We start from the raw sequence: 57,671 nt of genomic DNA on the forward strand, positions 1-57,671 counted from the left end.
CTGCGGACGTAGTAGATGGTCTTGACGCCACATTCCCAGGCCTTGATATATAACCCGAGCACCTGGCGCATGGTGTAGTCGTTGGTGATATACAGGTTGACGCTCTGGGCCTGATCGATGTGGCGCTGCCGTACGCCGCAGGCGCGAACGGTATAGGTCTGGTCGATCTGGTGGGCGTTTTTGTAGTACCAGTAGGTGGCGGGGGAGAGCTCCGGCGCCACCCGCGGCAACATGTGGCCCTTTTTCTCCTCCAGGAAGAAGCGGCGCATCAGCGGGTCCAGCCCGGCGGTGGTGCCGGCGATGATGGAGGTGCTGGAGGTGGGGGCGACCGCCAGCAGATAGGCGTTGCGCATGCCCTGAGCGGCCACTTTTTGCGCCAGTGCCCGCCAGCTGGGGGAGGTGTATCCGCGCTTTTTAAAGTAGGCGCCGGTCTGCCAGTCGCTCCCCTCGAAGAGCGCATAGCGGCCCTTTTCGGCGGCCAGGTCGCTGCTGGCGGCTATGGCGGCGCGGTTTATGCGCTCGAACAGGTCGTCGGCGAATGCCAGGTGCTGCTCGCTCTCCCACTTGATCTTGCGCTTGGCCAGCATGTGGTGGTAGCCGCTGACGCCCAGGCCGATACTGCGGTACTTTTGGTTTGTGAGCTGGGCGTAGGGCAGGGGGTAGAAGTTGAGATCGATGACGTTGTCGAGGGCGCGTACCGCTGTTTTGACGACTTCGCGCAGATAGGCGTCGTCCTCGACGGGCAGATTGCCCAGCGAGAGGCTGGCCAGGTTACAGACCACGAATTCGCCGGGGCGGGTGGTGGTGACGACCACGGTGTCGCCGTCCTGGGTCTTTACCTGGGTGTGCACCGACTGGATGGGGGCCATGTTCTGGGCGATCTCGGTGCAGAGATTGGAGCAGTAGATCATGCCCTGATGGCCGTTGGGATTGGCGCGGTTGACGATATCGCGGTTAAAGGCAAAAGGGGTGCCGGTCTCGACGGCGGAGCGCAGGATGAGGCGCACGATATCTTTGATGCGCATCGTCCGCTTGGTGAGGCGGGCGTCGCGCACACAGTCGAGATAGCGCTTTTCCCACTCCTCTCCCCAATAGTCCTCGAGGGCATAGCCCTTGACGGCGAGCACCTGGTGGGGGCACAGCAGGTGCCAGGGCTGATCGAGGTCCCCGCTGGCCAGACGCCAGAACAGATCGGGGTAGCAGACGGCGGGAAAGACGTCGTGGGCCTTCATGCGGTCGTCGCCGTTATTGGTGCGCAGCTGCAAGAACTCGGGCAGGTCTTTGTGCCACACGTCGAGGTAGACGGCGACCGCCCCCTGACGCACGCCCAGCTGGTCCACCGCCACGGCGGTATCGTTTACCAGCTTGATCCAGCGGATGACCCCGCCGGCGGCGCCCTGAAAGCCGCGGATGCTGCTGCCGGTAGCCCGCACCTTGCCGAAGTAGAGCCCCATGCCACCGCCGAATTTGCTGACCTTGGCGAAGTTGTCGATGCTGCGGTAGATGCCGTCCAGGCTGTCGGGCACGGTGTCGATAAAGCAGCTGGACAGCTGGTGGTAGGGTTTGCGGGCGTTGGCCAGCGTGGGGGTGGCCATGGTGACTTCCATTTTGCTGAGCAGGTCGTAAAAGCGCTTTACCCAGCCCAGGCGGCCGCTGGTCTCGGCCATAGCCAGATGCAGGGCGATGCCGAGAAACATCTCTTGCGGGGACTCGAGGGGGATATGGTCGTGGGTGGAGATGACGTACCGCTGCAGCAGCAGGTCGAGCCCGGAATAGGTGAACAGGTCGTCGCGCTCGGGACAAAGGAATGCGGCGGCGGCCTCCAGCTCGGGCGCGGTGTAGTGCTCGCTGATGTAGCGGCCGTAGAGCCCCTCCTCGGTGAGGTAGCGCACCTTTTGGGAGAAGGTGTGCAGGCCGCGCTTATCCATCTCGCACGCGAGGCGCTGTGAGAATTGGTGGCGCAACAGCCGGGCGGCGATCATCTCCCACTGGGGGGCCTCTTTGGTGGTGAGCTCTACCGCCGCTTTGATGAGCGCCGTCAGGCGCTCATCTGTGGGCATATCCGTCTTGAGAAAGCTGGTGAATTTGATCTGCAGCGCCTGCAGGCTGTAGGCCTGCTCGGGAAAGTCGCGCTGGATCTTTTCCAGGCAGGGCAGCAGCTGGGGATCGCCGGCGGCGGTGGCGAGACTGGCGCGCAGATCGCGCAGTGCGGTGCGCTTTTGGCGGTAGAGGATGTAGCTTTTGGCCTGGGGGTAAAAGCCGCTCTCCATGAGTGCCTGCTCGACTTTATCCTGTATCTGCTCGACCGGGCGGTCGGCCCCTGGGCCCATGAGGGCCTCGATTCGGGAAAGCAGGTCGTTTAGGACAGACGGCGGCGCCGGTTGGCCGGTGCTGACAAACACCTTTTGGATGGCGGCGGTGATCTTACCGGGGTCGTAGGTCTGTTTTTGCCCGCTGCGCTTGATGATCTGCATGTGCTCTGACTCCTCTTACTGGCAGTGTTTTGATTAAAGTATACTAAAATAGTCGTGTTATGATTATAGGGGATATCCACTCAAATAGCAAGAGAAAATACATGCTGCGCGGCGATCTTTTGCGCGGCGGGGGCGGTAGTGCGGGAAGCGCGCAGACATAAAAAAGAGAGACGGCCCCCAGGTGGGGCCGTCTCCTGCTGTATTGGCTATTTTATAACGGTCTGCCGGCGGGGTGCGCTCACTGCAGGCTGCTGGAACAGACGATGCCTTTTTCGGCGTCGAGCTTGACGGTGGTGCCGCTCTTCAGCACGCGGGTGGCGCTGTGGGCGTCGATGATGACCGGGATATCCAGAGCGGCGCCCACCACGGCGGCGTAGCAGTCGTCGCTCTTGTCTTCGGTGATGATGCCGGAGGCCATTTTGAGCAGGTGGAGGATGCCGGCAGAGGCCGAGGGGATGACCAGGATATCGTCGGGGCGGAATTTTTGCAGCGCCTCCTCTTCGGTTTTGCACACACAGAGGTTGCCGACCACGCTGGATTTGCTGGTGCCGGCACCGGAGAGCAGCACATTGCCCACGATGTGCACCTTGAGCAGGTTGGTGGTGCCGGACTGGGAGAGAGGTGTGCCGGCGGTGATGACCACTAGGTCGCCATCGGCCAGCAGACCCTCTTTTTTGGCCACCGACACGGCGTGCTCGAACAGCTCGTCGGTGGATTTACAGTCGTGCAGCAAGATGGGCTGCACGCCCCAGGACAGGCTCATCTGGCGGCAGACGCCGGGGTCGGTGGCGCAGCCGATGATGGGGTGGCCGGGCCGGTATTTGGAGACCATGCGCACGGTGGAGCCGGAGTTGGTGACCACGATGATAGCTTTGGCCTGCAGGTCGTAGGCGGAGGTGCAGGCGGCGTGGGAGATAGCGTCGGTGATGTTGAGCTTATCGTCGATCTTGCGGGCCTTGAAGCGGCTGTCGTAGCGGATGTCGTGCTCGGCCCGGCGGGCGATGCGGGCCATGGTCTTGACGGCCTCTACCGGGTAGAGACCGGCGGCGGTCTCGCCGGAGAGCATGATGGCGCTGGTGCCGTCGTAGATGGCGTTGGCCACGTCGGTGGCCTCGGCCCGGGTGGGGCGGGGGTTTTGGATCATGGAGTCGAGCATTTGGGTGGCGGTGATGACCTGCTTGCCGGAGATGTAGCACTTTTTGATGAGCATTTTTTGCAGCACCGGGATCTCTTCCAGCGGGATCTCGACGCCCATGTCGCCGCGGGCGACCATGATGCCGTCGGACACGCGCAGGATCTCGTCGATATTGCGCACGCCTTCGGCGTTCTCGATCTTGGAGATGATCTTGATGGTCTTGCAGTGGTTGCGGTCGAGCACCTTGCGGATGTCGAGCACATCTTCGGCGCAGCGCACGAAGGAGGCGGCGATAAAGTCGAACCCGGCGCCGATGCCGAACTCGATATCGGCGCGGTCTTTGTCGGACAGGTAGGGCATGCTGAGGCTGACGCCGGGCAGGTTGATGCCTTTGTGATCGCCCACCGGTCCCTCGTTGCAGACGGTGCAGACGATGTCGGTCTCGTCTACGCTGGCTACGGTGAGCTCGACTTTGCCGTCGTCGATGAGGATGGTGGTGCCCACCTGCACGTCACGGGGGAGGTCTTTATAGGTTACCGAGACGATGTTCTCGTCCCCCTCTACCGGGCGGGTGGTGAGCACGAAGGTCTGCCCCTGATGCAGGGTGACCGGCCCGTTTTTAAAGGTGACGGTGCGCACCTCGGGGCCGCGGGTGTCGAGCATGGTGGCGATGGGCAGGCCCATCAGTTCCCGCAGGGAAAACAGCATATCCAGCCGCTTTTGGTGCTCCTCGTGGCTGCCGTGGGAGAAGTTGACCCGGGCTACGTCCATACCGGCTTTGAGCATCTCCTCCAGCACGTGGGGGCGGTCGGTAGCCGGACCCAGGGTGCAGACGATCTTAGTCTTTCTCATAGTGTGCGCTCCTTTTTTACTCGTTACTCGACAGATATATTGGATGCGGGCCCGGCGGCGGCGCGGGTACACCACTGGGCTTGACAATTGGACAGTTGGATAGTTCCTATTAAAAAAGGGACTGGTGCCCCAGTTTCCTCTGTATTATAGCATGACGGACAGGGGCAAAACAGCCGCATTTTGAAAATTTTAGGTGACCGGCCATGATTTGTTTTGTGCAACCTGTGAAAGGCGCTCACCTTTAGATAGGGTATCGGGCAGGTATTTTGCAGGCTGCACGACGGCGGGTAGGGCAGTGGGGAGAGCTCTAGTCAGGCCGCACAAAAAAACGCCCGTTTTTTGCCGAAAAACCGCCGGCCGATTCATTGACAAAGCGGCTTTAGATGGTATGATATTCAGTGAACGAGCGGGCGGCCGGCCCCGCGTGCCGACAGGCGGGGCGGGGCTGGTGGCGGCGCTTTGGGTCTGGGCCCGGCAGTTTTGCCGCGCGGGGGCCCGGTGAGGGAGAATGTGCGGGGCGGCAGGGCTTTGCCTGCGGCGTGAGGATGTGGGGGAACAGAGTATGTGGCGCAAGATCATAGACGATAAATTTGGCGGGCTCAGCGGTAAGGACATGGCGCTGAAAACGCTTTTGAGCATTACGGCCAACCTGCTCATTGCCATTGGCGTGGCGCTGTTCGTGCGCAGCCAGCTGGGATCGGACCCGATCTCGGTGTGGCTGGACGGGCTGGACCGCACGCTGCACTGCGGGCTGGGCAACGCCTCGATGATCAACAGTTCGATCACGCTGACGGTGTCGATCATCTTTGCCTTTAAGTTCATCAACGTGGGGACCATCGTCTCGACGGTGGGCTTTTCGCTGCTGCTGGGTTGGGTAGACCCCATCATCGGCCTCATCATCGGCGGCAACGATACGCTGCTGGTAAAGGGGATCATGATTGCCGTCGGCATGGTCGTTATGTGCATGGGCTGCGGGCTGAGCGTGGCGCTGCGCTTTGGTTTTTCGAGCACCGACTCTATTATTTTCCGCATTCTCGACTTTCACCCCACCTGGCAGTACCGTTACATGAAGATCACGGTGGACGGCTGCTTTATCGTGGCCGGTTTTCTGCTGGGCGGCATCGTGGGCGTGGGCACCGTGATCGGCTTTTTGTTCACCGGCCCGATGGTGAGCTTTTTCGTGCCGATCTGGGATAAGCTGGTGCTGCGGCCGCTGCACCTGGACCACCCCTTTAACCAGATGATGAGCGGCAAGAAAAAGAAAGAAGTGGAGAAAAAGACGCAGGAGGCCGAGATCGAGGCCTTTGAAGAGGTGCTGGAGGAGACCCGCCAGACCGAACAGGCGGACCGGTAGGCCCGGTGCGGGAGACCACTTTAACATACTGGGACAGCAGCGGGGCCGGATATACAGGCCCGCGGCAAAAAGTACAGATACAGGACCGGGCGGGGCCAGAAGTGGCCGCCGCCCGGTTTTTTGCCTGCAGCCGACGGCGGGGGCGGCTATCGCCGTGGAGGTGGCCGAACAGAGTGCGGCGGTCAGCGGCGGCCGCGGGGGATGTGGAGACCGAGGCGGCACACCGGCAGGGGCCTGCGGACCTGCCGGGTGCTATGAACTGTGAACTGTGAGCGGGAGGGCAGTGATAGACTGGAGAGCGATGCCTGGGGCTGTTACCAGCGCTGGTTTGTCTGCCTGGGGCGGGGCGTTTTGAGTGGCTTGGGACGGGGTGAGACAGCCGCGGAGCACAGGGGAGTTAGCTTTTGCTATTTGTGCGCCGGCGGCGCACAAAAAATGCCGGCGCACCGCAGGATCTGCTTGTACATCTACAGGATCCGTGTTACAATAATACTGCATATACGTGTGCGTCAATCTCTATATAAAGGAGTCTTTTTTATGGCTAAAAGAGCATTCATGATCGTTTTAGACAGCTTTGGCATCGGCGCTGAGCCGGACGCTGACAAGTTCGGTGATGTGGGCAGCAATACGCTGGGCGCGATCGCCAAATCGGACAAGTTCGATACCCCCAACTTGCAGAAGATGGGCTTTTTCAACATCGAGGGCGTGACCTGCGGCGAGAAGGCCGCTGCGCCTATCGCCAGCTTTGCCCGCCTGCAGGAGAGATCTAACGGCAAGGACACCACCATCGGCCACTGGGAGATCGCCGGCGTGTCGTCGGCCAAGGCGCTGCCGACCTACCCCAACGGTTTTCCCCGCGAGATCCTGGACAAATTTGAGGCCGCTACCGGCCGCAAGGTACTGTGCAACCTGCCCTACTCGGGCACCAAGGTGCTGGACGATTACGGCAAGCAGCACCTGGAGACCGGCGACCTGATCGTGTATACTTCGGCGGACAGCGTGTTCCAGATCGCCGCCCACGAGGACCTGGTACCGGTGGAGAAGCTGTACGAGTACTGCGAGATCGCCAGAAATATCCTCACCGGCGACCACGCGGTGGGCCGCGTCATCGCCAGACCGTTCGTGGGCGAGCCGGGGAACTTTACCCGTACCTCCCGCCGGCACGACTACTCCATCAAGCCCCCCCGCAAGACGGTGCTGGACTACGCCAAAGAGGCCGGACTGGAGACTATTGCCGTGGGCAAGATCAACGATATCTACGACGGGCAGGGGATCACCGACACCACTCGCTCGGTCTCGAATAATGACGGCATGGAGAAATTCACCGCGCTGCTGGACCGGGATTTTAACGGTATCGCTTTCCTCAACCTGGTGGACTTTGACATGGTGTACGGCCACCGCCGCAACATTGACGGGTACGCCCAGGCAGCCACCGATTTTGACCGCGGCCTGACGGCATTTTTGCCCAAGATGAAAGAGGACGACATTCTGATCATCACCGCCGACCACGGCTGTGACCCCTCTTACACCAAGCACACCGACCACACCCGCGAGTACGTGCCGATGATCATTTATGGCGCGCACATCAAGGGCGGGGTGGACCTGGGCACCGAGCCCACCTTTGCCACCATCGCTGCCACTGTGGCCGATTATCTGGGCGTTGACGCCCCCGACATCGAGGGCGAGAGCGTACTGCCCAAAGTGCTGAAATAGGCCCCTTAGGCCGTACTGCCCGGTGAGCGGGCGGACAAAATAAGAGGAGTTTGGAGTTAACCGCAATGAGCGACAGAATGAAAGACATCATCCGGCGCACGCTGGTCATGCTGCCGGATATCCCGGTGATGGCGCTGGGGGTGGCGATGTACACCTTTGCCAACCTGGGCGGCGACCCGTTTACCAGCTTTCAGCAGGGCATCAGCCTGCGCACCGGCATCCCCATGGGGTATTCCTCCATGGCCTGCAACATCGGTATTTTGATCATCTTTTTGTTTATCAACCGCAAGATGATCCACGTGGGCTCTATCGTGTTCTCGTTTGGACTGGGGCCGTTCATCAACCTGTGGCTGGCGCTGTTTGAGAAGATCTTCCCCAACGGACTGGAGGGCAATCCGGTCGTGCGCTACCTGTTCCCGATCATCGGCACGCTGGTGATCATCGTGACGCTGGCTTACTATCTGCCCATCGACCTGGGCATCCAGGCGCTAGACATGATCGCTATCACCATCGGCGAAAAGCTGCTGCACAAGACTTATGGCTGGGGCCTGTACATCACCTACGGGGTGATGTTCGTCATCGCCATCCTCATGGGCGCACCCTGGGGCTTTGGCACGCTGGTGGCTACCTTCTGTGTGGGTAAAGGGGTGGACATCGTCCGCCCGCGTATAGCGCCCACTATTCAGAAGTGGTGTGGGATAAAACCCGCCGCGAGCACAGCTGAAAACAGCTGAGCGCGGTAGAAAAAACGACCAAATCAAGTGAGAGCTCTGCCCGGACGTATGTGCCGGGCAGAGCTTTTTTGTGTGGGCAAATAATGGCGGTGCGGACAGGAGCTGGGGCGCAGCCGGGCTGGAGCGGCAGTAAGGGCTGAGGAAGACCCGGGGCGCTGCGAGACGGGAGACCTTTATAAAAAGAGAGCAGATGATATTTAAAAACGGCATAGACGGATGGGACGCGGTGCGGTGGTGCAGTGGCCCGGGGGGAGATGAGACCGAGCCAGGTGCACAAAAGTGATACTTCACTTTATATATGCAGGGGACTGAATGGCGCCGGCAGCTTCAAATAGCGGAGTTGTGCAGGGGGGGACAGATGTAGATAAAAATGACGGTCGGCGGGGCGGCGTTTTGGTGCGACGGATAGCGCGATGACCTGATAGAGACGGCAGATCACAGAGGAGGGGCGCCTTGTCTGTGTGCTGATTTTGGGCTGATTTTGGGCTGGTTTTATGCTGGTCTCGTGTGGGACGCGCGCTGACTGTGCGCCGGCTGCCTATTGACTGCGTGCAGACTGCGGGCTGGTAAAAACCGATGTGGTCACAATAGAATAGATAAAATGAATGGATTTTTGTTAAAACTTGACATTTTTAGTTATAGTGCTAAACTATATACAAGTAAATCATGGGTTTTCGTTCATAATACCAATTACAAATCAGCGCGAGATTTTTGGCTGACCTGCATAGTGCAGGTCAGCTTTTTTACATTTATTGAACAAAATAGATCTGTGAACGAAAACCCATAGATTGTCAGTATAGACAAAAAATGAGGAGTGGACAAAATGAAAAAACGGACTCTGTCACTGCTGATGACGCTGTCTTTGGTGCTCTCTCTTTTTGTACCGCTGGTACCGGTGACTGCCTGGGCAGCCGACAGCGGGACTGTGGGCACAGCGGAGGACGTGCCGGAGGGATATGAGCCGCCCCAGTATGAGCGGGGCGCGATCAATCTGAACGGCTACTACACGGTGGGCAGCGACGGCAAGCTGTCGCAAAAGCTGGAGTGGAGTTTTCCATTTGAAAACCCGATGCAGCCGGGACAGGATCTAGTGGACCCCAGCCGCCCCTATGCCTATCAGCTGTGGCAGTCGAAAAAAGCGGCAGATGGGAGCTGGAGCAAGTGGGAGACCCGCTCGGCTGTGGACGTGGAGGACACGGCCACCAAGGTGAGAGTGCTCAACTTATACCCGGGTAGCGGCAATAATTTAAAACAGTGGATGGAGACCGATACGGCGGAAAATCCACTGACCCACAAAGATGTCTCCATTGGTATGGGGCTTATTTCGGTGACGCCGGTAGACCTGACTTCTTTTAACAGCAACCCGAACAGCTATTTGAAAGGCGCAGACGGCGCTTATCAATATGACGTACTGATGTTTGGCTCGTATGACAGTAACAACAGTATAGACTTATCTGCGACGGGGACGGCGGCTGTAAAGGAATTTTTAGCTGCCGGACGCGGCGCATTGTTCGGCCACGACACCATTCGCAGCAACAATGTGGGGTTTGCCCAGTTTGCCGGTGCAGAGTACCTCAACTTTAGCACGTTGAACGCCGGCTGGAGCATGGCTACGACTGGGGGAAATTATGTGAAGGTGGTCAATACCGGGTTTTTGACCAGCCGGCCCTGGGACCTGGAGGGCAAAACGCTGCAGATCCCGCTGGCGCATGCGCTGGGGCAGCAGTCTGGGGGAACTGACGCGGAGGGAAACCTGCGCAACCAGGTGTGGATGAAATTTTCAAGTGCAGCTGGAGCACCTCTGGATGGGATCGTCGACCACGAGACCTCCACCAATGTGGCGTACCTCACTACCCATGGAAATACGGCAATGATTCAGACGGGGCATTCGAATGGGCAAGCCACTACTGACGAAAAGAAAATACTGGCCAATACGCTGATCTACCTAGCGCAGACGACGCAGAAAAATGAGACGACAGATATTTCGTTTACAGATGATGCGGCGCCGGACAAGCCCCAGGGAGAGGTGACGGCCATTACACCCAATGCGGGGCTGACCGGATATTCGGCACAGGTGATGCTGAGCGGCTCGAGCGACAACGGAACAGATTATGCCTATCGGGTGCTCGGCATCCCGCAGGAAGAGCCCAACTCGGAACTGGACAAACAGGAGTACACGACTATCTGGTCTTCGGGTGAAGCTATCGACCAGGCTTTTCACCAGACGGCTCTGTCGGGCCTGAAGGGATACATCGTCACCGGGGTGGACCAGAGCGGCGCGGCGGCTGCCAAACCGACAGTGGCGGGAAGCGACCTGCTCAGGGCATCTAACGCCGGCGACAAGGTGACTTATGACACCGGGGAATTGGTACCGGGCAAGACCTATTACATGCATGCTTTTGCGGTGGACTGGTCGGGCAATGTGAGCGAGGACCTGCTTTTAAAGATCGATGTGAGCGCGCGACAGGTGAATTTTTACCGCAATGACGGCAGTGACGAAAAGACCAGTACCCTGCTCACCAGTGAGGGGAGACCGGCCGGGTTTACTGATAGTCTCGCGCGCGCAGGCTATGCGTTTGGCGGCTGGTATGAGAGCGCCGATGGCAGCGGCGAGGTGGTGACCCGCGAGACCGTGTTCCCCCTGATGCCCGAAAAAGAGGCGGTAGAGCTGTACGCCAAATGGATAAAGACCTGGCAGGTGACGCTGGGGCAGCGGGGTGAAGGGACCGTGACGGCCCAGACGGCCGCGGGACAGAGCAGCCCCTTTTTAGTGGGCAGTGACGTGGCTGTACAGTGGCAGCCGGCCCCGGGTTACCACGTAAAAGGGGTATGGCTGGACGACCGGCAGCTGACGCCGGACGACAGCGGACAGCTGACGATCGCCGCTATCGACACCGACCACCATGTGCTAGTGGAATTTGAGCGGGATGCTGCCGCGGAAGAAAAAGTGTACTACCGTGTGGAGACGATGCTCATTGGCGGCGGCAGCGCCAGCAGTATCACCCCCAGCGCACGGCTGGCGAAAGACAGCCCGCAGACGGAAAATTATCGGGTGAGCTGGAAGGTGGCCCCCGGCTATTTTGTAAAAGCAGTGCGGATAGATGGCGCCAGCCGCCCCGACCTGCAAGCGAAAAGCAGCGTGACTTTTGACAAGGTGGCGAGCGACCACCGGGTTGAGATCGAACTGGCAAAGGAAAATGAGGCGCCGAGCGCCTACCGCGTGACCACGGAACTGGTCGGCGGGCCGGGGAGCATCACTCCATCGGCGTGGGTACCGGCGGGCGGAACATATGCGGTAAAGACCGTGCTGGGGGACAGCAAGAACTACACCGTCAAATCGGTGACGGTATACGACGCCCAGGGAGACCGGGTGGACAGCTTTGCCGTGGATGCCGCTGCCGGCAGTGTAGACCTCACCGATATCGGCCAGGATTACCGGGTAGTGGTGCAGCTGAGCGGCAAGGAGCAGACCGGTGTAGTCACCATACCGGAGGATGAGCTGATCCGCGTGGACACCTCGAAAGAGGGGGGCGGCAGCATATCGGAATCTAAGGTGGTCAAGAGAGGGGAGGACTATACGGTAGAGTGGTCGGCCCAGGAGGGGTGGACCGTTTTGGATGTGACGGTGGACGACACCAGGACCTATTACCCCGAAACGGGGACTGCCCGACGGGCCGCTTACCGCAGTGCCCGCAGCAGTGGGAGCATCGTTATCGGCACCCCGGGCGAATACCCCTTTGAGCAGATACAGGAGGACCACACCATCCACGTGACTTTTGTAAAGGCCAAATACGAGGCCCCGGCGGGGACCTTCAGCGTGCAGACGGCGATTACCGGTGACTGCGGAGCGACCATCACCGCCGGCAACGGCGCTTTGGACCCCGGCAGCGATTACCCGGTGGGCTGGACGGTGCCGAAGGGCTACCGGGTGGTGGGCGTGTTGGTAAACGGGACGGCGCGGGACGACCTGCTGAAGGCCGGCAGCTTTACCATTACAAATATCGACCAGAATTACCTGGTGGAGGTGGCGCTGGAAAAGGACAACGGCGCCAAACCGGAGAAAAAAGAGATATACACAGTGTCTACTGCGGTATACGGGCTGACAGACGCCGCGATGGCCAACATGACCCCCACCACCATCGTGCAAAAAGGGGCAGATCACAGTGTGCACTGGACGGCGCCCAGCGGCCACCGGGTGGAAAAGGTCGTGATCGACGGGGTAGAGAGTGCGGCAACGGCGGCCAACTTCCCCAACATTGGCCGGGACCACACGGTAGAGGTGTATTTTGCCGCCGACAGCGGTGCACAGCCGGACCTGCACCGGGTATCGACACAAATCGTCGGCGGGTTGGGGACCGTTACTGCCGGCGGTACTGTGGCCGACGGAGACAGCTTTACAGTGCGCTGGGAACCGGCCCCAGGCTACCACCTGGCCAGCGTGATCGTGGATGGACAGGTGCGCGATGACCTTCTGGGCACCGACAGCCACACGCTGGAAAACATAACCGCCGACCACACAGTCGGGGTAGTGTTTGCCAAGGACGGAGACAGCCAGGGGCCAAAGCACCCGGAGGACGGCAGTTTTGTGGTGGAGACCGCACAGACGGGGGCCGGGAGCATTACCCCCAGCACGACGGTAAAGGAGGGAGACGACCACACAGTGACATGGCAGCCGGCAGATGGCTGGCATGTAAAAGAAGTGCGGGTGGACGGACTGATACAGCCCGATCTGCCGGATAAGACTGAATTTTTGACGATTGGCGCCAACCACAAGGTGGAGGTGATATTTGCGCGGGACGACGCGGGGAGCGAGGCGGAGAGCGGCGAAAAGTACCGCGTAGATACGGCCATCGACCGGGTGAAAGGCACGATAACCGGCTCGGCGGTGCTGGAACGCGGCAGCGACTACAAGGTGCAGTGGCAGGCGGCCGAGGGCTATGAGGTGTACCGGGTGACGGTGGACGGCAAGGAATACCCCGATCACCGGGGCAAGACGGCGGGCAGCCACGCTTTTGCCGATATCAAGCAGGACCACCAGGTGGTAGTGGAGTTCGTGCGGGTGGACACGGTACAGCCGGAGCTGGGAAAAGGTGTGGTGAATGGAGACCGCAGCGACGGCAACGAGACCGGAGACCGGCTGACCTATACGCTTACGGCCAAAAACAACCAGCAGAATTCACTGTGGAAAGACGTGGTGATGAAAGACCGCATACCCAGGGGGATGACGCTGGACACCGACACGATCTACCTGTCGAAAAACGGGGAGGAGGCGGTGCAGATAGACGGTTCGTGCTATGATGAGAGCAGCCGGCTGCTGTGTGTGCCGATCGGCTCGCTGCTGGGCGGAGACACCTATGTGCTGACCTTTGAGGTGCTCATCAACCAAGTGTCTATTGAACCCGGGGCCACAGAGGGGCGGGACCTCTCGAACACCGCCCAGGCTGCGGGCAGCAACGGCAGCGCCACCTCTCCCACGGTGACCCCGAATGGAGACGGCAGCGCCAAGCCGATCGCCTACCCCAACGGGCACCTGACCAAGACCGCGGCAGACCTGACCGACAGCGGCGGCAAGGTGCAGATCGGTGACCGGATACGGTATGTGCTGCGGGCTGAAAACAGCCGCGACGGCTCGGTATGGACTGGTGTGGCGATCACAGACACGCTGCCCCAGGGGCTGGATATCGACCTGGACAGTATTTACCTGACAGGCCCTAACGGCAGCAGAAAAATGCTGGACGGCGGGGCGTACAACACCGATGACCGCACGCTGACAGTATTTGTGGGCGATATTTACGGCGGCGAACGGTATGAACTAACATTTGAGGTGACGGTGACGGCCGACGCCTTGACCGGCGATATCGGCAATACCGGTAAGGCCTATGGCGGCCGACCCGCCGCGGACGGCGAGCCGGGCCACTGGGGGAATGCAGAGGAGTACCCCTATGAGCCGGGCGATACGCTGAGGCCGGGCGAGTGGCCGATAGAGGCAGATGAGCTTGCCACCAGCGACAAGGTGTACCCCGGGGACGAGCAGGTATTACCGGCCGACCCTGAACCGATACTGGATAAGACGGTGGAGCAGCCGGGGCGGCCCGATGGGGACACGCACCTGGATGACGCGCTGATATATACCGTGACTTTGGAGAACCCCACCAGCTACTCGACCTGGCGAGACGTCTCGATCTTTGATTATTTGCCGGCGGGTCTGGATCTGGACAGGGGGAGCATGCGTCTGACCTACCCGGACGGCCACACCGAAAAGGTGCCGGCTGACTGTTACGATATCTGGGAGCGGACGATCGAAGTGCAGATCCCGCTGCTGCGCGCCGGAGAAAAATACACCTTGACCTACAAGACGACGGTGTATGACCCCGGCGATGCCGAGATGCAGGAGCAGGGAGAGCTGGTGAATACCGCCGAGGCGGTGGGGACCGACCCGGATGGGCAGCGAAGTGATACCGGCCCCACGGCCAGTGCCTCTGTGCGCTACCCGGTAGACGCCCAAAAAGGGGTAGATACCGGTGACGCCGGGTGGCAGGCAGCGATCTTGTGGGCGGCTGTTGCCGCTGGTGCGGTGTTCTTTTGGATAGCTGCACGCCGAAAAGAGCGCGAGAACTAAGTAATAAGTAGGAAACAGATCTTTACCGACTGAAGAGCGGGGAGAGCGGGTGCTCTCTCCGCTCTTTTTGGGGTCTCTGTCGGGGCGGCGATCTCGGCACGCTGCAGATGCGCCGGCAGAAAAGTTGGAAAAAAGCCCATGCGATACGGCAGCGGCTTTCAGGCGGCTCGCCGTGGGGACTGGCCGGTCAAGTAGCAGATGGCTGCCGGCGCGGGGGCCTGCGAGAGCGGCAGGTCGGAAAAAAGCGGCCATTTGGATGGGGCGGCGTTATAGGGAGAACCTGGCGGGGCTGTTTGATCTGGCTGTGGGGCAGTGGATACGGTGGGAGAGATACGGCTTATGGGGAATTGGCGGGCGGGAGACCGGCTATAGGATGGGGGCTGTGGGGCGGCACCGAGGTAGCCTGATGGGGAGCGCGAGGGGGGTGTAGTGGGGATGGGCGACTTTTATCGGGTGCGGTGCGGACAGAGACTGCGGCCCTGCTGAGCTGAAGGGAGGGAGAGGGCTGTGTGGTAGGGTAAAGTGGGGCAGTTTGCCGGTTGGCCGGGGCGTGATGGGGGCTGGATATTTTGGGGAATGTGATGTGTGTGTAGGGTGTGGGGGGCAGGTAGGGGGGATGTTGCCGGGAGAGTGACCGGTAGCAGAGCCGGTGTTGGGGGAAAGAGCCATTGGGGGGCTGGCGGGAAAGCGACTTCGCAGGTGGGCGGGGATGACGGAAAAAGAAAACACCGGGCGGCTGCGGGCCGCCCGGTGGGGGGTAGATGATCTAGACTGTGGTGGGGGGAGCGGGTTCGTCCTCGTTGGGGATGGTGCGCATGGTGCGCACATAGAAAATGCACAGCAGCACGGCGGCGCCGATCCAGGCCAGGGGAGAGGCCAGGCAGACACCCAGATAGCCCAGCGCCTTGGCCAAAGTGAAGCTGGCCACCACCCGCAGCACCAGTTCGGTGACGCCGGCGGACATGGGCACCAGCGCCCGCCCCATCCCCTGCATGGTGTTGCGGAAGATAAACAGCAGGCCGAGTACCCAGTAAAACAGCGAGACCGCCGTGAGGTAGGTGCGGGAGAGGGAGATGACCTCGGCCGCGGCGTTGCCGACGAACAGCCGGGTGAGCGCCCCGCCGAAGATGATGACCACGGCGGCGCCCAGGACGCTGGCGGCGATGGAGACCACCACACATTTTTTGACCCCTTCGCGGATGCGGTGAAAATGGCCGGCACCGTAGTTTTGGGCGGTGAAAGTAGCCATGGCCACCCCGAAAGAGAGCAGCGGCTGGGTGGCTACCTGGTCGATCTTAGAGGCGGCGGTGAAGGCGGCCACCGAGGTGGAGCCAAAGCCGTTGAGTACGCTCTGCACCACCACCACACCGATGGCGGTGATGGAGAACTGGAAGGCCATGGGCAGCGCCACCCGCAGGTGCTCCCAGGCAAAGGCGGGATCGAATTTCCAGTCTGATTTTTTGAGTTTCAGGATGGAAAAACGGCGGAACATATACACCAGACAGCAGACGCCGGAGAGCAGCTGCGCGGCCACGGTAGCCACTGCCGCCCCGGCTACCCCCATATGTACGTTGACGATGAGCACGAAGTCGAGCACGATGTTGACGATACAGGCGATGATGAGAAAGATGAGGGGGGTCTTGGAGTCGCCCAGCGCGCGGATGATACCCGAGAGCAGATTGAAAAAGACGGTGGCCCCGATGCCGAAAAAGATGCACACGATGTAGGCGTAGGACTGATCGATGATGTCGGCCGGGGTCTGCATCAGCTCGAGCAGCGGGCGGGCGCCCAGCACGCTGACGGTGGTGACCACCGCGGTGGAGGCGATGCTCAGCAGGACCGAGGTGGCAAAGGAGCGGCGCACCCCGGCCTCGTCGCCGGCGCCGAAGCGCTGGGCGGTGATGACCGAAAAACCGCTGGTGAGCCCCTGCACGAAGCCGAGCACCAAAAAGGAGATAGAGCCGGTGGCGCCGACCGCCGCCAGCGCCGTGACGCCGATGGTGCGGCCCACGATGACGGTGTCGGCCATGTTGTAAAACTGCTGGAAGATGTTGCCGATGAGCAGTGGGATGGAAAACAGTAAAATGAGCTTGATGGGGTTGCCCCGGGTCATGTCTTTGGTCATAGATGCACCTCCGTTTTTTATGTGCTGCGCCAGATCGCAATAGGACTTATTATAACAAAAAATACCGCCGGCGGCTAGGGGCAACGGTTAAAAAAACGCACAAAATCGCGGGCTGCTGGAGCCGGCTCGAACAGGGCAGACCTACAAAAATGTACTGCTTTTTACCGCGATATGACCGCGGGGGCCAACCCTTGGAGAAAATACACGGCGCTGCCTGCCGGGCGGCGGGGACCGGCTGACCTGTAGGCGGGGCGGCGGACATTTGCCACAGCGCCCGCGCTCTGTTATAATACTGCCTAAAGGATGTGATCGTACATTGAAATGGCTCAACAAATTGGAGCGCCGATTTGGGCGCAGCGGGATCCAGCGGCTGATGCTCTACATCTCGGGGCTGATGCTGGTGGTCTATCTGATCGACCTGTTTATGCCGGAGCTGGCTTTTAGCTCGTACCTGTATCTGGATATGCACCTGGTGGCGCAGGGGCAATTTTGGCGGCTGTTCACCTTTGCCATCTTGCCGCCCTCCTCGTCGCCGCTGTTTGTGGTCATCAGCCTGTATTTTTACTGCATGATCGGCGACGCGCTGGAGGCCCAGTGGGGCAGTTTTCGCTTTAATATCTTTTACCTGTGCGGGATGCTGGGCACGATACTGGCCGGCTGTATCACCGGTACCGGTGTCAACCAGTACCTGAACCTGTCGCTGTTTTTCGCCTTTGCCATGCTCTACCCCGACTTTGAGCTGCTGCTGTTTTTCTTTTTGCCGGTGAAGGTGAAGTATCTGGCTTTTTTGGACGCGCTGTACTTTTTGTATGCGCTGGTCATGGGCAGCTGGGCCACCAAGGCGGCCATCGTTATCAGCGTGCTCAATATTTTGCTGTTTTTTGGGCCGGACGCGATGCAGCGCATAAAAAATCATCTGGCCTACCGCGACAGCCGCAAGACATTTCGGCAGTACCAGAATAAAAACCGCTGGTAGCGCGACCGCGCTGCCCGTGCTCGACGCAGTGCAGAGAGCCGCGGATTGGCGGCGACAAGAGGAGGAATCACCATGGCCAAAGACGAGCTGGATATTGAATATTTATGGCGTGACCGCCGGCGCATTTTGGGGATGCCCATCACCTTTACCAAGTACCTGATGTCGGACGACCGCATTTTTTTGGAGCAGGGACTGCTCAGCACCGACTTGGAGGAGGTGCTGCTGTACCGGGTGCGGGATATCAGCCTGCGCATCAGCTTGGGACAGCGCATTTTTGGGGTGGGGACTATTACCCTGAAGTCGTCGGATAAGACGATGCCCATTTTGGTGCTCAAAAACATCAAGGACCCGCGGCGGGTCAAAGAGCTCATCCACCGCCAGGTGGAAAAGATGAAGGCCGAGCGCCGCATGCGGGTGGGCGAGATACTCGACGATGGCGACAACGACGAAGACGACTACATGGACGACGAGATGGGTTCGTGAGTGCGGCGTGACCGCGCCGAGAGAAAAGGGAACGCCCCTGCCGGGTAAAGCGGCGGGGGCGCTCTCTTTTTTGCGGTGTGGCGCTGTGTGGCGGTGAACAGGACGGTAAGGGGCTAAAGTGCCGGGGAGAGGCTATTCCAGCGCCTGCAAAAACACCTCGAGCAGTTGCCGGGCCAGGGGGCGCTTTTGCGGGGGACAGTGCTGCAGGATCTGCTGTATCTGCTGCAGATCGCCGCTGGAGCCGTGGCCGAACAGCAGGTAATCGGCCGAGAGGTGCAGCACCTCGGTGAGGCGGCAGAGCGTGCGCAGGCTCATCCCTTTTTTCCCCAGCTCGATATCCGCACAAAATTTGGGGGTGACCCCCAGCTTTTCAGCCAGCTGCTCCCGGGTGTACCCGTGTGCGATGCGGCTGTTGCGCAGACGGGCACCCATCTGGACCAGATCCAATTCCATAATGGCAGGTCTCCATTCAACATGATAAGTCTAGTCTACCTTTTCACACCAAAATCATAAATGAACGCACAGGGTTGAATTATCGGAACTTATAGGGTATAATTTGATTGGATAAGAGGTAGTTTTGACAGATCGCGCGGCACCTATACTGCGGACAGAGTACCGGCAGCAGCGGTGTGTGGCGCTGTGAGATGGGGGAAAGGCACTTGGAGAGGCAGTTGCTTGAGGATATAGCCCGGCAGGCCGGTTGCCTGTACCTTTCTGACCTGCGCTTAAAAGCCCACCGCACGGCGGTGCGGCAGGCAGTGGAGCAGTGTGAGCCGGCCCAGTACCCGCTGCGCCAGTGGGCAGACCTGGCAGCTTATCTGCTGGGTGAGGAGCGCAGCTTTGCCGACTGTGACCAGGCCAAGGAGCATTTGCTGGCGGCGATGTGAGCCGGTGTGACGGCATGTATCATTGTAAATAGAGCGCTGTATACAGGCGCCCCGCAGAGGTTGCGGGGCGCTTTTTTTGTGGCGGATATACAGGTCGGGCCGGGAGGGCTGCGGCGGCAGACGGGCATGCGGTGGGGAGAGGAGCGCGGACAAGAACGTTTTTGCCGCGCTGCCGGCACGGTGCGGCGATGCTGTGGCTGTGAACGGCAGCGCATTACCGGGCGAAAGAGGAGCGGTGCGTACCGGTGGGAATTGATGGAGGACCGGTGAGGCTCTGGTGGGACTCTGATGGGATCGAAAATCCGGCCTGCTTTTCACATGGCAGCGGCGCGCGAGGCGGTATTGGGCGCGGGCGTTTGGGGCGGCCAGGGGTATGTGCCCTGTGTATGGGGGCACAGTGGCGGCGGGGTATGACCGGTCGGGGGCCACCGACCGGGGCAGGGGGGAGCGGGACAGCGGGGCAGGGGGCGTTTGGCAGATGGTGGGGCTGGTGGGCAGAGCGACTGGCCGGCACGACGGCGGTATTTTGGCGGGCAGGTGGGGCAGTATCGGCGCCGGGGGCGGGGAGCTTGGGGGACTTGCCAGAGCTTTTAGGGGGCTATATATCCGCTGACACGGGTGGAAAATAGCTGGGTGCCACACCTGCGGAGGGGGCGGTGCATAGTATGGGGCAGCCCCTGGCCGGGCCGTGCTGTGTGGCGCGGGCCGGTGAGAGGCGACTTCTCACTTTTATGGGAGGCCCTATCTATGAAAAAAATATTTAAAAAATGGGCGGCGGGCGTGCTGGCGGCGCTGCTGACCATGATATTTGCGGTACCTGGTGCGGCGGCGATAAGCCCCTCCAGCCCCAATCAATACCCCGGTATCGACGTCAGCAGTTATCAGGGCGATATCGATTTTGCCGCGGTGCGCGCCGCCGGCATCCAGGTGGTGTATATCCGCTCCAGTGTGGGCAGCGGCTTTGTGGACGCCACCTTTGCCCAAAATTATCAGCGGGCCAAGGCGGCCGGGCTACAGGTGGGCTTTTACCACTATGTGACGGCCCGCTCGGAGGCCGAGGCGCGCCAGCAGGCCCAGTTTTTCGTCTCGACAATCTCGGGTACCCAGCCGGACTGCCGGTTGGCTATGGACTTTGAGAGCTTTGGCGACCTGTCGGTAGCGCAGATCAACGCGATCGGGCAGGCTTTTATCCAGACAGTGGCCGAACTGTCGGGCAAAGAGGTGGTGCTCTACTCCAACGCCTATACTGCCCGCACGGTGTGGTCGCCCCAAATGGCGGCCAGCTACCCGCTGTGGGTGGCCCACTACGGTGTGGACGCGCCCGGCGACAGCGGCGCCTGGCAGAGCTGGGTGGGCTGGCAGTACACCAGCACCGGCTCCGTGCCCGGCATTGGCGGCAACGTGGACCGCGACCGCTTTACCGACGGGATACTGCTCTCGGGCTCAAGCATCATACCTGACCCCGGGCTGCCCGAGGAGGTGCACGACACCTGCGACTACACGGTGCAGCCGGGTGATACGGTGTGGGGCATAGCCAGGTACTTTGGCACCACAGTAGACTGTATCGCCGAGATAAACGGTCTGCAGGACCCCAGCTTGATCTACCCCGGGCAGGTGCTGCGCATCCTCTGTGAGGGCGGTGGTACCGGCAGTGGCGGCAGCGGCACTTACACGGTGCAGGCGGGCGACACGCTGTGGGACATCGCCCGGTATTACGGCACCACCGTATCGGCGCTGGCGGCGACCAATGGCATAGAAGACCCCAGCCTGATCTTTCCCGGACAGGTGTTGATTATCCCCGGTGGCGGTACCGGCAGTATCGGGAACGGCTACTATACCATCGTGTGGGGCGACACACTGTGGGACCTGGCCAGGCGTTTTGGCACCACGGTGTCGTATTTGGCGGAGCTAAACGGTATCCAGGACCCGAACCTGATCTATGCCGGTGAGACGATCCGCATTTAAGCGGTGGGGCCGGGATAAGGAGACTTTATAAATAGCGGACCTGGTGGGGCCCGGGAAGCTGCGGTTTTTTATAGGCAGTCGCGGGCGGTAAAAAATAAAAACGCGCCGCGGCGGTCGCAGGAGAGCCGGGCTGTTTTGACTCGTGGCCCCACAGACAAAGGCGCTCGCTTGCAGGGGAGGGATGCCCCCAACACTGTAAACGGGCGCTTTTGGGGTGCGCCTATACACAGTGCACCGTACCCGGAGATTGCCGCAGCTGGGGGCACGGCGGGGGAACAGGTGCGCAAAAAGGCGACAGTAGAAGGCGCTGGATCGAGGTCGACAGGCGGACCGAGGATCGTTGCGACTGCCTGCACGGTGTTGGCTGTACCGCGGAGCCCGGGCCGGAAACAGCGCGGCGCTCTGTCTGAATGAGCCGGCGCCGGCGGCAGAAAAAGTGCGGGGCATGTATTACTTTTGACTGGCCAAACAGGGCGCCGGTGCGGTATACTGCTAGCAGAAGAGAAAAAGGGGGATGAGCGCGGTGATCGAGATCGATACCGAGCGCTGTACCGGCTGCATGCAGTGTGTACAGCTGTGCGTGACACAGGCGATAGACGTGGTGGGGGGCCGGGCGGCACCCAGCGCGCGGGGGTGTATCAGCTGCGGGCACTGTGCGGCTATCTGCCCTGTGGGGGCGGTAAAGCTGCCCCAGTATCCCCAGTGGGACCCGGAGCCATATACCTCCCAGCGATATGACGTGGACCCCGACCAGCTCTTGCGGATGATGCAGTTTCGCCGCAGCATCCGCCGCTTTACCGGGGAAAAGGTGAGCCGCCGGCAGATAGATAAGCTGCTGCAGGCGGGGTGCGCAGCCCCTACCGGCTCGAACCGGCAACAGGTGCGCTATGTGGTGCTGGATGAGCAGCTGCCCCAGATAGAAGAGCGGATATTTGCCAGCCTGGCGCGGTATGCGGCCCGGCGGGGCATAGAGGGGATGCAGCGGCGGTACGAGGACTTTTTGCAGGACCGGCAAAAGGACACGCTGTTTTACGGCGGCAGCCAGATGATCGCCGTGTTGGCGCCCCAGGTCGTCGACGGGTGCCTGGCGGCAGCCAACATAGAGCTGATGGCCCACGCTATGGGTCTGGGGGCGCTGTACTGTGGATTTGCCCAGTGTGCGATCGCCGAGAATGACGCGTTGCGGGCATTTTTCGGCGTGACGGATGACCTGCAGCTGGCCACCTGCCTGGTGCTGGGGCACCCGGCGGTGCACTACCGACGCCCGGCCCCCAAAAAACCGGCGGAAGTGGTGTGGCGCTAGAATTACCCGATATGGGTGAAAAAAGAGCTGTGCGGCCCCTTGTGAGGGACGGCACAGCTCTTTTTATATCTGTATCACAAAAAACGCCGGAGAGCGGGTCACGACTCGTTCATGCCGAACTCGGCCAGCTCGAGACCTTTGTTGTGCTCCAGCGACCAGCGCACGTTCCACTCGCTGGTGAACAGCAGCAGATAGCGGTCGCGGTAATCCTGCACCAGCTTGGTGTCGGTGCTCAGGTGCAGGTCGTCGGGGCGCTCGATCTCGCTCTCGATCCAGCGCAGCGACTGGTAGGGCAGGCGCTCCATGCGGATATCCACCCCGTACTCGTTTTTGAGGCGGTATTCCAGCACGTCGAACTGCAGGGTGCCCACCACCCCCACGATGACCTCTTCCATGCCGGAATAGGGCTCGTGGAAGATCTGGATGGCACCCTCCTGGGCGATCTGGTCCATACCTTTGACAAACTGCTTGCGCTTGAGGGTATCAACTTGGCGCACCCGGGCAAAGTGTTCGGGCGCAAAGGTGGGGATGCTGGAAAAGCGCACCTTTTTTGAGGGGGCACAGACCGTGTCGCCGATGGAAAAGATGCCGGGATCGAACACGCCGATGATGTCGCCGGCGTAGGCCTCGTCGACGATGGCGCGCTCCTGGGCCATCATCTGCTGGGGCTGGGCCAGCTTGATCTTTTTGCCCTGTTGTACGTGCAGCACTTCCATCCCCTTAGAGAACTTGCCCGAGCAGATGCGCATGAAGGCCAGACGGTCGCGGTGGGCACGGTTCATGTTGGCCTGTATTTTGAACACGAAAGCCGAGAACTCGGGATCGAACGGGTCGATATCCCCCTCGACGGTGGTGCGGGGCAGCGGCGGGGTGGTCATCTGCAAAAACTGCTCCAGGAATGGCTCTACCCCGAAGTTGGTCAGCGCCGAGCCAAAAAAGACCGGCGAGAGCTTGCCGTGGCGCACCAGCTCCATATCGAAATCGTCGCCGGCGCCGTCGAGCAGCTCTACGTCGTCGCACAGTGTTTGATACAGCTCCTGCCCCAGCATATCGACCAGGTGGGGGTCGTCGAGACCGGCCTCGGTGGCCTGGACCCGCTTGGCGCCGCCGGTGGCGCTGAAGGCCAAGATATCGCGCTTTTTGCGGTCGTACACGCCTTTAAAGGATTTGCCCGAGCCGATGGGCCAGTTGATGGGGCAGGTGCCGATGCCCAGCTCCTCCTCGATCTCCTCGCAGAGCTCGAACGGGTCGCGCGCCTCGCGATCCATTTTGTTGATGAAGGTGAAGATGGGGATATCGCGCAGCAGGCAGACTTTAAACAGCTTGCGGGTCTGGGGCTCGACGCCTTTGGCGGCGTCGATGACCATGACTGCCGAGTCGGCGGCCATGAGCGTGCGATAGGTGTCCTCGGAGAAGTCCTGATGGCCGGGGGTGTCGAGGATGTTGATGCAGCAGTCGCCGTACTCGAACTGCAGCACCGAGCTGGTGACCGAGATACCGCGCTGCTTTTCGATCTCCATCCAGTCGCTCACTGCATGGCGGGAGGACTTTTTGCCCTTGACTGTCCCCGCCTGGGTGATGGCGCCGCCATAGAGCAGCAGCTTTTCGGTGAGCGTGGTCTTGCCGGCGTCGGGGTGCGAGATGATGGCGAAGGTGCGCCGGCGCCTGATTTGCTGGCTATAGTCTGGCATATACAGTGAGCCTCCTGGTCGATGGTGTAAAACAAACAATTTATTTTACCATTTTTGGCAGGTCTGTGCAACTGTATTCTAGTGTTGCAGAGATCGCGGAAACGGGGAAATGTGCAGGAGGGGACAGTGCCGCCCAGCAGCCGCCAGCAGCCGGCAAACTGTCCGGCAGGCACCTTTTGGCGGTGCTGCCGGGCCAAGAGATAGGCGGCTATAGGGCGGTGAGTTCCCGGCCGGCGCAGTAGCGGCGGGAGATGTGGCGGTCGTCGCCGCAGTAGAGAAAGCGCTCCAGCCGCTGGGCGGGGGAGAGGTGCAGCGGCGACAGCTGGCCCAGATCGCGGTCGTCGATGACCAGCGCGTCGAAACTGTAGCCGGGCTCGAAACTGCCGACGCGGCCGAAAAAGGCGCCGCCGCCTTTGGTGGCCAGGTAGAGCGCCTCGACTTCGCTGAGGGGGGAGAGCTGGGGCTTTTGCTGTACCACCAGCTTGGAGATCTGCACGGCGGCCACTATGACCTGCATCATGTTGAGGGTGTGGCCGCCGGCGATATCGCTGCCCAGCCCCACGGGGATCCCCTCGTTTAGATAGCGGCGGATGGGGGGCAAGCCGCTGCCGGCCAAGTCGAGACTGCAGACCGGGCAGTGGGCGACAAAGCTGCCGTGCTGTTTGAGCAGGGCGATCTCCTCCTCGGGGCTGGTGAGACAGTGGGCCATGACCGAGGGGCCGCTGCCCATGAGACCAAAGCGGGCGTACACCCCGGCGTAGTACCCCTCGCGGGGAAAGCGACGCCGCACCAGTTGCAGGTCGCTCTCCCCTTCGGACATGTGGGAGTGGACCGGCAGCCCGGTCTCGCGGGCCAGCTGGCCCAGAGCGGCCATCAGTTCGTCGGAGCAGCAGGGCACGAACTCCGGCGAGATGGCATAGCGGACCCGGCCGGGTCCACCGTAGCGATGGGCCAGCTGCACGGTCTCGGCGATGGAGGGGGCGGTCTGTTCGTTTTGGACGCCGTAGCCGGGATAGTCGGAATTCATTTTGCCCACATAGGCCCACATGCCGCTGCGGCGGTACTGCTCTAGCAGATCGGCCGCGGCCGCGGCGGAGGTGGAGCCCATGATGACGGCGTGCAGCGAGCCGTAGCACCGCAGCTGGCTGATGAGCGCCGCATTGAGCTGGTGGGCGTAGCCGGGGTCGGCGTACCGGTGCTCGACGGGGTAGGTGTACCGTTCCAGCCAGCCGTCCAGCCCCTCGCTGTAGCCCAGGCCCATGTTGGGCAGCTGGGGCGCGTGCAGGTGCAGGTCGGTAAAGGCGGGGAGGACCAGCGCGTCGCCAAAATCGGCGGTGAGCGGACCGGCTGAGGCCGGTTGGCGCTGGGTGAGTGAGCGCACCAGCCCGTTTTCGGTGATGAGCCAGCCGCGCTCGACCACCTTTAGCTGGCCCAGTGCCGGCGTGTAGAGAAAATTGCCCCGATATACAGCCATAAAAAGTACTCCTTTTTTGTAGTGTAGACCCCGCGCTCGCATCGGCGGAGCCGCTAGAAAAAACGCTCTGCCGAATGGCAGAGCGGCTACACGGTCACTGCCTGTATCATAGTGCAGTGAACGGAACTTTGTCAATACGTGCCGCCCCTTGTAAAACAGGGGCTTTTTTGATATGGTAGACACAGAAAAGAGCTGCCGCACGGTGCTGTTTGAGGCGCCCGGCAGAAAAAAGAGGAGGAGTATACAGGTGAAGAGTATGCGCAGACTTTTAGTGGTGCTGCTGGCCGGCGGGGTACTGCTGGCCGGCTGTTCGCTGCCGGGCAAAAAAGACGGGGCTAAGAGCGGGGCCCAGAGCAGTGCGCCGTCATCTTCGGCGGCCAGCAGCAAAGAGGAGGAGACGTTTGTATTTGCCCGGGGCAGTTGGGCGGGCGAGCGGTTTGAAAACCAGTCGCTGGGAGTGGTGTTTACGCTGCCGGCGGGCTGGTCGGCCTACACTGACGAGCAGATTGACGCCATGATGGACAGCGGCGCCGACAATTTGTCGGACGGACAGCAGCAGGGGTATGAGCAGTCGAAGCAGCAGACCATATTTGATATGGTGGCCACTGCGGCCGAGGGGCTGCCGGCGGTACAGCTGGCGGCCGAGAAGATGCCGGTGGCGGCGCTGACCGAGAAAAACTACCTGCAGATACTGAAAAAACAGCTGGAGGCGGTAGCGGCGCCCCAGTATGATACCAGTGCTGATGTTTTTTCGCTGGAGGTGGCCCAGGAGACTTTTCAGGTGCTGCCGGTCACGGCGGAAGGGGTACACCAGTGGTATATGGTGCGCCAGCAGGGAGATTACATGGTGACCATCATCGCCACCTTTGCCGAGGGGCAGGAGGAGACGATGCGTCAGGTACTGCAGCAGAACTTTGCTGCCCTGTAAAGACAGTTAGAAATAAAAAGCGCCGAAGAATGGCTCTTCGGCGCTTTTTGTTTACAGGAGCGCGCGGGTGCGGAGGCTATTTTAAACACCACCAACAGCCGCTTTTTTGCGGGTAGGGCAGAAATCCGCAGCGCTTGAGCACCCGCTGCGAGGCGGCGCCTTGGGGGAGCGGGTCGGTCTCGGCCAGCACAGAGGTGACAGCAGGCTGATCGAGTGCCCAGCGGCAGAGTTCGGACACTGCCTCGGTCATGTAGCCCTGGTGGTAAAATGCCTGGCCCAGGCCGTAGCCGATCTCGACCCGACCGCTGGCATCGGGTGCTCCTTTCCACACGGCGGAGCCGACGATGCTGCGGTCGCTGCGGCGCATGAGCAGCCAAAAGCTGTGCCACATATAGTTTGTACCGGCGGCCGCGGCCGCTGACGCCTGGGCGCACACGACCTGCAAAAAGGGGCCGGACAGCGGCTCGCCCCGGTAGGTGCAGCCGAGTGCGGCCTCCAGCGCGGGCAGATCGTGTACCCACAGCTGCATTTGGGCAGGGGAGAGGGGAAAGATGGAGAGCCTTGGCGTGAGACGGTGCATAGCAGTGCTCCTTTTACCGGTGGGGCGAGGTTTGGTGAACGGCGCCGGCAGTTGACTGGGCAAACAGGTGCAGCTGCTCGCCGTTTTTGATGACCGACTGCACCCGGATATCGCCCAGCTCGTTGGGGCGCACCTTGAGGGGGTTGTCGCTGAGCAGCACCAGATCGGCCCGGGCACCGGGCTGGAGGATGCCTTTTTGATCCTCCTCGAAATACAGGTAGGCCGGGCGGTAGGCGGCGATCTTGAGCGCCTGCAGCGGCAGCACCTCGCCCAGTATGAGCCGCCGCATGGCCGAGAGTGGCCGGGGCAGCGCCTCGGGCAGGGGGGAGGGGGCGCCCGCGAACTGCAGCGCGCTGCTAGAGAGCGCTCTCACGTCGAGCGGCTGGGGGCAGGTGATGACCGGGCGGTAGGTGCAGCACTCGGTGCTCTTTTGCAGGGCAGCGGCGAAGTTGTCGGCAAACTGGCGGGCCAGCTGCGGGCTTTGGCAGTGGGCCACCAGCTGCATGTGCCTGGCCAAGCTGTACTGGACGATGCGCCGCAGCTCCTGATCGCGGTAGCGGTCGGGCCGGTCGAGCACGATATACAAGCTGGCGATGCGCAGCCGCCCCAGCCCACAGCGCTGCCCGCTGCCCAGGTACTCGGCATTTTGCGGCAGCACCTGCTCGGCGATATCGATATGTATACTGGCCTGTACGTCGGTGCACACCAGACCCTGCCCGGCGGCGGTGCGCAGCAGGGTAAAGTCGGCCGGGGTGCGGCAGCAGCTGCCCACTGTGGTGACCCCCCGCAACAGCAGTGCCCGCTGGGCCCGCTGCAGCTGAGCGACCGACTGCAAATAGCCCGGCTGGGCCTGGTGCCCGGCCAGGTGCAGCAGGCTGGCCTGCCCGTCGACAAAGCCCGGGAGCAGGGTGGCGCCCTGCAGGTCGCAGGGCTCGACATCGTCGCCGGCGCGCTGGATGAGCGCATCCGGCTCGCCGACGGCCAGCACCCGCCCACCGTCGGTGAGCAGGGCGGCGGCGTATACGTCGCGGTCGGCAGTGACGATATCACCGCCGTAGTAGAGGACTTTTCGTGCCATGATGAGGTGGCGTTCCTTTCTGCTGTGAGCCCGCGCACAGGTGTGCGGGCAGCTGTGTTTTTTAGTGGGGACTGCCCGCCGCCGGCGACAGAGCCGGGATACGGACCACCGGGGTGTGGCGGGCAGGATCAAAACAAGACACAGTGTACTATACCGGCGAGAACGCGCCGCGAATAATTTGTGAATTTTTGTAAAACACCGCCCCACACAGGCCCGAAAAGGGGTGTGGAGCGGTGCTTTATATCTGCGGGCCGACTGGCTTTAGCGCAGGGTGAGCAGGATCACCTCGGGGCGATTTTGTACCCGCAGGGGAAAAAAGCTGTTGCCCAGCCCGCGGCTGACCAGCAGCGCCGGCCCGTGCGGGCGGCTGCCGCTTGGCAGGCGCTGGCCGCGGCAGTTGAACAGCCCGGCGGTGTAGCGGGGAAAGAGCCCCTGGCCCGGGGCGATGAGCCCTTGGGGGAAAGGAAAGCGGATCTGCCCGCCGTGGGCGTGACCGGACAGCTGCAGCGAGAACGAGTGGCGGCTGTGGCCGCCACCGCCTTTTTGGCAAAACTGCTCGGGGTAGTGGGTGAGCAGGAGACGGGGGCCGGGGCGCTGCGCCAGCGCGGCAAAGAGCTGGGAGTAGGGGTCTGGCGCCGGGCCGCCGCGCCGGGAGAGGTACTGGCCGTAAGTGACGCCGCGCCGCTCGTCGAGGCCCAGCAGGCTCACCGGGCCGGCGGCGGTGTGCAGGGTGAGCAGGTCATCGCACAGCACCTGTACCCCGCCCCGCTCCAGATAGGGGCGTATCTGCGGCCAGCGACCGCTGCGGTGCTCGTGATTGCCGGGCACGAAGACCACCGGTGCGACGGCGGTGAGCCGGATGAGCGCGTTGGCGGTGCGGCGCCAGGCGCTGTCTTTGGCGTCGATCCAGTCACCGGTGACGCAGATGAGCTGGGGCTCCAGCTGGACAGCCATCTGGTACAGCGCCCGCCCGCCGCGGCCAAAGCTAGCGCTGTGCAGATCGGAGAGGTGCAGTACCCGCAGCGGGGCGTCGAGCCCCAGATCGAGTACCGGCCGGCTGACCTGCAGGCAGTGGTTTTGGCAGTAAAAGTAAAAGGCCGCGGAGCCCACCAGCGCCGCGGCCAATATACCTGCCCATAAACTGTACGGCACTAGGGGGCAAAGGTGATGGTATCATCGGTCATGGACTCGATGATGGCCAGCGATTCCAGCCGGACGCCTTTTTCGCGGATGAGCTGGCCGCCGTCCTGGAAGCCCTTCTCGATGACGATGCCGCAGCCGGCCACTTTGGCCCCGGCCTGCGCCACGATCTCGAGCAGGCCCAGCAGCGCCTGCCCTTTGGCCAGAAAGTCGTCGATGATGAGGATGTTGTCGTCGGGCGAGAGGAATTTGCGCTCCATCTGGATGGTGTACACGCCGCCGCGGGTGTAAGAGCGGACCTGTGCGGTGAGCAGCTCGCCGTCGAGATTTTTGGAGAGCGTTTTTTTGGCGAAGACTACCGGCACGTTGCCGAAGTGCTGGGCCACGATGGCGGCGATGCCGATACCGGAGGCCTCGACGGTGATGATCTTGGTGATCTTTTCGCCGGCGAAGCGGCGGGCAAATTCGCGCCCCAGCTCGTTAAACAGCGCCACGTCCATCTGGTGGTTCAAGAAGCTGTCGACCTTTAGGATATGGCCGGGTTTGACCTTGCCGTCTTTTAAAATGCGCTCTTTTAGCAGTTGCATACGTTGACCCCCTACGTGCTGTGCCGCAGGCGACGCGCCGCCCGCGGGTCGAATTTTGTCGTGCAACTATCATACCACATCTCACGGGCCGGTTCCACCCCTTTGCTGTTCTGCAGTTAAAACGAGCTATTGGTATATGTACACATATTGCGTTTTGTGACAAAAACTAGTATACTTATTTTTTAGTAAAATACTCCAATTTTAAAGCTTTGCGGGACAGGGTTGAGGAGAGGCGGGGGAGAGCGGGTGGACCGGAGAAAAAAGCGGCATGTGGGCTGGACCATCGGTCTGTTTTTGGCTTTTTTACTGTTGGCGGCGGTGCTGATGAGCGGGCTGTTTGCCGGTTACCGCGCGCGGGTGCAAAAGCTGTTTGTAGATATGGCGGTGCAGGACATGCGCGGCAGCGCGATGGCTCGCCGGCAGGTGGTGCAGGCGGATATCGACGACGCCACCGACACGCTGCAGAGCATGGCCGCGGCTATCCAGACGGCCGACAGCGCGGACAGAGCGTGGATCGACCGCTATATCAGCGCGGTGCGCGGAGAGCAGGGCAGCGGTGCCGTGACCTATTTGACTGCAGAGGAGCTGGCTGCCGGCGCAGCGGACTACACCCCGCAGGAGCAGGAGGGCCTGGAGGAGCTGCGCCGGGGCCAGACGGTGGTGACCCCGCTGTATGCGGGCCGGGGCGAGGCGGGCGGCTATACCTTTTATGTGGCGGCGGCGGTGCTGCGGCAGGGGCAGCTGACAGGGGTGCTCTACTGTTCTATCTGCGGTGAGATGCTCACCGGGCCGACGGGGGAAAAGACCATCTACGGTGCCGGAGAGAGCTACCTGGTGTACGGCAGTGGCACGCTGGTGGTGCTGGCGGGAGACGGCGCCCCCAGAGAGCTGGACCTGGTTGCCGAGCTGCGGCGACAACAGGTGCCCGACGAGCAGGTCGCGCAGCTGCAGGCTGCGCTGGAAAGCGGCGAGAGCACAGTGGTGCGCATTGCCCAGCCGGGTGGGCAGGGCTCGTATGTGGCGGTGGAGGACCTGGGCTATAACGGCTGGCGGCTGTTTTGCTGTATGCGCACTACCCGCATGACCGGGCACCCCACGGCGATCTTGCGCTACACGGTGATCTTGGCGGTGGCGCTCATCGCGCTGCTGGCACTGCTGGGCGGCGTGGGTGTTTGGCTGTTTTGGGGCCAGCGCCGCCGGCTGCGGATGGAGGAGGAGCGGTACGCGCTGCTGGCCCGCTTTTCGGACACGGTGCTGCTGGAGTACGATCACCGCGACAAGACGCTGCAGTTTACCCCCAACGTACAAAACCAGTTCGCCGTGGCGCAGCTGAACATGCGCTATACCGGCCGGGGGCAGGGGGGACTATCGGTACTGCACCCGCAGGATGCGGTGCTGCTTGACTCGCTGCTCAAAAAGGCGGCCAGTTTGGCACCGGGCCAAAACGACAGCTGCCAGCTGCGCATGTGGGGCCGGGATGGGCGCTACCACTGGATGCGCTGCCAGTACCAGACGCTCTATGACGCGCGCACCGGACGGCCGGAGCGCAGCATCGGCAAGCTGATGGACATCAGTGAACAAAAGCGCAAGGAGGAGGCGCTGCGGCGGCGCTCGGCGCTGGACCGGGCCACCAGCACCTTTAATAAAGCGGCGCTGGAGGAACAGGTGGGGGAGCTGCTGCAGGGCGGCACCAAGGGATTTTTGTTCATGATCGACCTGGATGATTTTAAGCGGGTCAACGACTGCTGCGGCCATGCGGCCGGCGATGCGCTGCTGCGCGCGGTGGGCACCGGCCTGCGCCACTGCTTTCGGCAGGAGGACATGGTGGGCCGCGTGGGCGGCGACGAATTTGCGGTGTTTATGGTGGGGGCGCACAGCGACGAGATCGTGCAGCGCCGCGCCGCCCGCATCATCAGTTCTATCAGCACCATCCACCTGCCGGACCTGCCCGGCCACGCGGTGACTGCCAGTGTGGGCGTTGCCCGAACTGCCGACCGGGACGATTACCAGGCGCTTTACGGCCGGGCCGACCAGGCGATGTACCGGGCCAAACGCGGTGGCAAGAACCGCTTTTGCCTGTATAGGGATACCGGAGAGACCGAGTGAAGGAAAAGCAGTGAAAGAAAAAGCAGCCCCGGCCACCCCCGAAAAAGCAGCCCCGGCCACCCCCGAAAAAGGGTGGCCGGGGCTGCTTTTGGCGGCGGGCAAGAGATCACTTGACCCGAAATGTTTTGGGGGCAAAGCGGTAGACCAGCAGGAGCGCCACGGTCATGTAGACGACGGTGGAAAGACTGACCACGACGGCAAAGCCCCGGGGCTCGACCTTTATTTGCAAGCAGAGGTAGCACAGCAGGTAAACGGCCATGTTGACCAGCTTGTAGAAGGGGTTTTTCATGTTGAGATCGGTGGTATAGGGCTGGAAGATATAGTAGCAAAACAGGTGATGTACCGCGAAAAACAGCGACAGGCAGAGCAGTGAGAGCATGAAGGGGATCATCTGGTCGGGCGGCCAGTGGTCGCCGGCCAGCGCCACGACCCCGCCGACGGCGGCGCACATGGCCGCGCCCACCAGCAGATTGAACCCGCCGACGTAGAGCATGCGGCGGCGGAAGGTCTCGAGCACGGCGCGGCGGGAGCGGGAAAAGCTGTAGCGCAGCAGGGCGATATCGCAGTTATAGAACATGGCGCGGGGGATGCGCTCGCACTGACTGGTGGCCATGTACATGCAGAACACGAACACCGGCAGGATGCCGGTGACCGCTGCCGCCCCGGTGTAGGCCAGCTGGGGAGACAGGATGCACAGCAGCACCAGCAGTAAAAACAGGGCGCCGATGACCGCCAGCTCGATGAGGATGGGCTTTAGCACCATGCGGCGGTGGCGGTCGAAAAACAGGGCGTTGAGGTAGTCGAAGCCGTGGCGGTGGGCAAAGCGGCCGGGCTGCAGGCTCTCTTGCCGCAGGTCTTCGTCTTTGAGCTTGACCCCGGCAAACAGCGCCTGGCTCTGGGCCTTTTTGGGGTCGAGCACCGCCTCGCTGAGGTTGGTGGTGGCCTGCGACAGACCGGTGTAGACGCTGTAGGTCTTTAAGTAGTGCAGGCCCAGACCGCCCAGCACCAAAAACAGCAGTGCGCCCGGCAAACTGACTGCCCAGTGGTGGCGCACCAGCGGCGCCAGGCCCGGAAACAGCAGCGGCAGATAGCCCAACAGCAGGCACAGACCGGCAAAGCCCCAGGTGATGAGATACTTTTTGACCAGCACGATACCGCACTTGTCGAACAAAAACAGATGCAGGGCCTCGCCGGCCAGATGCAGCCCCACCACCATGACCGGCAGCACCAGACAACTGACCAGCGGCAGACCGGCCAGCAGACCGAAGATGAGGGAGGCCGGCAGGAAAAATACCAGGTCGGTAAGGTGATCGAACACCACCGTACTGTAGATGAAACGGCCCGGCTCCATGCCCAGCAGTTTGATACAGGTGTAGCGCAAAAAGTCGGTATTGGCGGTGTGGGCGTTCAGCACTGCGCCGCCGATGCTCATCATGAGCAGGACCCATACGAACAGGCCTTGGCGGGTGGCTTTGGCGGCGTTTTCGAGCATGAGAAAGGCGGGCAGATAGGCGACAAGGCCGATGTAGAGCGCCTTGTAGAAAAAGCGCATGAGCTGCTTGAGAATGGCAAACACCCCGCACAGCGCTGTTTTCAGGCTGCCGTCGGCGTAGATGCTGTCGCCGGCCAGGCGGCCCAGCAGGGGGATACGCTTAAAATAGTAGATAAATTTGTTGGCGGTGAGCGCTGCCTGTACGGTGAATACAGTGATCAGCGTGCTGGCGAAGTCGCTGTTTTTTTGCGTTTGCTCCACGGCCATCACCTCCTTTTGCCGCGCAGGGAGAAGGCGCTTTTGGGGCTGGCGGCAGCGGCGGGCGGGGCCTCGGGCTGGTGGGGCGGATCGCGCAGGATCTCGATGATCTTCTCCTCGAACTCCTTGCTGTGCAGCAGGGCGGTGTCCATCTGGGAGAGCGCACCGCCGTTTAGGATGACGATCTCGTCGCACAGGTCGGTGGCCAGCTGCAGGATGTGGGTGGAGAAGATGATGACGTGATCTTTTTTGATGTCGCGCAGCAGGTTCTTCATCTCCAGTGCAGCCACCACGTCAAAAGAGGTGAGCGGCTCATCCAGCAGGATGATAGGCGGCTTGGCGATGAGGAAACAGAGCATCTGCACCTTGTTTTTCATGCCGTGGGAGTAGCCCTTGATGAGGCGGTGGCGGTCTTGCGGCTCGATGCCGACCAGTTCGAAGTAGTCGTCGATGCTGGCGGTCTGGGGGATGTTTTTGTGGATCTCTATGTAGAATTTTAAGAATTCGTAGCCGGTCATGAACTCGGGCAGGATGGGGGTGGAGAACACGTAGCCGATGTCCTCGGGCGTCAGCGGCTTTTCAGCGTCGCCGAACTGGACGACGGCGGCGCCGCTGTCGGGCGGCAGCTCGCCGCTGAGGCAGTTAAACAGCGTGGTCTTACCTGCTCCGTTGCGGCCGAGCAGGCCGTAGATCTTTCCCTTTTCAAAGGTGAAGCTGGCGCCGGTGAGCACCGATTTTTCGCCAAAGGCCTTGGTGATATCTTGGAGTATCAGCTGCATGTGTGTGCCCCTCTCTCAGTGCCGCGGTGAGGCTGGGAGGCCCGCCCGCAGAGAATTTTGTACTAGATGTTTAGTACAATAGTACAGATATGTGAGAATTTTGTCAATCGAAAAAGGTGTAAAATCGTCTGGTAGCGGCAAAAAAAGTGGCGCTGCCGGGGCTAGCGGTGGTATAATCGTCAGGAAAAACAGAGGGGAGCGGTGAACATGGGGGAGGACTACCGGCAGCTGCTGGAACACTGTACGCTGTGCCCGCGTCGCTGCGGCGCCGACCGGCTGCGTGGAGAGACTGGGTACTGCGGGGCCGGAGCGGCGGTGCGCGCCGGGCGCGCAGCACTGCACTTTTGGGAGGAGCCCTGCCTGTCGGGCGACAGGGGCTCGGGCGCGGTGTTTTTTAGCGGCTGTACGCTGGGCTGCGTATTTTGCCAGAACTACCAGATCAGCGCCGACGGGCAGGGAGTAGAGGTGACGGTGCCCCAGCTGGCTGAGAGCTTTTTGTCGCTGCAGCAGCAGGGAGCACACAACCTGAACCTGGTCACGGCCACCCATTATCTGCCCCAGGTAATTGCGGCGCTGGACCTGGCCAAGAGCCGGGGATTGGCGCTGCCGGTGGTGTATAACTGCGGCGGCTACGAGCGCCGGGAGACACTGCGGATGCTGGCGGGATATGTGGACATCTACCTGCCCGACTGCAAGTACCTGGATGTGCAGCTGGCGGCGCGCTATTCGGGGGCGCCGGATTACCCGCAGGTGGTGCGGGAGGCCCTGGACGAGATGTTTTTACAGGTGGGGGAACCGGTGTTTGACGACTGCGGCATGATGCGGCGGGGGATGATCGTGCGGCACCTGCTGCTGCCCGGCTGTGAGGCGGACAGCCGGGCGGTGCTGCGCTATCTTTACGGGCGCTTTGGCGACAGTGTGTACCTGAGCATCATGAACCAGTATACCCCCCTGCCCCGAGTGCGGGTGCGCTGGCCCGAGCTGGGCCGCTGCATAACGGCGGCGGAGTACGAACGGGTGATCGATTACGCGCTGGAACTGGGCATTGAGAACGCCTTTGTGCAGGAGGGGGGAACTGTGAGTGAGAGCTTCATTCCCGATTTTAGCGGGCAGGGTCTTGCGCGGTAGGGGCGTTTTTGCTACAATGCCTTTAGCAGAGTAAGACCCTGCGCGTTAAGTGCCGGCTGAACGGGGAGTTGACAGCCGGACGAAAAGAGCGGCGCTGCCTTTTTGCTGTGGCCAGGCCCGACGGGCCGGCCGCAGTGGGCGAGCGGCACGACTCTTGCGGTGCGCGGTCTGCATCCCGCTGCCACGGCTATTCTCTGTGAGAATAGCTTGAAGAAGAGCCTTGTCGGGCACAGCGCTCCGTTTTGCTGGCGCAAATAGTTGCCTTTTCCTCTGGCCGGTACCCGCCTGTAGGGGGAATGGGCAGAAGTACCTTTTCGGGCCTTTCTCCTGCTTAGGGGGATGGCTGGAGGTGCGGTGCAGGCGCGGGAACTGTTGGCCGCGGCAAATTGGCTTTTTCTTCTGAGAGAGACGTTAGAGCATCTCCTTATGTGGCTGCATGCACACTACTTTGCAGAGATAAGGAGGTTTTTTTATGTCATCGAATGCCAACGCAAAATTGTCACTGGGCCAATGTGTGGCCCGCTCGGCGCAGGAGCTGCGCTCGCCTTACAGCCTGACCGGGCTGGCCATGCTCACGGCGCTGAACGTGGTGCTGCACTTTTTTACCATCGTGCCCAACGAGTTTTTAAAGATCGGGCTCACCTTTTTGGCGATCGGCACCAGCGGGTACCTGTACGGCCCGGTGGCAGCCGGAGCGGCCAATGGGGTGGCCGATATCATCAAGTATCTGGTGCGGCCCACAGCGGGGGGGTTTTTCCCCGGCTTTACGCTAAATGCGGTGGTCACCGGCTTTTTGTACGGGCTGGTGCTGTACCAGAAAGCGCCCACCATCTGGCGGGCGCTGGCGGCCAAATGCGCGGTGACCGGGGTGGTGAACCTGCTGCTGACACCGCTGTGGCTGTCGGTGATGTACGGCAGTGCCTTTTGGGCGCTGATGAGCGTGCGCATCACCAAAAACCTGATCTTGCTGCCCATTGAAACGGTGATGCTGCTGGCCATGTTAAAAGCGGTACAGCGCATTAAAAAGCCGCATTGGCAGCCGCGCCGATAGGCGGATATACCGCGTCAGCAAACTGTTTTTACGAGACAAGCGAGCGCCCGGGACCAGTGCCCGGGCGCTCTTTTTTGTGCGCAGCGGCTGGGTCACTTCCATGGCGCCGTTGTCGGCAACCACTGCCAGCTGATAGGCGAATGATTCGTCAGACCGGCGCAGGATAAATGGAAGACAGGTCATAATTGCGAGCTTGGATATGTGCGTCCAAAAAGAATGTGGCGATGTTTTTGGCAAACATCTAAAAATGCAAAAAAGAATTTGGCTTCTTTTGTAGAAAATGGTATAATGATGATATGTGTAAAACGGGGAGGTGAGGCGGCGATGAAAAGGCGGTGGCGGTACGCGCTGTTCGGCTTTTTTGTGGGGATGATCTTGCTGGGGTGTGTGACGCTGCAGTCTATCCACAGCGTGCGCTCCCACGGGCAGCTGATCAATTATGTGGGCATCGTGCGCGGCGCCACCCAGCGGCTGGTGAAGCTGGAACTGGCCGACACGCCGAGCGACGAGCTGATCGTGTACTTAGACGATATTTTGGAGAACCTGACCACCGGCAAAGGCAAGTATGGGCTGGCGCTGATCGAGGACCGGGACTACCGCCTGCGCCTGGAAGAGCTGGACCAGCAGTGGGGAGACCTGAAAGAGCTGCTCTACACCCACCGCACCGACACGGCGGTGGCGCCTGCTTTTTTGGATAAGAGCGAGCAGTATTTTGACTTGGCCAACCAGACGGTTTTTGCCGCCGAGGCCTATTCCAGCCGCCAGACAAGAGACCTTACGGTGCTCATCATCCTGCTTTTTGTGGGGATCTTGGCGGTGTGGGCGGTGTTTTTCCGCTTTAATTTTAAGGAGATGCTGCACCTGAAAAGCGCCAACCAGGACCTGAGCGACCAGGCGGGCCGCGACCCGCTGACCGGCGCTTATGATCTGGGCCGCTTTCAGAGAGAGGCTCAGCTGCTGCTGGACGGGGCGGCAGAAGAAAAATACGCGCTTTTTTATGTGGATTTTGCCGACTTTAAGTACCTGAACGACCTGCTTGGCTACGCTTGCGGCGACAACATCTTAAAGCGCTATGCGGCGCTGCTATCGGCTGATATGGGCGACAGCGAGGTTTTTGGGCGGATAAATGCCGACAACTTTGTGATCTTGCGGCAGTACGACGCCAAGCGGCACCTGCTGCAGCGCCAGCGGTATGTGGACGCGCAGATCGTGGACTATGTGTACACCACCTATCAAAAGCAGTCGCTGCCGGTGCGGTGCGGTATCTGCTGTGTGGAGGACACGGTGGAGCAGCTGAAGGTAGAGGGGCTGATGGACCGGGCCAACTTTGCCCGCGGCGACGTGAAGAACGGGACGGTGAGCGGGCAGTACTGCTTTTATGACGAGGGGATCCGCCGCCGGCTGTTTGCCCAGAAAGCCATTGAGAGCAGCATGGCCGACGCGCTGAAGGCCCATGAATTTGAGGTGTACTACCAGCCCAAGGTCGACCCGAAGAGCGGGCAGATCGCCTGCGCCGAGGCGCTGGTGCGCTGGCGCCGCGCCGACGGGACGGTGATCCCGCCCGACCAGTTTATCCCGGTGTTTGAAAAGAACCGGACCATCCCGCTTTTAGACCGGTATGTGTTTGAGGAGGTCTGTATTTGGCTGCGGCACATGCTGGACAGCAAAAAGCGGGTGCTGCCAGTATCGGTGAACGTGTCGCGCATGCAGTTTGGCGGGGCGGATTTTGTGCCGGCGTACACGGCTATCCGCGACAAGTACCACCTGCCGCCGCAGCTTTTGGAGATAGAGTTTACCGAGACGATCCTGTTTGAAAACTGGGACCAGCTGTCAGAGATCGTGGATGATCTGCAGGCGGCGGGTTTCAGCTGTGCCATCGACGACTTTGGTAAGGGGTATTCGTCGCTGAGCACCATTAAGAATCTGAGCATCGATGTGCTGAAGATCGACGCGCTGTTCTTTCGCGACATGGTGCACGCCGACAAGGACCGGCTGATCGTGGAGGGCATCATCAACCTGGTGCGCCAGTTTGGGATCGTGACGGTGGCTGAGGGGATAGAGGACCCGCAGCAGGTGGAGTTTTTGCGCCGCGCCGGCTGCGACCTGATACAGGGCTATGTGTTCTATCGCCCCATGCCCCAGCCGGAGTACGAGGCGCTGCTGGCCAGTGTGCCGCTGGCGGCGAACTGAAAGGACATGCACCGCGTGAGCGGGTATTGAGCCACAAAAAGGGGCGCCCCGGTGACTTGAGTTGCCGGGGCGCCCCTTTTTGTTTTATAAAACTGGTGTGCCCGGGAGAAGTAGCGGGCAGGCTATTTGAGGATGAGTGCCGGATAGCTAGTGGCTGGCGCTGGGGGTATACTGCTCTAAAAAGCGCTGGGCCACCGAGGAGAGGTAGCGGTCTTTGACCCAGACGGCGGCGATGCGGGTGTAGAGGCTGCGCTCTTTGAGCACCTTGAAGCTGACCGGCAGACGGCCCATCAGCTGGAGGGCCGACCGGGGCATGATAGAGACGCCGGCACCGGTGGTGGCCCACAGCAGTGTGGTGCGGGCATCGTCGTTTTTGCAGAGGATATCCGGCTCGAAACCCGCATCTTCGCAGCAGCCCAGCAGCAGAGTTTCGAACCGGCGATAGAAGATGAGCGGCCGATCGCGCAGCTGGCTGATGAAGAGCGCTCCCTCGGTGGTGGGCCAGTGGTAGTCGGCCGATGCCACAGCCACCATGGGCTCCTCCTCTAAATAGATGCAGCCCAGCCCGGCATCTTTAAACGGGGTGCGGACGATGGCCACCTCGATAATGCCGGCAAACAGCAGTTCCAGCAGCTCGAAGGTGTTTCCCTCGCGCAGTTCAAAACGCACCTGGGGGTATTGGCGGCAGAAATTTTGCATGCGCTGCTGGAAAACGGCGCTGCCCGACGAGGAGACGGTGCCCAGACTGAGGATGCCGATCTGGCCGCGGCCGTAATCGGACATTTCCTTTTTGGCCAGCTGTGAGAGCTCCAGGATGTGACAGGCCCGCTTATAGAGCAGACGGCCGGCCGCCGTGAGCCGCAGCTGGCGCGGGCCCCGCTCGAAGAGGAGCTGGCCCAGCTCCTCTTCGAGCAGGTGCAGCTGACGTGAGAGCGGCGGCTGGGAGATATGCAGTTTTTTGGCGGCGGCGGTGATCGCGCCTTCGTCGGCGATGGTGACGAAGTAGTGCAGTGCTTTTAGATCCATAGATACGCTCCTGTTGGGAATGAGAGGCCTGTTACTGCCGTCAGTAGAGATCGAGACGGCGGGCAGACCGCTGTGCAGAGGGACGATCTGAACCGTATCTGCTGTAAAGATTTGCACAAATGCCATACGATTTAGGTATGGAGAGGATATAAAACAAATAGTTTTCATATAGATATCCAGTTGTTATAATAATAGTCGATATCGGCGGCGATTACAAGTAGAGCCCCGCCCGGCCGCAGGCTGAAAAGACGGGCGGGGCAGAGAGCTGCCGACCCCCGGACTGGGGAGGAAAAGAGAGGTCTTATCGATTGAAAAAACTACTGCGCTACCTGAAGCCATTTAAAAAGCAGGTGATATTGGGCCCGCTTTTTAAACTGACCGAGGCGATCTTTGAACTGCTGGTGCCCACGCTGATGGCCCACATCATCGACCGGGGCGTAGGGCGGAGCGACCTGCCCTACGTGTGGAAGATGGGGGCGCTCATCGTGGGGCTGGGCGTGGTGGGGCTGGGCTGTGCCCTGACCTGCCAGTACTTTGCCGCCCGGGCCTCGCAGGGGGTGGGGACGCTGCTGCGTCAGGACATGTTTAAAAAGATCGGCCAGCTGTCGCACCGGGAGCTGGATCAGTTTGGGACCGCCACCCTGATCACCCGGGTGACCAGCGACGTGAACCAGCTGCAGGTGGCGGTGGCCATGCTGATACGGCTGGTGGTGCGGGCGCCGTTTTTGGTGATCGGTGCCACGGTGATGGCCATGACCATCGACCTCAAGATGTCGCTGATCTTTTTGGCGGCCATCCCGCTCATCGGTCTCACGCTGTATGTGGTGATGAAAAAGACGGTGCCGTTTTACCGCACAATACAGAAAAAATTAGACCGTATCGGCACCGTATCCCGCGAGAATTTGGAGGGGGTGCGGGTGATCCGCGCCTTTTCCCGCCAGGAACAGGAAAAAGCGCGCTTTGACGATGCCAGCGGCAATCTGGCCGGTACCTCGGTGCGGGTGGGGCGGGTCTCGGCGCTGCTCAATCCCCTGACATCGATCATTATGAATTTTGGCATCATCGCCATCCTGTATTTCGGCGGCTACCAGGTAAATAGCGGGGCGCTGAGCCAGGGGCAGATCATCGCGCTGGTCAACTACATGACCCAGATCTTGCTGGCGCTGGTGGTGGTGGCCAACCTGGTGGTGATCTTCACCAAGGCCTCGGCCTCGGCCACCCGGGTGAGCGAGGTGCTGGAGACGGTACCCTCTATCACCCAGCAGCCGGGTGCGGCGGTGCCCGCCCCGACTGCCGGCTGCCCCAAGGTGCAGCTGCGCGATGTGGATTTTCGCTATTTTACCAGTGAGAACGCGCTGACCGATATCAGTTTTGCGGTACAGCCGGGGCAGACGGTAGGCATTATCGGCGGCACCGGCGCCGGCAAGTCGACGCTGGTCAACTTGCTGCCCCGCTTTTACGACGCAGTTGCCGGCACAGTTGAGATAGACGGACAGGATGTGCGGCAGTGGCCGCTGGATGCCCTGCGGGCCCAGTTTGGCCTGGTGCCGCAGCAGGCGCGGCTGTTTACCGGCACGATACGCGAGAACCTCTTGTGGCAGGTGCCGGACGCCACCGACGAGCAGCTGTGGCGGGCGCTGGATATCGCCCAGGCCAGCGAATTTGTGCAGAAGCTGCCCCAGGGGCTGGATGCGCCGGTGCAGCAGGGGGGAAAGAACCTGTCGGGCGGGCAGCGGCAGCGGCTGACTATCGCCCGGGCACTGGTGGGCATGCCGCCGATCCTGATCCTGGACGACAGCGCCAGCGCACTGGATTTTGCCACCGATGCGGCCCTGCGGGCAGCGCTGGCCCGCATAGAGGGCAGCACGGTATTTATCGTCTCGCAGCGGGTGTCGGCCATTAAAAATGCCGATTTGGTGCTGGTGCTGGACGACGGGCAGCTGGTGGGCAGCGGCACCCATCACCAGCTGATGGACAGTTGCCAGGTGTACCGGGAGATCTGTCTCTCCCAGCTGAGCGAAGAGGAGGCGGCACAGTGAAAAGAGATACCAGAAAAGAGAGCCCGGTGCTGGGCCGCCTGCTGCGCTATATGCGCCCACACCTGCTGTTTTTGGTGCTGGCGCTGCTGGCGGCTGCGGCCAGTGTGGGGCTGACCCTGTACGGGCCAGTGCTCATTGGCCGGGCGATAGACATGATCGTGGGGCCGGGGCAGGTGAAATTTACCGGCGTGCTGTACATCCTGCTGTGGCTGGCCGGCGTGTACCTGCTGGCGGCGGTATTTCAGTGGGCGATGACGCTGTGCACCAACCGGGTGGCGTTTTTTACCGTGCGCGACCTGCGCCGCACCCTGTTTGACAAGCTGCAAAAGGTACCGCTGCGCTTTATCGACCAGAGCGCCCACGGGGACCTGATCACCCGCATGGTCAGCGATATCGATCTGATCTCGGACGGGCTGCTGCAGGGCTTTGCCCAGCTTTTTACCGGGGTCATCACCATTGTGGGCACGCTGCTGTTTATGCTGTCGATCAACGTAAAGATCGCACTGGTGGTGGTGCTCATCACCCCGCTGTCGCTGTTTGTGGCCAGCTTTATCGCCCGCCACTCGCACGACCAGTTTCGCCGGCAGTCGGCGGCGCGGGGCGATATGGGAGCGCTGGTGGAGGAGATGGTGGCCGGCCAGAAGGTGGTGCGCGCCTTTCGCTATGAGAGCCGCGCGCAGGACACCTTTGACGGCATCAACCAGCAGCTGTACCAGTGCGGTGTGCGGGCCCAGTTTTACTCCTCGATGACCAATCCCTGCACCCGCTTTGTAAATGGGCTGGTGTATGCCGGGGTGGGCATCATCGGGGCGGTGGCGGCCATTGCGGGGCATTTGACGGTGGGGCAGATCTCGGCCTTTTTGACCTATGCCAACCAGTACACCAAGCCGTTTAACGAGATATCTGGCGTGGTGACCGAGCTGCAGTCGGCTTTTGCCAGTGCCAGGCGGGTGTTTGCGGTGCTCGACGAGCCCGATGAGCCGACCGAGGCCCCGGCTGTTTTGCCCCGCAGCGACGGCAGCGTGGGGCTGGAGCAGGTCTCGTTTCGCTACAGCCCGCAAAAGCCGCTCATCGAAGACTTTTCGCTGGCAGTACAGCCGGGACAGCGCATAGCCATTGTGGGACCCACCGGCTGCGGCAAGACCACCATCATCAACCTGCTGATGCGCTTTTACGATGTAAACAGCGGCCGCATCTGTATCAGCGGCACCGATATTCAGGATGTGACCCGACAGAGCGTGCGCCAGCAGTACGGGATGGTGCTGCAGGACAGCTGGCTTTTTTCGGGCACGGTGCGGCAGAACATCGCCTACGCCCGGCCTGACGCCACCGACGAGGAGATCGTGGCGGCAGCCAAATTTGCCCATGCCCACAGCTTTATCAAGCGGTTGCCCCAGGGGTACGACACGGTGATCGGTGAGGACGGCGGCAGTATATCGCAGGGCCAGCGGCAGCTGCTGTGCATCGCCCGCATTTTGCTGGTGAGCCCGCCCATGCTCATTCTGGACGAGGCCACCTCCAACATCGATACCCGCACCGAGCAGCGCATCCAGCGGGCACTGGCCAAGCTGATGGAGGGGCGGACCAGCTTTGTGGTGGCCCACCGCCTGTCGACCATCAAGGAGGCCGACAACATTTTGGTGATGCGCGACGGGCACATCGTGGAGCAGGGCAGACACCAGCAGCTGCTGGATGCCGGAGGCTTTTACGCCAAGCTCTACGCCAGCCAGTTTGAGGTACAGGAGACGGCGGCCCAGTAGCGGATATATGCCCATGACCGCTAGAAATGATCGCAATAAAAGATCCCCCCACGCAGGCGGTATGCTGCCTGCGTGGGGGGATCTTTGCCTGTTTTTAGAGGGGGAGACCGACCGGTGGTTTGACCGCCCGGGTGGCGATGAGCGTGGGGGTATAGCGGTCTAGCTGGCGCTGGTCGTCGGAAATATCTTCGTAGAGATCGGTGAGCAGGAAACCGGCGCGCAGCTGGCCGGCGATCTGCTCTTCCAGCGAGTGGCTGTACTCCAGCGGCTGTGCATCCTGCACCCATTTTTCCAGCACATCTGCCGGCAGGTGGCGAATGTCGGCGTAGGGCAGCGGGTAGGTGACCTTTAACTCGTCGGCTTGGGGCGTAAGCGTATCGAACAGGTAGACCAGCGGGTTGGCAAAACCGGACAACAGCGCCCCGCCCGGGCGCAGTACCCGATAACATTCCCGCCACACCGGTTGGATATCGTCGACAAAGCAGTTGGATACCGGGTGGAAGATGAGATCGAAGCTGGCGCCAGCAAAGACCGAGAGATCGCGCATGTCGCCCTGTACGGTAGCCAGAGAAAGGCCTTCACGGGCGGCGACCTGCCGGTCTTGTTGCAGCTGCAGATCACTGCCGTCGAACACGGTGACGACGGCACCCATCGCCGCCAGCAGCGGCCCCTGCTGCCCGCCGCCACCGGCCAGGCACAGCACCTGTTTGCCCCGCACATTGCGGTACCAGCTGGCGGGGACGATTTTTTTGGCGGTGAGCACCAGCGGTGGGCGGCCGGCGCGGGCCTGGGCGATCTGGGCGCTGGAGACGCCGACGGTCCAGCGGTCGTGCCGGCGAACCTTTTCGTCCCAGGCGGTGCGGTTGTGTTGGGTGACATCCATGGCGGTCTCCTCTCTGCCGCGGCGTGGGTGCTGCAGTCAGTCGCGAGCGGCGGGCGGGTCGTTTGGCGCCCGTACGGTGCTCTGGTTATAGGTGTGGCTGAGCTCGTCGTAGAAGAGCCTGTCTTTGCCGGTGAGCAGGCCGGCGAACACGTGAAAGGTGAACAGGATGGGGATGGCGATGAGCCCCCCACAGAGCAAAAACAGGGCGGTGTGCACCGGACCGTTGGTGTTGGGGAGCACCTCGGTGAGCGCCGCGGCCAGCACGGGGGCCGGCAGTAGCACAAAATACAGCAGGCTGTAGCGCAGTGCCAACTGCCCCAGATGCGGCGGCTGCCCGTCGCCCCCCACCAGCTTGATGCCCACCAGCAGCTTGCCCAGCGTGCGGCCCCCGCTGGACCAGGGGAAAAAGAAGAAGTAGAAGACCACCGCGCAGATGTAGAGCAGGGCCAGGTTTTGCGGCTTTTGCACCACTGCGGTGGGCAGACCAGTGCCCCGGAGAAGCAGGGCGCCGGCCAGCATACAGCCGCCGATACCGGTCCAATCTACGGCCAGTGCCACCAGGCGCCGGGTGTAGGATACCCGGCGCCCCTTTTGGTAGGAGCGGGCATCCAGCCGCTCGCGCGGAGGCAGGAACCAGCAAAAAAGCGGAGTGATGACCCAGCCGACGACACCGCCTATGGTGTTGAGCAGCAGATCGTCTACATCGAACAGACGGTAGGGGCGGGGGTACATGCCAAACAGCGCTGAGAGCTGTATCAGCTCGAAGGAGAGACTGAGGAGAAACGAGAGCAGGGAGGTGCTCCAGAAGCCCCGATCAAAATAGTAGTGCAGGTACACCCCAAAAGGCAGAACCAGCAGCACGTTGAATACCGCCTGGTAAAAGGTGCTGGCTTTCATGGCCGGCAGCCAGGTGTGTACGTCGCCGGGGACAAAGCCGCTGCCGGCTAAAAAGTCGCGCACGAACTGAAAGGGGCGCAGCTGGACGATGGGGCGGGTGTACTGAGCCACTTCGCCTACCGGCGGCAGCGGCAGAATCGTGAGAAAATAGGCGCACATCAGGTACAGTATAAACGAGTACACCACCGCCACCCGCAGCATGAGCAGCGCCCCGTAGCGGCGGTACTGCACCAGGATATAGGGCAGGGGGAAGACGGCGGCCAGCAGCGGAAAAAGCAGGATGGCCGCCTTGATGGGGAGGAGGTAGGAGGACATCAGCGGCACCCCCTACCGGGGTAGAGCCGTTCACTTACAGACATCGATCCACTCCAGGCTGTGGGCGTAGTCGGCCAGCTCCTGGCAGGTGAGCTCGATGGCGGAATTGGCGCTGCCACAGGCGGGGAACACGGTGCTGAAGCGCTGCAGCGACTTGTCGCAGTACACCCGCACCGGCTGATCCTGGGGCAGACCGAAGGGGCAGACGCCGCCCACGGCGTGACCGGTGAAAGCCAGAGCTTCGTCGGGGGTGAGCATTTTGGCTTTGGTGCCGAACTGGTCTTTGTATTTGCGATTATCGACTTTGCAGTCGCCGGCGCAGCAGATGAGGATCGCGCTGCCATCTTTATCTTTAAAAGACAGTGTTTTGGCGATGCGGGCCGGCTCGACCCCCACCGCCTGCGCTGCCAGCTCGACGGTGGCGCTGGATACGGGGAACTCCAGGATATCTTCGGCCCGGCCCAGCGGGGAAAAATATGTGCGGACAGCTTGTATCGACATGAAAAAGACTCCTTTTTATACAGTTGTGGGAAAGCCCCCAATGCGGCGCCGGTGCACAGCTATGGCCACAGCGGTGCGAGCTCTGCTACCGGCGCCGTCTGCGCCCCATTATAGCAAATTTTGCCGCCAAAGAAAAGTGGCGGCCGACGGCCGCAGCAGTGGGGCGATGGGGAGAAGAGGTATTTTAAAACTTCGGAAACGTTGCTGGCAGTGCGGTGGGCGGCGATACAGAGCCGCTTTTGTCAGCATTAATGATAGCATAAATGACGGCGCAAAAGGCCGCCGGGGAAACGCAGTCCCCGGCGGCCAGAGTGTTTTTGCTTTTATTAATTTTTCCGTGCACTCATCAGCCCAGCAGCGAGTGGCGCAGCACCTCGATCTCGTCGTCGGAGAAACCGATGTGCGACAGATAGCCGGTGGCGCCGCCATAGGTCTCCTCCAGGTGGCAGAGCGTCTTTTGCATCTCGGCCGGGTTGGAGGCAAACAGGTAGGCGGGCACATGATACTGGTCCAGCTGTTCCTGTGCGCCGGCGATCAGCTGGCGCAGGTTGTCTTCGCTGACGGCGTAGTCGGCCTCGACACATTCGTCGTCGACACCGGCCAGCTTTAAAAGGAGCATGGCGATGACGCCGGTGCGGTCTTTGCCGGCTGTACAGTGGAACAGACAGCAGCTGCGGCGGTGATCGATAAACTCCTCGAATACGCGGCGGATAGCTTGACCGTGCTCATCTAAGAGGGAGATATACAGGTCTGACATGCTCTCGGGCAAAGTGGCCGGATCGAAAGCGGTGGCGTGCATATTATCAGACATGGAGATGTGGTGGTAGCAGATATCTTTATAGCCGTCGAGCACACAGGGGTGGCGCTCTACCTCGGAGTCGGAGCGCAGGTCGATGACACAGCCCACGCCGTAGCGGTAGAGGGCCTCTTTGCTGCTCTCGGGCAGGTTGTGCAGGCTGTCGGAGCGCAGGTAGGCGTGCAGTTTGAGGCGCTGGCCCTGGGTGTTGGTGTAGCCGCCTAGCTCGCGGATATTGCAGCTGCCGGCTATGGGGAGGGGAGAGTTGGTGTAGATATCAGTCAACATAGGAATTACCTCGTCTGTTCCTGTAAAAGATCTTTGTAGTACGAATTGGCGGTATAGAGGGCAGCCACGGGATTGTGCCCCAGCACCCGGTCTTTGACCACCAGAGTGGTGGTGACGGCTTTGCTGTAGCGGTAGAACAGACTGTCGTGGCCCACGCACAGGCCGATGACCACGTTCAGGTCGGTCCCGGCCCGGTTCAGCAGCTCGGCTTGCAGAACGGGATTGCAGCAGCTCTCGCCCGGTCTCATCTGATGGGCCTCATCGATGCCGATATCGCTTTTGGGCGTGCTGCCCACCTTGCAGGCCACACCGTATACCTCAAAGCCGTTTTTGCGCAGGATCTTGGCAAATATACCGGCCTCGCGAACCAGACCTACACAGGTGGCGATACCGACTTTTTTGGCGCCGATCTTGCGGGCGAACACCACCGTCTCTTTGACCCGGGGCCACTGGCGGTAGCCCTCTGCCTCCACCTCGGCAGAGGCAACAGCCAGACGGTGGATGAGCGCGTCGTTTTGATACAGCGCCAGCACCTGCTGGTGCAGCTGCGAATCCAGGCCGGTGGTGAGGCAGAAGTCGGGGTTTTTGCCATCGTGAGCCGAGCAACTGGTGGTAAAACAGTCCACGCAGCTGTGGGCGGGAATGTGGTCCATCTCTATCAACTCCACTGTGCGGGGCGGTCACCGGGCACTCTCGACCGAGAGGAAGGTGGCCTGTCCTGCAAAAATTGCGCTATGACTAAAGCATAGCACTATAACACTGCAAGAATTTGCCGCAATCTGTTGCGGGTCGCTGTGCGCGCGACTATTTCCCATTGTGCACAAAAGTTGTGATTTGTTGTATAAATATTGTAGACAACCGGGCAATATGCGCGGTTACATGTCGAATTGATTCGTTTATATATATAATTTTACCATGGAACGTTTCTGAGCACAAGAGAATTGTCTGATAAGAATGTACTTAGGTTTTGTGAGCTTTTTCAAATGCCAGCAGGCGAGGGGAGAAGTAGCGGTCATCGGGCGGGCACGGCGAGGTGCAGCAGGTTGCAGAGTGGCGGAACGGACAGGTGGCGGTGTGCTGCGGCTTGATCGTACGGCGCTTTTGGTGTTCTGGGGTAGTTTGGGGTAGATAGAGAGGAGCACAAAAAGAGCGCCGTCTGCCCTGTGGGGGGGACGGCGCTCTGATGGCGCGTTGGAGGGGGCTACTGTATGTCGGCAGCGCTCTCGGCGTGTTGCAGCAGGTCTACCGCCTGGTCTACGCTCATACCGCTGCTCTGTACGACTTGGTACAGCTTATCGATCTCTTGGCGCTTTTGCGCCGTCTGCAGCTCGCCTTTCTTCTCCATCAGTTCCGCTTTGGTCTTGTCGCAGCGCAGGATCTGCATCTCTACTTTTTGCAGCTCGGCTGCGTAATCTACCGGCTTTTTGGGTCTTGGCATCTCCCGGATCACCTCCCGCATTTTTAAATACAGTATACGCCGCTGCTTTTGCGAAGAGTGGCGAAAAAGGCGGTCTCTGCCCAGTGGAGTCGACAGCGGAGGAAGCCGCTTGCGCGGTGGGGCTGATAGACACCAAAGCGCCCGCCCCACCGGGAGTGGTGGGGCGGGCGCCGACAGCTGGCCGCTTAGCAGAGCGGAGGGATGGTGCGGTGCGACTAGCGGCGTTTGTCGAAGGCGGGGTTCATGCTGTAGAAGTTGCGGCAATCCAACTGGTCCTGCACGTAGCGAAGGGCCTCGCCAAAGCGCTGGAAGTGGACGATCTCGCGCTCCCGCAGGAACTTGATGGGGGCGATGATATCGGGGTCGTCGAGCATGCGCAGAATGTTGTCATAGGTGGTACGGGCCTTTTGCTCAGCGGCCATATCTTCGTGCAGGTCGGTGATGATATCGCCTTTGGACTGAAACTCGGTGGCGGTAAAGGGGACGCCGCCTGCGGCCTGCGGCCATACGCCGGTGGTGTGGTCGATATAGTAGTCGGCAAAGCCGGAGGCCTTGATCTGTTCGGGGGTGAGGTTGTGTGTGAGCTGGTGCACGATAGAGCCGACCATCTCGAGATGGGCCAGCTCCTCGGTGCCGATGTCGGTGAGCACGGCCGATACCTGGCGGTAGGGGCTGGCAAAGCGCTGAGACAGATAGCGCAGTGAGGCGCCGATCTCGCCGTCGGGGCCGCCGTACTGGGACATGATCATCTGGGCCACCTTGGCGTCGGGCTTTTTGATATTTACAGGAAATTGCAGTCTCTTTTCATATTGAAACATTTCTCAATACGCTCCTTCCCAGGGCCAAGGGGTATCGACCCAGTCCCACCGGTCGCCTTTGGCGGTATCCATAGACAGCGCGCCGTAGCGCTGGGTATAGGCCTGCAGGGCTTTTTTGCGCAGGGCACTGTAGCGGCGGAAGTATGCCAGCGCTTCCTCATCGTGTGGATGTGTATCTAAAAACAGCTTGACGTCGTCCACGGCAAAGCTGTACTGGTCTATCTGTTGCAGGAGCAGTTTTCGCTCGTCTCGCTGTTCGCCCATGAACGATCCTCCTCTCTCTTTCTGCCAAAGGGCAGATCTAACTGGCTGAAGATGGTGCCTCGTCTCAAAGCAACATCAGACTTGTATATCTCGCGCCAAACTTGCCACGGCACATAGGACATGCCGATGGGGAACTTGCCAAAGGCGTCCCGGTCGCGGTGGGTGCAACGGGTGCAATCAGTCAACGTGATGGCTCCTCTCTATATCGTCTTTTTGGTGCCTCGCCGGTAGCGGCGGGCTCGATTTATTTTATGTGACTGTCGGCAGCGGGGTTCGGCATCGCTGCCGGCAGCGACGGGCGGGACGGGCGATGGCGGCGACAGCGCGACAAAATAGCGAGAACAGCAGCAGATTTGTGACTGGACAGCGCGGAACATGCGGGCGGTGTTTATCGCACCTGGGGGCCGACTAGCCGCCGGGCCAGCGGCCCACACTGAAGATGGGCCAGTAGGCGCAGACAGCAGTGCGCTAAAATTTGGCCCCTGTGGGGAGAGGTTTTGTGCACGGCGCATGGGCGATGACAAAAAGTGACCGCTCGAAACAGCATCTTCACAAAATCTTCAGAATTTAGCAACAGTTGTTAAGAGATAAAAAGGGTACGATAGCAATTGTAAAAAGGACCCAGTGACCGGCCATGAAAAAGAGGGGCGGGCCCACGGGACAAGAGGAGGACCTGACCGTGAAAAAAGAGAGATGTGCGCTGGTGCGCCGCCGCCCGCTGTGGGCCGATTGGCTGGTGATCGCGCTGGTGGTGCTGGCGGTGGTAGCCATCACCTGTGCGGGCGGTATGTTTTTTGGCTCGAAGACCGACTGGCTGGGCCAGCACACCGCTTTTCCCGATTATTTTCGCAAGCTGTTTTACCAGACCGGTGAGCTGCTGCCCAATTTTGCCCTGGGTATAGGGGCGGGGCAAAATATCTACAATTTTTCGTATTATGGGCTGCTGAGCCCGCTGGTTTTGTTTTCTTATCTGCTGCCGTTCGTGCCCATGACCATTTATATGGCGGTGGCCAATGTGGTGGGGACCATTGTCACCGGGATCTTGTTTTACCAGCTGCTGCGGCGGGAAAAATTCAGCCAGAACGTGTGTCTGGTGACGTCGCTGCTGCTCATCACCTCGTCTTCCCTGATCTTTCAGGCCCACCGGCACTTTATGTTTGTCAACTACATGCCGTTTTTGCTGCTGGCCCTGCTTGGCGCCCACCGCTATTTTGAAAAGGGGAGCCGCTGGCTGCTGTGCCTATCGGTGTTTTTGATGGTGATGACCAGCTATTACTACTCGGTGGCGGGTATCGTGGTGGTGGTGCTGTACGGGGTATACCTGTGGCTAAAGGTGCTGGAGCGCCAGGACCGCCGCTTTACGGTAAAGAGCTTTTTAGCAGATGGACTGCGCTTTTTGCTGCCGGTCATCTGCGGGGTGGCGATGGCGGCCGTGTTGCTGCTGCCCACCTTTTGGGCCATACTGGGCGGCCGGGAGAGCGGCGTGAGCAAGACGGCTGAGCTGCTGGACCTGCTGGTGCCCAAAGCCAACCTGGACGGGCTGCTCTACAGCCCCTATTCGCTGGGGTTTGGCGCAGTGGCGGTATTGGCGGTATTGTGGGGCTTTTTTGCCCCCGGCCGACCCCGCAAATTTTTGCACATTACCTTTGCTATGATCTTGGCGCTGCCGCTGTCGCTCTACCTGTTTAACGGGGCGCTGTATCTGCGCAACAAGGCACTGATCCCGTTTGCGCCCATCGTGGGGTTGATGCTGGCCGGTTTTTTAGCCGATCTGGCGGCCCGGCGGGTGCGCTGCCGGCAACTGGCACTGCTGTTTGTACTGGCCAACGCAGTGTTTTGGCTGCTGGGGTACAAAAACCTCATCTATTACGCCGAGGCGGCGGTGATCTTGACGCTGTGCTTTTTTTGCGCCCGGCCGGCGGTGCGCCGCTCCTTTTACGCGGTCATACTCTGCCTGTCGTTTGCGACCTGCCTGATCGCCAACAGCACCGACGAGCTGGTCAGCGAGGAGATGTACGAGCGGGTGTTCCCCGAAGAGAAGCAGCAGCTGGTGGACGCCGCCCTGGACGCTGAGGACGGACTGTGGCGTTTTGGCAACCTGGACGATACCCTGTACAACGTGAATTACGTGTACCGCCCGGATTACCTCAACACCTCGGTGTACTCCTCTACCCAGAACGCCGATTACAAGTCATTTCGCGACGATACCTTCCGCATGGCACAGCCCTACCGCAACAAGCTGGTCAGCGCCCAGACGCCCAATGCGCTGTTTCAGCTGCTGATGAGCACCCGCTATGTGGTGACCGATGGCGACCCCGGCGCCGGTTACCAGCCGGTGCAGACAAAAGGAGACTATACCTTGTACCGGTCGGATTATGCGCTGCCACTGGGCTACGTGACCTACCGCACCGTGAGCCAGTCGGCCTATAACCGGGTGGGGTACCCCTACAGCCTGGACGTGATGCTGCACCAGACTGTGGTGCCCGACGAGAGCGACCTGGCCGGCGACAGCCCCATCAGCTGGGTGCTGCCCACCGACCTGCCCGACGGATGGCAGATAGGCCCCTACACCACTATTACCCCCACCGACGACGGCTGGGACCTGCAGGTGACTAAGAGCGACAAGCTGCACTTGGACCTGGGTCAGGGGTACCAGGACAACCTGCTGCTCATCGGCTTTAACGTGAAAAATATCGGCACCCACAAGGACATTAAGATCGGGATCAACGGGGTGGAGAACAAGTTGGCCTACAACAACGAGTACTATCAGGCCCACCACAACCAGTTTGAGTATGTGCTCTCTTCGAGCGAGCGCCTGACGGCACTGGATGTGACTCTGTCGCCCGGCAACTACCATATCTCGAACCTGCAGGTGCACATGCTGCCGGTGGAGACGCTGCGCAGCGCGGCGGCCCAGGTGACCCCGTTTACATTTGATAAGCAGAAGTCGCTGGCGGGCAATGTGTCTGGCCAGGTAACGGCCCAGCAGGACGGCTACTTTGTCACCAGCATCCCCTATGATGAGGGCTTTACCGCCTATGTGGACGGCAAAGAGCAGAAGATCGAGAAGGTCAACCAGGCCTTTGTGGGCTTTCCGCTAAAGCAGGGGTCGCACACCGTGGAGCTGCGCTACACGGCCCCGCTGTTTCGCGCCGGGGCGGCCATCAGCGCCGCCGGGCTGGCCGGGCTGGCTATCATGGTGCTGCTCGACCTGCGCGCGGGGCGCAAACGGCGTGCAGCAGCCGGGCAGTGACCGGCCACAGCGTAGACAGTACAGCAAATTTGCAGGAAAAAAAGCGGCAGCCGGTTTATTACCGGCTGCCGCTTGGCGCCCAGGGGGCAGAATACTAAAGAGGCCGGCATCGTGCCGGCCTCTTTTATGTTTTATGTGAGGACAGGTACGGTGCGGCTACTGCCGGCGGGCAAAGACGATGCCCACGGTGTTGGGGCCGCAGTGGCTGGAGATGGTACAGCCGGCCTGGGTGGTGATGACCTCTTTAAAGTCGCCCAGCTTGCGGGCCTCTTTTTCGATGGCGGCCAACAGGTCGGGGCTGGCGGTGGTGTGGACGATGAACAGCCGCTCGTAGGATATGTCGCTGCGGCCGGTAAGGCGCTGCTGCACGTATTGCAGCACACACCGCTCGAACTGACCGCGGAACTTTTTGCCCACGTGCATCTTGCCCTCTTTGACCTCGATACAGGGCTTTAGGCTGAGCAGATTGGCCCCCAGCGCCGCAACCGATGAGCAGCGCCCGCCACGGCGCAGATAATCGAGCTTGTCGAGGATGAAGCTGGTCTCCATCTTGGGCACCAGATGGTTGAGCCGGTCGCAGATATCCGCAGGAGCCATACCGCTCTCGGCCATCAGCGCGGCCTCCAGCACCAGATAGCCGATACCGGCAGTGAGGTTTTGGCTGTCGATGGGGAAGACGTTGGAGAACTCGTCGGCGGCCACCAGCGCATTTTGGTAGCAGCTGGAAAATTCAGAGCCGATATTTATGTGGATGACGGCATCGTACTGCTGCGAAAGCGGCTCGAAATAGCGGATATAGTCGGCGATGTTGATGGCTGCCGTCTGGCAGACACGACCGTCTTTTTCGGTGCTGTCGAAAATATCCTGTGGCTTTATCTCGATACCGTCGCGATAGCTGACCCCGTCGCGTACGATATACAGTGGTGTGATGTCGATCTGGTGCTTTGCGATCAGCTCTGGCGAGAGATCGCAGGTGCTGTCGGCGGTGATCTTGATGCGCATAGGGCCTCCTTTACCAAAAACACGGGGGGCGCCGCACGGTGCTCTTACAGCTGGTGGCAGCTCTTTATGGCTGTCACGGCTTCGGCGCTGACTGGCTGTGGCAGACTGGTAGGCCGGCCGAGGTAGAAGCCCTGCAGGTAATCTACCCCCTGACTGACCAGGGTACAGACCTCCTGCCGGGTCTCGACACCTTCGGCGATGACCCGGATATTCTGCTTGTGGCAGAAGTCTACCAGGCTCTGCAACAGGTGCTGCCGCGAGTAGTCGCGGTCGATGTTGTGAATGATGGACATATCGATTTTAACATAATCCGGCGTCAAATCCAAGAGCAGGCTCTCGCTGTTGTAGCCGTTGCCGAAATCGTCGATGGCCAGCTGCGCATTCTGCTGCTGGATGAACTGCTGTTTTTGCCGGGTGAGCTCCTGATCGAGTTTGTCCTCCTCGGTGAGCTCGAGCACGATGTTTGGCAGCAGGTCGCTGTAAAGCGCCTGCAGACGCTGCATCTCGGCGGTGGTGAGAGCCTGGTTGGGGATGGAATTCAAGAAGATGCGGCAGCCAGAAAAGTCCTCCTGCCGGCGGCGCACCGAGGCCAGCACCCCGAACCAGGTCATCTGTTCGACCAGGTGCAGCTTGGACTGACTGCGGGCGATGGTGAGGATCTCCTGCGGGGTGTGCAGCGTTTTGGAGTGGCTGCGCATCAGCGCCTCGTAGCCCAGTACAGAGCCGTCGGCAGTGCTGACGATGGGCTGGAAGTGGTAGCTGACCAGCTGATTTTCCAGCAGCAAGTTGAGCTCCTCTTTGGCGTGCAACAGGTAGGAGTCGCGGTTGTAGCTGACGATATCGAACTCGCGGAACTCACCTTTGATGGTGTTTTTCACCTGATACATGGCAAAGTCGGCGTATTTGATGAGCATCTCGAGGTCCCGGGAGTCGTCGGGGTACCAGGCGACACCGGCCGAGGCGCGGACTTTGAACTCCGGGTTGTCGGGCAGGGGGAATACCGCCTGACGGATGTCGTTTTGGATGCAGCTGATCGAGACCCGCAGTGCATCTTTGCTGGCAAAGCCGTAGAGGAAGACGTAGAACTCGTCGCCGGACATGCGGGCGGTGACGATACCGTCGCCGCTGTGGCCGCGCAGGATCTCGGCCATGCAGCGGATGTAGCCGTCGCCCTGATCGTGGCCGTAGGTGTCGTTTATGTATTTGAGATTGTCCAGATCGAGCATGATGAGCGCCGCCACCTGCAGCTTTTCGGGATCCTGGCTGAGCTGTTGCAGGGTGGTGTGGAAGGCGCGGCGGTTCAACAGGTTGGTGAGCAGGTCGTAGTCGCGCTCGTACTCGATCTTATTTTTCTCGACGATCTCCTGGGTGACGTCGATGAGCACGCCCAGGATACGGCCGCCGTCATCCACCGCCTTGAGGCGCAGCCACTGCTCGTGGCCGCTGCCGTCTTTGCGGTGGTAGATGCACGAGCCGTCCTCCTCGGTCTTTTCCAGATCGGTCTGCAGCTGGGTCATGAGCGCGTCGAAATCGTCGGCGTCGATATAGCGGTAGGGCTCGCTTATGTCGATGCCCAAAAAGCGCAGCATCTGATCGGAGCAGAACACCTGCCCCCCCTGCTGCACATCGGCGCGCTCGAAAGCGCCCACCGACACGCCGGAGAGGTTGATGATGGCCGCCAGTTTGGCCGAAGACTCGGCCACATTTTGGCTGAGCTGCTGGATGGAGCGGATGAGATCGTCGATCTCGGCGATGCCGATGCTCTCCAGCGACAACGCGGCCGGGGAGGTGCTCTGCCGCACCTTGCCCGACAGGCGCACCATGGGCTGAGAGAACTTGCGGGCTACCGCCCACACCCCCACCACGCCGATGCCCAGCGAGAGCACCAGAGAGATGAGCAGTGTGGCGTGCAGCTTGGAGGAAAAGCCCAATAGAGCTGTTTTGGGCACCACCCCGATGAGCGCCCACTGATCCTGCTCAAAGGGGGAGTTGCGGTCGTACAGGTGCAGGTACTGCACACAGCCGAACACCTTATCACCGGTCTGCAGGCTGCCGGCGTCGATCTGATAGCTGTTGCCGGAGATAGGGGCGGCGGCCAGATCGATCTGGCTGCGGGAGCCGAACTGCTGCAGACAGGTGGGGCCGGACATGAGCACCTTGTCGAAGCGGTTGCTCTCGGACTGGCCGACAGCCAGCAGGTAGCCGCCCTGATTCTCGGCCGCCAGCTCGCTGTAGTTTAGCTGGCGGGTGAGGTAGTCGCAGCTGAGCTCGATGCCCATGACCCCCAGCAGCGTGCCGCTCTCGTCGCGCAGCGGGATGGAGTAGGTGATGACGGGGATATCGTCCTGGCTGAGGTAAAACGGGCGGCTCCAGTAGCAGAGCTCGTCATCGTCGGCGTCGGCGTAGTTGATGGCGGCCGTGTAGGGGTTTTTAAAAAAGGCAAAGCTGTCGGGGTCCTGCTGGGGAGAGAAGGTGAACTGGGGGCTCCAGCGGGTATCGGTGGAGATGCCCAGCTCTTTGGAGAGCGCGATGGGACAGCGCTCCAGCAGCAGATCGGAATTGTTGGCGTTGTTGGTGCTGGGGTCCAGATCGCGCACGTACAGCCCGGGCAGCGACAGCGTCTCTGCTTCGAGCTGGGCGGTGGTGGGCTGGCCCAGCACCACAAAGGCGCCGGTGACCGCATTGAGCCGCAGCAGGTAGAGGAGCTCGGGCGACAGCGCGCGCAGCACATCGGTAGAGAGGTCGAGATCGCCCATGAGCTCGTCGGCACTGCGGCCGCCCAGCGCCTGTTTGACGCTGGCGGTGATGGTGTCGGGGGAGGAGCGCAGGTTGCTCCAGCGCTGGATCATATCGTTTTGCAGATAGTTTTTGCGGTTGATGACCCGCTCGTTTAAAATGTCAAAGGAGTTTTGGTCCAGCTGCGTCAGCGTGCCGCCCAGCAGGATGACACTGTAGAAGATGACCGCCTGCACCACCATCACCAGGATGATGGGCAGCAGCATCTTCCTCATGACGGTGATCCGCCGGGGCGCTTTTTGCCGCGTGACGCTCTGTGTCATAGCCGTACTCCTTTATTATCTGCGGTGGGTCGCTTGGCCGGGTGATGGCCAGAGAGATCAGCCCTTGTTGACGGCCGACTCTACCTGCTGGCAGAAACTATCGTACCAGCTGTCGAAATTCTCGTCGGTGCAGAAGCTGTCGGCGGCCTGTTTTTGGCTCTGCCCGCCAGCCACCGCGGCCTGGACTTTTTTGAGGTCTTCATCGGCTTTTTGCTGCATGGATTTTTCGA

The 57,671-nt window shown here is 60.9% G+C and carries 42 protein-coding genes and 1 riboswitch (2 of these 43 running past the window's edge); of the genes, 17 read left to right on the forward strand and 25 right to left on the reverse strand.

Going from position 1 to position 57,671, the window contains the following annotated elements:
* Window positions 1-2,474 carry the 5' portion of a ribonucleoside-diphosphate reductase subunit alpha gene (locus tag C6Y32_RS05040; protein WP_105204258.1) on the reverse strand. Its footprint begins 43 nt before the window's first position, so only the first 2,474 of its 2,517 coding nucleotides appear in the window; its start codon is at window positions 2,472-2,474; its stop codon lies beyond the left edge, outside the window.
* Window positions 2,475-2,712: 238 nt separating this feature from the next.
* The gene (gene pyk / locus C6Y32_RS05045) at window positions 2,713-4,461 is read right to left on the reverse strand and encodes a pyruvate kinase (protein ID WP_105204259.1); all 1,749 of its coding nucleotides are present in this window, start codon (window positions 4,459-4,461) and stop codon (window positions 2,713-2,715) included.
* A 562-nt stretch (window positions 4,462-5,023) separates the two neighbouring features.
* Between pyk and C6Y32_RS05050 the strand changes: the two genes are divergently transcribed.
* From C6Y32_RS05050 to C6Y32_RS05065, 4 genes are all read left to right on the forward strand, one after another.
* Window positions 5,024-5,815: a YczE/YyaS/YitT family protein gene (locus C6Y32_RS05050; RefSeq protein ID WP_105204260.1), complete on the forward strand. Its 792-nt coding sequence runs from the start codon at window positions 5,024-5,026 to the stop codon at window positions 5,813-5,815.
* 537 nt (window positions 5,816-6,352) lie between these two features.
* Window positions 6,353-7,528, forward strand: coding sequence for a phosphopentomutase (locus tag C6Y32_RS05055; RefSeq protein ID WP_105204261.1), 1,176 nt, complete (start codon window positions 6,353-6,355; stop codon window positions 7,526-7,528).
* 65 nt (window positions 7,529-7,593) lie between these two features.
* Window positions 7,594-8,262 carry a YczE/YyaS/YitT family protein gene (locus tag C6Y32_RS05060; protein WP_129589387.1) on the forward strand — a complete coding sequence of 223 codons (669 nt, stop codon included), beginning with the start codon at window positions 7,594-7,596 and terminating at the stop codon, window positions 8,260-8,262.
* Between the two features lie 823 nt (window positions 8,263-9,085).
* Complete coding sequence (locus tag C6Y32_RS05065; RefSeq protein ID WP_105204263.1) at window positions 9,086-14,881, forward strand: isopeptide-forming domain-containing fimbrial protein; 5,796 nt, start codon at window positions 9,086-9,088, stop codon at window positions 14,879-14,881.
* Between the two features lie 766 nt (window positions 14,882-15,647).
* Here the strand turns inward: C6Y32_RS05065 and C6Y32_RS05070 are convergent.
* The gene (locus C6Y32_RS05070) at window positions 15,648-17,006 is read right to left on the reverse strand and encodes an MATE family efflux transporter (RefSeq protein WP_105204264.1); all 1,359 of its coding nucleotides are present in this window, start codon (window positions 17,004-17,006) and stop codon (window positions 15,648-15,650) included.
* 316 nt (window positions 17,007-17,322) lie between these two features.
* On the opposite strand from C6Y32_RS05070, the gene C6Y32_RS05075 reads away from it, so the two are divergent.
* Window positions 17,323-17,982, forward strand: coding sequence for a hypothetical protein (locus C6Y32_RS05075; protein ID WP_105204265.1), 660 nt, complete (start codon window positions 17,323-17,325; stop codon window positions 17,980-17,982).
* A gap of 72 nt (window positions 17,983-18,054) precedes the next feature.
* Window positions 18,055-18,465 carry a PH domain-containing protein gene (locus C6Y32_RS05080; RefSeq protein WP_105204266.1) on the forward strand — a complete coding sequence of 137 codons (411 nt, stop codon included), beginning with the start codon at window positions 18,055-18,057 and terminating at the stop codon, window positions 18,463-18,465.
* 132 nt (window positions 18,466-18,597) lie between these two features.
* Here C6Y32_RS05080 and C6Y32_RS05085 read toward each other — a convergent pair whose 3' ends face one another.
* Entirely contained in the window at window positions 18,598-18,918 is a 321-nt protein-coding gene (locus tag C6Y32_RS05085; protein WP_105204267.1) for a helix-turn-helix domain-containing protein, read from the reverse strand.
* A gap of 206 nt (window positions 18,919-19,124) precedes the next feature.
* Here C6Y32_RS05085 and C6Y32_RS05090 point away from each other — a divergent pair, with 206 nt between their 5' ends.
* From C6Y32_RS05090 to C6Y32_RS05105, 3 genes are all read left to right on the forward strand, one after another.
* Entirely contained in the window at window positions 19,125-19,352 is a 228-nt protein-coding gene (locus C6Y32_RS05090) for a hypothetical protein (protein WP_129589388.1), read from the forward strand.
* A gap of 747 nt (window positions 19,353-20,099) precedes the next feature.
* On the forward strand, window positions 20,100-21,317 hold the full coding sequence (locus C6Y32_RS05100) for a LysM peptidoglycan-binding domain-containing protein (protein WP_105204270.1): 1,218 nt from the start codon (window positions 20,100-20,102) through the stop codon (window positions 21,315-21,317).
* Window positions 21,318-21,831: 514 nt separating this feature from the next.
* Window positions 21,832-22,620 (forward strand): nitroreductase family protein, encoded by a 789-nt coding sequence (locus C6Y32_RS05105; protein WP_105204271.1) that lies wholly within the window; start codon window positions 21,832-21,834, stop codon window positions 22,618-22,620.
* A gap of 98 nt (window positions 22,621-22,718) precedes the next feature.
* Here C6Y32_RS05105 and C6Y32_RS05110 read toward each other — a convergent pair whose 3' ends face one another.
* Together C6Y32_RS05110 and C6Y32_RS05115 are read right to left on the reverse strand one after the other, a co-directional pair.
* Window positions 22,719-24,311 (reverse strand): peptide chain release factor 3, encoded by a 1,593-nt coding sequence (locus C6Y32_RS05110; protein WP_105204272.1) that lies wholly within the window; start codon window positions 24,309-24,311, stop codon window positions 22,719-22,721.
* 208 nt (window positions 24,312-24,519) lie between these two features.
* Window positions 24,520-25,785 (reverse strand): amidohydrolase family protein, encoded by a 1,266-nt coding sequence (locus C6Y32_RS05115; RefSeq protein ID WP_164998138.1) that lies wholly within the window; start codon window positions 25,783-25,785, stop codon window positions 24,520-24,522.
* Window positions 25,786-26,032: 247 nt separating this feature from the next.
* Between C6Y32_RS05115 and C6Y32_RS05120 the strand changes: the two genes are divergently transcribed.
* Window positions 26,033-26,713 (forward strand): hypothetical protein, encoded by a 681-nt coding sequence (locus tag C6Y32_RS05120; RefSeq protein WP_129589389.1) that lies wholly within the window; start codon window positions 26,033-26,035, stop codon window positions 26,711-26,713.
* A 76-nt stretch (window positions 26,714-26,789) separates the two neighbouring features.
* Here the strand turns inward: C6Y32_RS05120 and C6Y32_RS05125 are convergent, their stop codons facing one another.
* The 4 genes from C6Y32_RS05125 to C6Y32_RS05140 all read right to left on the reverse strand — a co-directional run bounded on the left by C6Y32_RS05125 (window position 26,790) and on the right by C6Y32_RS05140 (window position 30,098).
* A complete protein-coding gene (locus tag C6Y32_RS05125) occupies window positions 26,790-27,293 on the reverse strand; it encodes a GNAT family N-acetyltransferase (RefSeq protein WP_105204275.1) in 504 nt (167 codons plus the stop codon).
* Between the two features lie 13 nt (window positions 27,294-27,306).
* Window positions 27,307-28,371, reverse strand: coding sequence for an amidohydrolase family protein (locus tag C6Y32_RS05130; RefSeq protein WP_105204276.1), 1,065 nt, complete (start codon window positions 28,369-28,371; stop codon window positions 27,307-27,309).
* Between the two features lie 261 nt (window positions 28,372-28,632).
* Window positions 28,633-29,496 (reverse strand): metallophosphoesterase, encoded by an 864-nt coding sequence (locus C6Y32_RS05135; protein WP_164998139.1) that lies wholly within the window; start codon window positions 29,494-29,496, stop codon window positions 28,633-28,635.
* Between the two features lie 26 nt (window positions 29,497-29,522).
* Window positions 29,523-30,098, reverse strand: a complete 576-nt coding sequence (locus C6Y32_RS05140) for a xanthine phosphoribosyltransferase (RefSeq protein ID WP_105204278.1) — start codon at window positions 30,096-30,098, stop codon at window positions 29,523-29,525.
* A gap of 246 nt (window positions 30,099-30,344) precedes the next feature.
* Between C6Y32_RS05140 and C6Y32_RS05145 the strand changes: the two genes are divergently transcribed.
* Window positions 30,345-32,204, forward strand: a complete 1,860-nt coding sequence (locus C6Y32_RS05145) for a GGDEF domain-containing protein (RefSeq protein ID WP_105204279.1) — start codon at window positions 30,345-30,347, stop codon at window positions 32,202-32,204.
* Between the two features lie 106 nt (window positions 32,205-32,310).
* Here the strand turns inward: C6Y32_RS05145 and C6Y32_RS05150 are convergent, their stop codons facing one another.
* Both C6Y32_RS05150 and C6Y32_RS05155 read right to left on the reverse strand, forming a co-directional pair.
* Window positions 32,311-33,957 carry a hypothetical protein gene (locus C6Y32_RS05150; protein ID WP_129589390.1) on the reverse strand — a complete coding sequence of 549 codons (1,647 nt, stop codon included), beginning with the start codon at window positions 33,955-33,957 and terminating at the stop codon, window positions 32,311-32,313.
* A 5-nt stretch (window positions 33,958-33,962) separates the two neighbouring features.
* Window positions 33,963-34,733, reverse strand: coding sequence for an ABC transporter ATP-binding protein (locus C6Y32_RS05155; RefSeq protein ID WP_105204281.1), 771 nt, complete (start codon window positions 34,731-34,733; stop codon window positions 33,963-33,965).
* 207 nt (window positions 34,734-34,940) lie between these two features.
* On the opposite strand from C6Y32_RS05155, the gene C6Y32_RS05160 reads away from it, so the two are divergent.
* The 3 genes from C6Y32_RS05160 to C6Y32_RS05175 all read left to right on the forward strand — a co-directional run bounded on the left by C6Y32_RS05160 (window position 34,941) and on the right by C6Y32_RS05175 (window position 39,102).
* Window positions 34,941-35,861, forward strand: coding sequence for a radical SAM protein (locus tag C6Y32_RS05160; RefSeq protein WP_105204282.1), 921 nt, complete (start codon window positions 34,941-34,943; stop codon window positions 35,859-35,861).
* A gap of 24 nt (window positions 35,862-35,885) precedes the next feature.
* Window positions 35,886-36,044, forward strand: a riboswitch (THF riboswitch).
* A 289-nt stretch (window positions 36,045-36,333) separates the two neighbouring features.
* Entirely contained in the window at window positions 36,334-36,912 is a 579-nt protein-coding gene (locus tag C6Y32_RS05165) for a folate family ECF transporter S component (protein WP_105204283.1), read from the forward strand.
* A 324-nt stretch (window positions 36,913-37,236) separates the two neighbouring features.
* Complete coding sequence (locus C6Y32_RS05175; protein ID WP_105204284.1) at window positions 37,237-39,102, forward strand: putative bifunctional diguanylate cyclase/phosphodiesterase; 1,866 nt, start codon at window positions 37,237-37,239, stop codon at window positions 39,100-39,102.
* Window positions 39,103-39,249: 147 nt separating this feature from the next.
* Here the strand turns inward: C6Y32_RS05175 and C6Y32_RS05180 are convergent, their stop codons facing one another.
* The gene (locus tag C6Y32_RS05180; protein ID WP_105204285.1) at window positions 39,250-40,128 is read right to left on the reverse strand and encodes a LysR family transcriptional regulator; all 879 of its coding nucleotides are present in this window, start codon (window positions 40,126-40,128) and stop codon (window positions 39,250-39,252) included.
* 308 nt (window positions 40,129-40,436) lie between these two features.
* On the opposite strand from C6Y32_RS05180, the gene C6Y32_RS05185 reads away from it, so the two are divergent.
* Both C6Y32_RS05185 and C6Y32_RS05190 read left to right on the forward strand, forming a co-directional pair.
* Window positions 40,437-42,167 (forward strand): ABC transporter ATP-binding protein, encoded by a 1,731-nt coding sequence (locus C6Y32_RS05185; protein ID WP_105204286.1) that lies wholly within the window; start codon window positions 40,437-40,439, stop codon window positions 42,165-42,167.
* A 50-nt stretch (window positions 42,168-42,217) separates the two neighbouring features.
* Window positions 42,218-43,927 carry an ABC transporter ATP-binding protein gene (locus C6Y32_RS05190; protein WP_105204430.1) on the forward strand — a complete coding sequence of 570 codons (1,710 nt, stop codon included), beginning with the start codon at window positions 42,218-42,220 and terminating at the stop codon, window positions 43,925-43,927.
* A gap of 94 nt (window positions 43,928-44,021) precedes the next feature.
* On the opposite strand, the gene C6Y32_RS05195 is transcribed toward C6Y32_RS05190, so the two are convergent.
* From C6Y32_RS05195 to C6Y32_RS15730, 9 genes are all read right to left on the reverse strand, one after another.
* The gene (locus C6Y32_RS05195) at window positions 44,022-44,810 is read right to left on the reverse strand and encodes a class I SAM-dependent methyltransferase (protein ID WP_105204287.1); all 789 of its coding nucleotides are present in this window, start codon (window positions 44,808-44,810) and stop codon (window positions 44,022-44,024) included.
* Window positions 44,811-44,846: 36 nt separating this feature from the next.
* A complete protein-coding gene (locus C6Y32_RS05200) occupies window positions 44,847-46,022 on the reverse strand; it encodes a VanZ family protein (RefSeq protein ID WP_105204288.1) in 1,176 nt (391 codons plus the stop codon).
* 30 nt (window positions 46,023-46,052) lie between these two features.
* Complete coding sequence (locus C6Y32_RS05205) at window positions 46,053-46,523, reverse strand: YbaK/EbsC family protein (protein ID WP_105204289.1); 471 nt, start codon at window positions 46,521-46,523, stop codon at window positions 46,053-46,055.
* Between the two features lie 346 nt (window positions 46,524-46,869).
* Window positions 46,870-47,607, reverse strand: a complete 738-nt coding sequence (locus C6Y32_RS05210; protein ID WP_105204290.1) for a tyrosine-protein phosphatase — start codon at window positions 47,605-47,607, stop codon at window positions 46,870-46,872.
* A gap of 5 nt (window positions 47,608-47,612) precedes the next feature.
* The gene (locus C6Y32_RS05215; RefSeq protein ID WP_105204291.1) at window positions 47,613-48,260 is read right to left on the reverse strand and encodes a DUF1847 domain-containing protein; all 648 of its coding nucleotides are present in this window, start codon (window positions 48,258-48,260) and stop codon (window positions 47,613-47,615) included.
* A gap of 548 nt (window positions 48,261-48,808) precedes the next feature.
* Window positions 48,809-49,045: a hypothetical protein gene (locus C6Y32_RS05220; protein WP_105204292.1), complete on the reverse strand. Its 237-nt coding sequence runs from the start codon at window positions 49,043-49,045 to the stop codon at window positions 48,809-48,811.
* Between the two features lie 215 nt (window positions 49,046-49,260).
* Window positions 49,261-49,863: a manganese catalase family protein gene (locus C6Y32_RS05225; RefSeq protein WP_105204293.1), complete on the reverse strand. Its 603-nt coding sequence runs from the start codon at window positions 49,861-49,863 to the stop codon at window positions 49,261-49,263.
* A gap of 3 nt (window positions 49,864-49,866) precedes the next feature.
* Window positions 49,867-50,127 (reverse strand): spore coat protein CotJB, encoded by a 261-nt coding sequence (locus C6Y32_RS05230; protein ID WP_105204294.1) that lies wholly within the window; start codon window positions 50,125-50,127, stop codon window positions 49,867-49,869.
* Window positions 50,082-50,249, reverse strand: coding sequence for a spore coat associated protein CotJA (locus tag C6Y32_RS15730; protein WP_105204431.1), 168 nt, complete (start codon window positions 50,247-50,249; stop codon window positions 50,082-50,084). Before C6Y32_RS15730 ends, C6Y32_RS05230 begins: the two co-directional genes overlap by 46 nt.
* 557 nt (window positions 50,250-50,806) lie before the next feature.
* On the opposite strand from C6Y32_RS15730, the gene C6Y32_RS05240 reads away from it, so the two are divergent.
* Entirely contained in the window at window positions 50,807-53,380 is a 2,574-nt protein-coding gene (locus C6Y32_RS05240) for a YfhO family protein (RefSeq protein ID WP_164998140.1), read from the forward strand.
* Window positions 53,381-53,536: 156 nt separating this feature from the next.
* Here C6Y32_RS05240 and C6Y32_RS05245 read toward each other — a convergent pair whose 3' ends face one another.
* The 3 genes in view from C6Y32_RS05245 to C6Y32_RS15805 are tightly spaced (at most 57 nt apart) and all read right to left on the reverse strand, a layout consistent with a single transcriptional unit that may run on beyond the window.
* Complete coding sequence (locus C6Y32_RS05245) at window positions 53,537-54,382, reverse strand: DegV family protein (protein ID WP_105204296.1); 846 nt, start codon at window positions 54,380-54,382, stop codon at window positions 53,537-53,539.
* Between the two features lie 44 nt (window positions 54,383-54,426).
* Window positions 54,427-57,441 carry a bifunctional diguanylate cyclase/phosphodiesterase gene (locus tag C6Y32_RS05250; RefSeq protein WP_105204297.1) on the reverse strand — a complete coding sequence of 1,005 codons (3,015 nt, stop codon included), beginning with the start codon at window positions 57,439-57,441 and terminating at the stop codon, window positions 54,427-54,429.
* A 57-nt stretch (window positions 57,442-57,498) separates the two neighbouring features.
* A protein-coding gene (locus tag C6Y32_RS15805) for a hypothetical protein (protein WP_306418966.1) crosses the window boundary here: on the reverse strand, window positions 57,499-57,671 show its 3' portion. 67 nt of this gene lie beyond the right edge of the window; the window shows 173 of its 240 coding nt (coding positions 68-240); its start codon lies beyond the right edge, outside the window; the stop codon is at window positions 57,499-57,501.

This window comes from Neobittarella massiliensis (ex Bilen et al. 2018), assembly GCF_900289145.1.
Classification (GTDB): Bacteria; Bacillota; Clostridia; order Oscillospirales; family Ruminococcaceae; genus Neobittarella; species Neobittarella massiliensis.

Coding starts and splice junctions, on each gene's coding strand:
- pyk (WP_105204259.1), bottom strand. CDS start 4,461: ATGAGAAAGACTAAGATCGTCTGCACCCTGGGTCCGGCTACCGACCGC.
- C6Y32_RS05050 (WP_105204260.1), top strand. CDS start 5,024: ATGTGGCGCAAGATCATAGACGATAAATTTGGCGGGCTCAGCGGTAAG.
- C6Y32_RS05055 (WP_105204261.1), top strand. CDS start 6,353: ATGGCTAAAAGAGCATTCATGATCGTTTTAGACAGCTTTGGCATCGGC.
- C6Y32_RS05060 (WP_129589387.1), top strand. CDS start 7,594: ATGAGCGACAGAATGAAAGACATCATCCGGCGCACGCTGGTCATGCTG.
- C6Y32_RS05065 (WP_105204263.1), top strand. CDS start 9,086: ATGAAAAAACGGACTCTGTCACTGCTGATGACGCTGTCTTTGGTGCTC.
- C6Y32_RS05070 (WP_105204264.1), bottom strand. CDS start 17,006: ATGACCAAAGACATGACCCGGGGCAACCCCATCAAGCTCATTTTACTG.
- C6Y32_RS05080 (WP_105204266.1), top strand. CDS start 18,055: ATGGCCAAAGACGAGCTGGATATTGAATATTTATGGCGTGACCGCCGG.
- C6Y32_RS05085 (WP_105204267.1), bottom strand. CDS start 18,918: ATGGAATTGGATCTGGTCCAGATGGGTGCCCGTCTGCGCAACAGCCGC.
- C6Y32_RS05100 (WP_105204270.1), top strand. CDS start 20,100: ATGAAAAAAATATTTAAAAAATGGGCGGCGGGCGTGCTGGCGGCGCTG.
- C6Y32_RS05105 (WP_105204271.1), top strand. CDS start 21,832: ATGAGCGCGGTGATCGAGATCGATACCGAGCGCTGTACCGGCTGCATG.
- C6Y32_RS05110 (WP_105204272.1), bottom strand. CDS start 24,311: ATGCCAGACTATAGCCAGCAAATCAGGCGCCGGCGCACCTTCGCCATC.
- C6Y32_RS05115 (WP_164998138.1), bottom strand. CDS start 25,785: ATGGCTGTATATCGGGGCAATTTTCTCTACACGCCGGCACTGGGCCAG.
- C6Y32_RS05125 (WP_105204275.1), bottom strand. CDS start 27,293: ATGCACCGTCTCACGCCAAGGCTCTCCATCTTTCCCCTCTCCCCTGCC.
- C6Y32_RS05130 (WP_105204276.1), bottom strand. CDS start 28,371: ATGGCACGAAAAGTCCTCTACTACGGCGGTGATATCGTCACTGCCGAC.
- C6Y32_RS05140 (WP_105204278.1), bottom strand. CDS start 30,098: ATGCAACTGCTAAAAGAGCGCATTTTAAAAGACGGCAAGGTCAAACCC.
- C6Y32_RS05155 (WP_105204281.1), bottom strand. CDS start 34,733: ATGCAGCTGATACTCCAAGATATCACCAAGGCCTTTGGCGAAAAATCG.
- C6Y32_RS05160 (WP_105204282.1), top strand. CDS start 34,941: ATGGGGGAGGACTACCGGCAGCTGCTGGAACACTGTACGCTGTGCCCG.
- C6Y32_RS05165 (WP_105204283.1), top strand. CDS start 36,334: ATGTCATCGAATGCCAACGCAAAATTGTCACTGGGCCAATGTGTGGCC.
- C6Y32_RS05175 (WP_105204284.1), top strand. CDS start 37,237: ATGAAAAGGCGGTGGCGGTACGCGCTGTTCGGCTTTTTTGTGGGGATG.
- C6Y32_RS05180 (WP_105204285.1), bottom strand. CDS start 40,128: ATGGATCTAAAAGCACTGCACTACTTCGTCACCATCGCCGACGAAGGC.
- C6Y32_RS05190 (WP_105204430.1), top strand. CDS start 42,218: ATGCGCCCACACCTGCTGTTTTTGGTGCTGGCGCTGCTGGCGGCTGCG.
- C6Y32_RS05195 (WP_105204287.1), bottom strand. CDS start 44,810: ATGGATGTCACCCAACACAACCGCACCGCCTGGGACGAAAAGGTTCGC.
- C6Y32_RS05200 (WP_105204288.1), bottom strand. CDS start 46,022: ATGTCCTCCTACCTCCTCCCCATCAAGGCGGCCATCCTGCTTTTTCCG.
- C6Y32_RS05205 (WP_105204289.1), bottom strand. CDS start 46,523: ATGTCGATACAAGCTGTCCGCACATATTTTTCCCCGCTGGGCCGGGCC.
- C6Y32_RS05210 (WP_105204290.1), bottom strand. CDS start 47,607: ATGTTGACTGATATCTACACCAACTCTCCCCTCCCCATAGCCGGCAGC.
- C6Y32_RS05215 (WP_105204291.1), bottom strand. CDS start 48,260: ATGGACCACATTCCCGCCCACAGCTGCGTGGACTGTTTTACCACCAGT.
- C6Y32_RS05220 (WP_105204292.1), bottom strand. CDS start 49,045: ATGCCAAGACCCAAAAAGCCGGTAGATTACGCAGCCGAGCTGCAAAAA.
- C6Y32_RS05225 (WP_105204293.1), bottom strand. CDS start 49,863: ATGTTTCAATATGAAAAGAGACTGCAATTTCCTGTAAATATCAAAAAG.
- C6Y32_RS05230 (WP_105204294.1), bottom strand. CDS start 50,127: ATGGGCGAACAGCGAGACGAGCGAAAACTGCTCCTGCAACAGATAGAC.
- C6Y32_RS15730 (WP_105204431.1), bottom strand. CDS start 50,249: ATGTCCTATGTGCCGTGGCAAGTTTGGCGCGAGATATACAAGTCTGAT.
- C6Y32_RS05245 (WP_105204296.1), bottom strand. CDS start 54,382: ATGCGCATCAAGATCACCGCCGACAGCACCTGCGATCTCTCGCCAGAG.
- C6Y32_RS05250 (WP_105204297.1), bottom strand. CDS start 57,441: ATGACACAGAGCGTCACGCGGCAAAAAGCGCCCCGGCGGATCACCGTC.